The organism is Streptomyces chrestomyceticus JCM 4735 (genome assembly GCF_003865135.1).
GTDB lineage: Bacteria > Actinomycetota > Actinomycetes > Streptomycetales > Streptomycetaceae > Streptomyces > Streptomyces chrestomyceticus.
This window is the reverse complement of sequence record NZ_BHZC01000001.1, coordinates 3,837,822-3,895,492: the sequence shown is the minus strand read 5'-3', so window position 1 is coordinate 3,895,492 and position 57,671 is coordinate 3,837,822. Positions and strand designations below refer to the sequence as shown.

Below are 57,671 nucleotides of genomic sequence, written 5' to 3'. Positions count from 1 at the left end.
GGACGGCGGCCTGCATGGTGGCGAGGGTTTCGGCGGAGGTGGTGCGCGGGAGGGCGCCGGGGGCCGGGACGGGCGTGGTGGCCGGCTTGCGTTCGGCGGTGGCCGCCAGGTCGCCGGCGCGGATGGCGCGGACCGCCGCTTCGAGGAGGGTCGGGTCGGGAGCCGGCGGGCCCTCGGGGACCGGGGTGGGTGCGGTGCGGGGCGGGGTGCGGTAGGCGTCCGGGCGGGCGATGAGGACGTCGCCCTCGGCGGACTCGGCGGCGGGGGCGTAGCCCATCGCGCGCAGGCCCTCCAGGAGCTGTTCGGGCGGGGCGGCCGAGGCCAGCACGGTCGGGGCGAGCCGGCGCAGGCGCAGGGCGACGGCGCGGCGGTCGGCGAGGATCTCGGTGAGCAGCGCGTCGTCGTCGCAGCGTACGTAGGCGGAGGCGGCGCCGACGCGGAGCCGGCCGTGGCGCCGGGCCACGTCGTCGATGAGGTAGGCGAGCGGCTGCGGCACCGGGGTGCGGGAGTGCGCGGCGAGGAAGGACTGCAGGTCGGCGGCGGAGCGGCCGGCGTCCAGGGCGCGGCGTACGGAGGCCGGGGTGAAGCGGTAGACGGTGGCGCCGCCCTTGGACTCGACGTCGGCGAGCACGCCGAGCACGTCGGCGAGGGGGCGTTCGAGGGGGCCGGGGGCGACGGCGGTGAGGTCGGCCTGGAGGAGGACGTGGTCGAGGGGTTCGGGGAGGAGCGGGGCGAGGAAGGAGGCGGCGCGCGCGGCGGGGTCCTCCGTGCCGGCGGCGGCTTCGGTGCCGGCTTCCAGGAGGACGCGGGTGTGGGTGGCGAGGGCGCCGCGGCCGGTGATGCCGAGGAGTTCGGCTTCGGCGAGGGTCCATCGGGCGATGCGGGAGCGCAGGTCGTCGGTGGCGGACGCGGTGGAGGGCGCGCCTGCGTTGCGGGCCGCGTTGGTGTCGGAAGGGGAGGCGGAAGCGGAAGCGGTGGCCGGATTCGGGTGGCGGGGGGCCGTCCTGGTGCCGCTGTTCGTGGCGGGGGCCGGTGCCTGGGCCGCGCCGCGGAGCGGGCGTTCCCAGCGGAGCCGGTCCAGGACGGCTTCGGCCGGTACGGACGTGCCGGGGGCCAGGGACGCGAGCAGGGTGAGCGTCCGGCGGCGTACCTCGGGGGCCGCGGAACGGTCGAGGTTCGGGCCGAGCGCGGACAGGGCGCGGCCCTTCGGGTCGGGGGTGCCGACCAGCCCGGCCGTACGGGTCGCCGCGAGCCAGGCCGTGGCCAGCCGCGTCCAGCGTTGTTCGGCCGGGAGCCGGCGCCAGTCCTCGGCGGCGGGGGTGGGCGCGTACCGTTCGTCCGCTTCGCCGTCGGACGCCAGCAGCCCGGCGGCGTAGGCCAGTTCCAGCCAGAACGCGGCGGTCTGTTCGGTGACGTCCAGGGCGGCGGCGGTCCGCTTGAGGTCGCGGACGGACAGGCCGCCGGCGCGCAGGACGCCGGGGCCGCCGAGGTCCCACTCCTTGAGCAGTTCCTCGACGGTGGCGAGCGCCGTGAACGCCTGGCCGGCGGCGGCGCTGTCCACAAGCTGTGGATCGCGTTCGGTGGTGGGCGCGAGGGCGGGCGGCAGCGGCTCGGGAGAGCGGTGCGCGCGCCCCGCGCGCAGGTGGAGGGCGGCCTCGCGGGGGAGGACGACGTTGCGCGGCCCGGCGGGCAGCAGCAGGCCGCGGTCCAGCAGCCACTGGAGGTGCGCGGCGGGCCGGTCGGTGACGGCGCCGTACGGCGGGCCCCAGACCAGCCGGTCCAGTACGGCACGTGCCTCGTCGGGCGCCCCGCCGAGCAGCGCGGCCATCCGCGTACGGTCCTCGAACAGCCCGGTCAGGGCGGCGACGGCGGTCACCGGATCATGGGTCGCGGCCAGTCCCGCGGCGGCCAGGATCTCCTGGAGGCGGCCGGGCGACATGCCGGACGTGGCTTCGGCGACGGTCGGCCCCAGGCCGGTGGGGGAGGGGTGCGCGGGTCCGGGCGCGAGCAGTTCGCGGGCCGTACGGACGAGGCGCAGCCGGTCGTCGCCGCCCCAGACCAGGGCCTGGTCGCGCAGGGTGCGGAGGGCGCGGGGCAGCTCGGCGGTGACGGCGGTGACGGTTCCGGGAGCGAGGTCCGCCGCTCCGGCGTCCCCCGCCATCAGCCCGAGCAGCGTCTCGTACGGGCAGGGGTCCGGCGCCACCGCCAGCGCCTCGGCGGTCTGCAGCGCGAAGCGGTCCAGGCGCTCCACCGCCCGGACGACCGAGGCGCGGGTACCGGCCCGGGTGGCGAGCTGGGTCAGGTCGCCGGGGACCGGGTTGAGGAGGTCGGGGCGGGCCCGCAGCAGGTCGGCGAGCCCGCTGTCGGGGCGGGTGCGGAGCTCTTCGGCGAGCGTGCGGGGTGTTTCACTCATCCGCTACACGGTAGCGGGGGCGTGTGACGTCGGCGGGTGCGGCGCCGTGCGACCCGGCGGCCGCCGGGTCCGCGGACCGCGCGGACCGGTCGGCGCCGCCGCCCCCGTAGGAGGGTCGATCGGGGGTACGGTCTCGGGAGGAACCGGGCTGTGCCACAGGGGATTTCGTGGGGATCGAGAGCGACCAGCTTGTCTTTGACTATCTGAGCCGGGTCGGTGATCTGGCCCAGCGGCGCGGGCTGTCCTCCGGGGCGCGGATGCGCCTGGTGGCCGAGCTGCGGGCGCAGGTGGACGCGGCGAAGCCGGACACCGTGCCCGGGGTGAGACGCGTGCTGGCCCGGCTCGGTACGCCCGAGGCGGTGGTGACGGCGGCGGGTGGCGGCGCGTCCGTTCCGCCGACGCCGCAGGCCGCCGCGGAACCGCCGACGCGGCCGGGCCTGCGCGACAAGCTGGGCGGGGCCGCGCGCCGCTTCGGTACGGGCGGCGGTACGGGCGTGTCCGGTGAGGCGGGCGGTACGGAGGCTCCCGGGCACCGAAACGGCGGCCCCGCCAAGGACGACGGCCCCAAGGGCGGCGGCCCCAAGGGCGGCGGCCTGTCCGGCCTCGGCGAAGGGCTGCGCGGCCTGGCCGGAAAGGTCCCCGCGCCGCGCGACGGCAAGCGCCGTTCCCCCGCGCCCGGGAACCGGAGCCGCCGCCGACCGCCTCCCCGCCGCACCTCGCGGGCTTCGACGAGCTGGGCGACAGCACCGTCGCCTTCGGTGAGGGCGCCGACGAGCCCGACTGGTGGCGCGTGGACGACGGCCCGTTCAGCCCGTACGGGTCGTACGAACCCAGTGAGACGGTGCCCGGCTTCGTCGGCGGCATCGAGATCCCCGAGATCCGCGAGCGCCCGCCGGGCGAGCGGAAGGACGGCCCGCTGTCCCTGGAGAAGGGCGAGCGGGGCGAGGACGGGGAGGCGGACGACGCCGAGGAGGAAGACGCCGACGCGGGCGGCGAGCACGGCGAGGAGGCGGCCGAGGCGCCGCGCACCGGTGTGCTGCCCCGGGTGCTGCCGCGCGTCCTCGCGTGGCGCCGGCGGTCGGCCACGCCGGAGCCGTACGCCGAGGAGCCCGAGCCGGTGGAGTACGTCCAGGCCGCGCGGCCGCCGCTCAGCCCGGTCCTGCTGCTGGCCGTCCTGCTGCTGGTCGCGGGCGCGGTGCTGGGGTCCTGGCTGGCGCTCGCGGGTGGCTGGGTGCTCGCGTACACCTCCCGGCGGCTGCCGCGCGGGGAGGCGAAGTTCGCGGCGCTCGGGGTGCCCGGGGTGATCGTCGGCGGGCTGGTGGTGTGGCTGTGGGGACGTGTGGACGGGCGGTGGGGCGAGCCGATCGCCGACGGGCAACTGGGGCAGGAGCTGACCGGGGTGCTGCCGGTGGTGGTCCGGGTCGCGGCCGTCGCCTCGGCCCTGTTCCTGGTGTGGCGGATGCGGCGGCAGCCGCGCTGAGTGGCGGGCGGGGCCTCCGGGACGGCCGGGCCGTACGAGACGCGCCCGCCCGGCCACCGCCTACTTCTTCGCCAGCTTCCCCTGAAGCTGGGACAGGATCTTGTCGGCCGCCGTGTAGCCGATGCCCTGAATCCACAGTTCGTCGTCGACGCGGAAGGTCCGGCCGTTCTTGGCCGCCGTCATGTTCTTCCACAGCGGGCCGCCGGTGACCTGCGTCTCCTTGGACTTCTCCGGGCTGCCGTACGCCGAGTAGAAGACCGCGTCCGCGTCGGCCCGGTTGATCTGCTCGGCGCTGACCTCGACCATCATGCCGTCCGGCGCGTCCTGCGCCACGCTGGTCGGGCCGGTTCCCACGTCGTTCAGGATCGTGCCGATGTAGCTGCGGCAGCCGTAGATGCGGGTGTCGGCGCCTTCGACGAAGCGGACGACGTTGGTCGTGGTGCGCCGCGCGGCCGCGGCCCCGCCGAGCGCCGCGGTGACCCGCCGGGCGTGGGCCTCGTACGCGGCGACCGCCCGCTTCGCCTCGGGGATCTTGCCCAGCGCGTCGGCGTGGGTGGCGAAGTTCTGCTTCCACGGGTAGCCGGTGGTCTCCGTCATGACCGTGGGCGCGATGGCCTTGAGCTGCGCGTACCGCCCGCCGTCGCGCACCTTGCTGGTGAGGATCAGGTCGGGCTTCAGGGCGGCGACCGCCTCCAGGTTGGGCGCGCCGATCTTGCCGACGTCCTCGATGCCCGCGAGCTTGTCCTTCGGCAGGTAGTCCAGGAAGCCGCCGGCCACGTCGGAGCGGGTGGCGCCGACCGGCTGGACCCCGAGCGTGATCGCTGAGTCCAGCTCCGCGGTGTCCAGCACCACCACCCGCCGCGGCGTGTTGGGCACCTCCACCTCGCCCTGTGCCGTACGCACCGTGTGCCGTCCCGCGCCGGACGCGGGCCGCGCCCAGGTGGTGGCGGGCTGGGCCGGACAGTCGGCCGCCCTCGCCGAGGAGCCGGAGCCCCTGGAACCGCCGGAACCACCCGTACCGGACGACCCGCAGGCGGCCAGCGCCACCGAAGCGGCCAGGGCGGAGCTCACGGCGAGCGCGGCACGGCGTCGCCCGGCCCGCGGGACCGGCCGGGGAACTGCGGAGAGCGGCATGACAAGCCCTTTCGGCTGGGGAGCGGCGCGGTCACTCGGACCCGGGCGCGGCGGCGGCCGCACCCGGAGCCTGCCAAGGACGCCCCGGCACCACCAGGGGCGAGCCCGTCACCGGGTCCGGTACCACCACCGACTCCAGCCCGAACACGTCGCGCACCAGGTGCGCCGTGACGACGGCTGCCGGGCGCCCCTGTGCCACGATGCGCCCTTGCTTCATCGCGACGAGGTGGTCGGCGTAGCGCGCGGCCTGGTTGAGGTCGTGCAGGACGGCGACGACGGTGCGCCCCCGGTCGTGGTTGAGCTGCCGGATCAGGTCCAGCACCTCGACCTGGTGCGCGATGTCGAGGTAGGTCGTCGGTTCGTCCAGGAGCAGCAGGCCGGTCTCCTGCGCGAGCGCCATCGCGATCCACACCCGCTGCCGCTGCCCGCCGGACAGTTCGTCCACCGCCCGGTCGGCCAGCTTCGTCACGTCCGTACGGTCCATGGCCTCGGCGACGGCCCGTTCGTCGGCCTCGGACCACTGCTGCCACCAGTGCTGGTGCGGCTGGCGGCCCCGCGAGACCAGGTCGGCGACGGTGATCGCCTCGGGCGCCACCGGGGACTGCGGCAGCAGCCCCAGCGACCGGGCGACCTTCCTGGTGGGGAGGCGGGCCAGGTCCGTACCGTCCAGCAGGACCGCGCCGCGGCGTGGTTTGAGCAGTCGGCCCAGCGCCCGCAGCAGCGTGGACTTGCCGCAGGCGTTGGGGCCGACGACGACGGTGACCGCGCCGTGCGGGATGTCGAGGTCGAGGCCGTCGACGACGGTGCGGTCCTCGTAGGCGAGCGTCAGGTCCCGCGCCGCGAGACGGCTCACGGCGGCCGCCGCTTCCCCGCCGCTCCCGCTGCCCCCGTTCCCCTCACTGCCCTCGCTCACGCGCGTCCCCCCACGGCCCGGCCACGGATGATCAGACGGATCAGGTACGGAGCGCCGACGGCCGCGGTCAGCACCCCCACCGGCAGTTCGGTCGGCGCGAGCAGCTTCCGGGCCAGCAGGTCGCCCAGCACGACCACGACCGCCCCGAGCAGCGCCGAACACAGCAGCGGTATCTGGGCCGTACGGGTCAGGCGGCGGGCGGTCTGCGGGGCGAGCAGGGCCACGAAGTCGACCGGTCCGGCCGCGCCGGTCGCCATCGACGCCAGCACCACGCCGAGCGCGGCCAGGCCGAGGCGGGTGCGGTTCAGCCGTACGCCGAGGGCGGTCGCGGTGCCGTCGTCCATCGTGACGGTGCGCTGGGCGCGGGCCGCCCACAGGACGGCGGGGAGCAGGGCCGGCAACGCCCAGCCGAGCGGCGCGGCCTCGGCCCAGCCGCGCCCGTTGAGCGAGCCGGTCAGCCACACCTGCGCCTGCTGGGCCACGGTGTAGTCGCCCTTGGTGAGGAAAAGCTGGGTGACCGAGCGCAGCGCGACGGCGAAACCGATGCCGATCAGGACGAAGCGGGTGGCGTGCAGGCCGCCGCGCCAGGCGAAGACGTAGCCGAGGGCGGCGGCGAGGACCCCGCCGGCGACCGACAGGTAGGGCAGGACGGCGTACGAGGTGATGCCGTACGTCATGGCGCCCACCGTCAGCGCGCTCGCGCCCTGGGTGATGCCGATGACGTCGGGGCTGGCGAGCGGGTTGCGGGCCACGGTCTGGATCAGCGCGCCCGCCACCCGAAGGCCGCGCCGGTCAGCAGCCCGACCACCATCCGGGGCAGCCGCAGCGTCCCGACGACCAGCCCGGCGGACGACGGCTGCCCGAAAGCGGCCTTCAGGGCCTCGCCGGGGGCCACGAAGGACTCGCCGACGCACAGGTACGCCAGGCAGACGGCGGCGAGCAGCACGGCGAGCACCCCGGCGACGGCCGCTGCCCGCCGGTGCACGAGGAAGGAGCCGCGACCGGCCCGCACGAGGCCGTACCCGGCGGGCCGCGCACGGCCGTGCCGTACCGCCGCGCCGGGACCGGTGGCCGGTGCCGTCATGCGGGCACCGCCTTCCGCCGTACGAGGGCGATCAGGAACGGGACGCCGATCAGCGCCGTCATGACGCCCGCCGGCACCTCGGACGGCGGGAACAGCACCCGTCCGACGGTGTCCGAGACCAGCACGACGACCGGGCCGAGCAGCGCCGCCATCGGCAGCAGCCGGCGGTGCCCGCCGCCCACCAGGGCGCGGGCGAGATGCGGTACGGCCAGGCCGACGAAGGCGATCGGTCCGGCCGCCGCGACGCCCGCGCCGGTCAGTACGGTCGCGCCGAGCCCGGCCACGACGCGTACCGCGGCGACGTTCTGCCCGAGCCCCTCGGCCACGTCGTCACCGAGCGCCAGGGCGTCCAGGCCGCGCGCGGCGGACAGCACGAGCACCGCGCCCGCCAGCAGGAACGGCCAGATCCGCGCGACGACCTCGATGTCCCGGCCGGTCAGCGAGCCGACCTGCCAGAACCGGAACTCGTCCAGCGCGGCGGCCTTCGTCGTCAGTACCGCCATCGTCACCGCGACGAGCAGCGCGTTGACCGCCGCCCCGGACAGCGCCAGCTTCACCGGCGTCGCGCCGCCCCGCCCGGCGGCCGCGATCGCGTACACGGCGACCGCGGCGGCCCCGGCGCCCACGAAGGCGAACCAGACGTACCCGCCGAGGGTGTGCACCCCCAGGAAGGACAGCGCGAGGACCACAGCCACCGAGGCACCCTGGCTGATGCCGAGGACACCCGGGTCGGCGATGGGATTACGGGTGACGCCCTGCATGGCCGTACCCGCCAGGGCGAGCGCGGCGCCCACCAGCAGGCCGGTCAGCGTGCGGGGCAGCCGCAGGAAGCGCACCACCTGCGCGGCGTCGCCGTCCCCGCCGTACAGCAGCGCGTCGACCACTTCGGACGGGGCCAGTGGGCGGCTGCCGACCGCGAGAGAGAGGAACACCGCCAGCAGCAGGGCGAGCACCGCCGCCGCCCAGCCTGCGCGACGTCGCACCAGGAGGGCTCTGGGGCTGCGGGACCGGACGACCGGCATCGGTTCCCTTCGCGGGGGCGTCGCGGGGCACGTGCGGGCGGGGCGGAGCCAGGCGGGGCCAGTGTAGGTCCTGCCCTCCACGGTTATCGGCCACAATGGCCACCATGGCTTCGCACACCCCGGTACCCGATCCCACGGTCGCCACGGCCTCGCAGCAGCTCACGGTCGGCTTCGACCTGGACATGACGCTGATCGACTCCCGCCCCGGCATCAAGGCGGCCTACCAGGCGCTGTCCGCCGCGACGGGGACGTACGTCGACGCGGACGCGGCGATCACCCGGCTCGGGCCGCCGCTGGAGCAGGAGATCCGCCGGTGGTTCCCCGAGGAGCGGGTCGCGGAGGTCAGTGACCTGTACCGCGAGCTGTACCCGGCCCACGCGATCACCGGGACGCTCGCGATGCCGGGCGCCCGTGAGGCGGTGGCCGCCGTCCAGCGCCACGGCGGGCGGGCGGTCGTGGTCACCGCGAAGTACGAGCCCAACGCCAAGCTGCACCTGGCGCACCTGGACATCGGCGCGGACGCCGTCATCGGCTCGCTGTGGGCCGAGGCCAAGGCCGAGGCGCTGCGCGCGCACGGCGCGTCCGTCTACGTCGGCGACCACACCGGCGACGTACGCGGTGCGCAGACCGCCGACGCGCTGTCCGTCGCCGTGGCCACCGGGCCGTGCGACGCGGACGAACTGCGCGCGGCCGGCGCCAACGTCCTCCTCGACGACCTGACCGGCTTCCCGGCCTGGCTGGAGGGGTACGTGGCGGAGCGGGCGCGGCGCGCGGCTCCGTAAGACGCCGGCGGCTACGCCGTGGACGACTTCGCCTGCCGGCGCTGCGCCGCGACGGAACGCAGCACTCCGGCCCCGGCGATGAGGAACCCGGCCCCCATCAGCATGCAGACCCAGTAGAAGACGGACGGCAGCGGATCGGCCCCACGAACAACGGGGTCACGGTGGCGAGAGTGGCCACCGCGCCAATCAGGAAAACAATCGCGCCGATCCGGACCAGCAGATCCCCGGCCTGGGGAGTTTCGTCAGACACACGACCAGGGTAAGTCCGGGCCAGAAGCGCGGAGGAACCACCCGGCGACGTCTTGTCACCGGGCACCGGACCATTAGCCTTGGGGGGTGGCGGGTCCGGTGGCCCGCTGCACTGCTATCCAGAGCTGTTTTTTCCCGCAGAAGACGCAGAAAACACCGTAACCAGACCCCAGTGGTCTTCCGACGAGTACGAGGACGAGGACAGACGTGCCTACCGGCAAGGTCAAGTGGTTCAACAGCGAGAAGGGCTTCGGCTTTCTCTCCCGCGACGACGGCGGTGACGTCTTCGTGCACTCGTCGGTGCTGCCCGACGGCGTGGACGCACTCAAGCCGGGCCAGCGCGTCGAGTTCGGCGTAGTGGCCGGCCAGCGCGGTGACCAGGCGCTTTCGGTGACGATCCTCGACCCCGCGCCGTCGGTGGCGGCGGCCCAGCGCCGCAAGCCGGACGAGCTGGCGTCGATCGTGCAGGACCTCACCACGCTCCTGGAGAGCGTCACCCAGCAACTGGAGCGCGGCCGCTACCCCGACAAGGCGCACGGCTCGAAGATCGCCGGCATGCTCCGGGCGGTCGCCGACCAACTGGACGTCTGACGGCCGGCCGGGCGCGGCCCGGGTCAGCCGAAGCTGAGCGCATCGCGGCCGAGGGGCGGTACGAGCCCCTCGGCCGCGGCGCGCGTGAGCAGCCCGCGCACGGCCGCGTAGCCGTTCTCGCCGAGGTCGGCGGTGAACTCGTTCACGTACAGGCCGATGTGCTGGTCGGCGACGGCCGGATCCATCTCCTGCGCGTGCTCCAGCACGTACGCGCGGGACGCCTCGGTGTCGTCCCAGGCCATCCGTACCGACTCGCGGGCCGCCGCGGCCAGCTCACGCAGCCGCTCGGCGCCCAGCGAGCGCTTGGCGATGATCGCGCCCAGCGGGATCGGCAGGCCGGTCGTGCGCTCCCAGTGCTCGCCCATGTCGGCGAGGCAGGCGAGGCCGTAGTTCTGGTACGTGAAGCGGGCCTCGTGGATGACCAGCCCGGCGTCCACCCGGCCGTCCCGTACGGCCGGCATGATCTCGTCGAACGGCAGCACCTTCACCTCGCCGACGCCGCCCGGCACCTCTTCCGCCGCCCACAGCCGGAACAGCAGGTACGCGGTCGAGCGCTCGCTGGGCACCGCCACCGTCTTGCCCGCCAGGTCCTTGGCCTCGCCCGGCTCCTTGGTGAGCACCAGCGGGCCGCAGCCGCGCCCCAGCGCTCCGCCGCAGGGCAGCAGCGCGTACTCCTCCAGCACCCACGGCAGCACCGCGTACGACACCTTCAAGATGTCGAACTCACCGCGCTCGGCCATGCCGTTCGTGATGTCGATGTCGGCGAAGGTGACGTCCAGCGCGGGGGCGCCAGGGACCTTGCCGTGCGCCCACGCGTGGAAGACGAAGGTGTCGTTCGGGCACGGCGAATAGGCGATCTTGAGCGCGTCGCTCATGGCGTCCTCCAGGAGGTCGGGGCCCCGGCCGCCGCCAGGACGCGGGGGAGCGCGGCGCAGGCGGCGGAGAGCGCGCCGAGCGCCTCCCCGATGCGCCACGCGGCACGGTCACGCGGGCCGACGGGGTTGGAGACCGTACGGATTTCGAGCACCGGCAGGCCCTGCGCGGCGGCGGCCTCGGCGACACCGAAGCCCTCCATCGCCTCGACGAGGGCGCGCGGGTGGCGCGCGGCGAGGCGCGCGGCGTGCTCCGCGCTGCCGGTCACGGTGGATGCGGTGAGCACCGGGCCGCACGCGGCGCCGGTGGCCGCGGCGAGGGCCCGTACGAGGGCCGGCGGCGGAGTGTGGACGACGGTGCCGAAGCCGAGTTCGGTCACCGGAAGGAAGCCGTCCGGGGTCTCGGCGCCCAGGTCGGCGGCGACGATCGCGTCCGCGACGACGGTGGAACCGACCGCGGCGCCGGGGCCGCCCGTGTCGGGGCCGGGGGCGAAACCGCCGCCGATCCCGGCGGAGATGACGAGGTCGTAACCGGCTCCGGCACAGATTCCGGCGGTCAGCGCGGTGGCCGTACCGGCGGCAGCGGCGGCCGGGCCGACCCCGGCCGCGAGCACGTCGAGGACCGCGCCGGCCCGCTCGGGCGCGGTGGGCGCGGCCGTCCGTACCCGGTGCAGCGCGTAGCCGCCCGCGGGCAGCGCGACGATCTCCGCGCCGCTGTCACCGGCAGCGGCGCCGTCACCGGCCACACCCGCGACCACCGCGTCGCGCTCGGCCGCGACGGCGGTGACGACCAGGACCCGCGTCACGGTCACCTCACCACCACCAGCCTCACGCGTACCTCAGCGGACTCAGGATTCCGCGCGCTTGAGCTTGACGTTCCACACGCCCGTGTACTTGCCGCCCTTGGTGGCCACGACGGACACCACGGTGGAATCGGCCAGGCTGCGGGTCTGCTGGTTGACGAAGAGCTGGTCCGCGCTGGCGACGACCTGGTACGTCTGCTTGCTGACGTTGGTGATCGGGCTGTTGTTGGACAGCGCGATCCAGCCGTCCTCCGCCACGTCCGGCTCGACACCGAGGCGCAGCTTCTCGCCCGGGTGCACGGTGAGCGTCTTCTTCGGCTCGGTGGTCAGACACTTGGTGAACTCGGCCTGCGCCTTCTTGTCGCTGGCGGCCAGATCGCCGAGCACCTTGCCGTCGTCGTAGCAGGCGGCCTCGGCGGTCACGGTGTCCTTGCCGGCGGTCACCGTGGCGAGCGGAGTCGGCTTCTCACAGGCGGAGAGGGTGACGAGCCCCAGGGACACGGCACCGAGGGCGGCAGCGGCGCGGCGGCCAGTACCCCAAGAAGAGAACGCGGTCATGCGGGCAGGCTATCGGTCGGTTCCTCTCACGCCACACGAGGGTGGGGCGCGCCGTGCCGCGCCGCGCCCAGCAGGCCGCGCACGGCCAGCACCACGCCGGCCGCGACGAGCGCCGCGGCCACCGCCAGGCCGACCGTCCCGTTCAGCGGCAGCCCGATCCCGACGGCGCCGCCGACCACCCAGGACAACTGGAGCGCGGTCTCGGAACGGGCGAACGCCGAGGTTCGGACCGACTCCGGCACGTCCCGCTGGATCACCGCGTCCAGCGACAGCTTCCCCAGCGCCTGGCACAGGCCCGCCGTCGCCGCGGCGGCCGTCACCACCACGATCGCCAGCACCGCGTAGAAGACCGCCGCGGTGACCGTGACGGCCAGCGCCAGCCCCAGCACCACCGCGATGATCAGTTCCGGCGCTCTGGACCGCAGCCAGGCGCCGACCGCCGTCCCCAGCGCGTTGCCCGTCCCCGCCGCCACCGCCACCAGCCCCAGCGAGACCTGCGGCCCCAGCCCGCCCAGCGGGTGCTCGCGCAGCAGGAACGCCAGGAAGAACGTCAGCAGGCCGGACAGCGACCGCAGCGCACAGTTCGCGTGCAGGCCGTGCAGTACGGACGGCCCGACCGTACGGAGCCCCGGCCGCCGCCCGCCCGCCGGCGCCTTCCCCGGCCGCTCGCCCGCCGCCTTCCCGAGCCCCGCACCGTCCTCGCCGGACGCCAGCCGGGCCCGCCCCTCGCCCTTCGCCGAGTCCACCTTGTGCGGCAGCGAGAACGACAGGAACGTGCCCGCCACGAACACCGTGAACGCCCCGTACAGCGGCCAGCTCGGACCGATCAGGTGCAGCGCGCCGCCCAGCGGTGCCGCGGCCCCCGTGGCCAGCAGTCCCGCGAGCGTCACCCGCGAATTGGCCTTCACCAAGGAGATGCGGGGCGGTAGCAGGCGCGGGACGACGGCGCTCCGCACCACCCCGTACGCCTTCGAAGACACCAATACGCCCAGTGCCGCCGGATACAGCTCCAGGCCGCCGCCCGCCACGGCGCCCGACATGGTCAGCGCCAGCAGCGCGCGGGCCAGCATCGCCCCGGCCATCGCCGCCCGGCGGCCGTGCGGCACCCGGTCCAGCAGCGGCCCGATCACGGGCGCGAGCAGCGCGAACGGCGCCATCGTCACCGCCAGGTACAGCGCCACCCGGCCGCGTGCCTGGTCCGTCGGCACCGAGAAGAACACCGTCGAGGCCAGCGCCACCGTGATCAACATGTCACCGGCCGAATTCACCGCGTGCAGCTCGATCAGCTTGCCGAGACCCGACTCGCCCGCGCCGTGCGCGTGGGTGGCACGCCGTATGCCCCGCCCGGTCGCCGTGAACGGACGGCGCAGCGCCCGCCCGGCGGCACGGCACACCCGGCCCGCCCCGCCCTCCCGGCCCGGCCGCGTGGACGCCGTCGAGGCCCGCGCGCCCCTGGAGACACGCGGGCCGGTGGAGATCCGCGAAGCCTTGGCGATCCGCGGGGCCCGGGCCGTCCTCGCCGTCCCCGACCTGGGGATCCGCGACGCCCGCGACATCCGCGGCAGCCTCGGCTTTCTCGACGCCCGTCCGGCAGCCACGCAGCAATACTGCCCCAACTCGCCCGGGACATGGCTCTTTCCGGGCCCCGTCGCGCCGGAGCGCCGGGCCGCCGGACGCTGCCGGTGACATTTGCCGCTCCCGGCGAGGGGTCGTGCACCGTTGAAGGGGTAGCGTGTGTAGCGCGCCACCGGCGGTCGTTCTTGGCCGCGCGCCTTGCCGCGATCCCGCAGAATGGTTCGTAAGAGGTGCGCTCGACCGAGATGACCGGGCGCGGACGTCGACGCGGTCCCCAGGTCCGCTCCGCCCGCCCCGGCACGCCGGTCGTCCGGACAAGGACAGGACAGCTCCGGCTGGCGCACTCGTGAGACGGCGTGGAAGAGAGAATCGATTCTTGTGAGTGCTGCGATGCGAAGCCGTACCCCTGACCGCCTGTGCGCCGAGGCGGTCGACCTTGCCCGCGTAGCGGCCGAGGAGGCCGCGGCGCCCGGCACGGTCGGCGAGCACGTCGACGCCGTTGCCGACGGAGACCGCGTCGTCACGCACCTGTTCGAATGCAAGGAGCCCGGCTACCGGGGCTGGCGCTGGGCCGTCACCGTCGCCCGCGCGTCCCGGGCCAAGCACGTCACCCTCGACGAGACCGTTCTGCTGCCCGGTCCCGACGCGCTGCTGGCCCCCGAATGGGTGCCCTGGAGCGAGCGGCTGCGGCCCGGTGACATGGGTCCCGGTGACCTCCTCCCCACCGAGGCCGAGGATCTCCGGCTGGAGCCCGGCGCTGCTCCCCTGGGGGGAGCGGAGGACGTGGGGGCGGGGGGCGCCCAGGTCTCGCCCGGCGTCACCGAGCTGGCGGACGCCGAGGACGCCGACGTCGAGCCCGGGTCGCCCGCGGCCCAGCCCGCGACGACCCGCGGCAGCATTGCGGCGGTCGCCGACGAGCTGGGTATGGGGCGTTCCCGGGTCCTCTCCCGCTACGGCCTGCACGCCGCGGCGGACCGCTGGGAGGAGGAGTACGGCCCCAAGACCGCCATGGCCCAGGCGGCCCCCGCCAACTGCGTCTCCTGCGGCTTCCTGGTGCCGCTGGCCGGGTCGCTCCGTCAGGCGTTCGGGATCTGCGCCAACGAGTTCGGTCCTGCGGATGGGCATGTCGTGTCGCTCGGGTACGGGTGCGGGGGGCATTCGGAGGCCGCCGTCATGCCGAGGCCTCCGCGGCCGGCGCCTCCCGTTATTGACGAGACCGTTGTTGATCCGTTCGCGTTGCGTCCTGACCGGACGGGTGGGTCTGTGGAGGAATCGGGGCCGTCCGAAGAGTTTGGTCATAGCTGAAGCGCTCCCGGCGGGGCCAGTCGATCACGTACCTTGCGGCGATGACGTTCGCGCTTCGCGCGGGTGGTTTTGGGGTGACGTTCGGCTCGCATTGGTTTCGTTGTGGGGGCGGGGGCGCGCAGGGGGCCAACTCCTCGGCACCGTGCACCGCGACGTGACTTTTTTTCGGTGACGCAGACACCCGGCTGCCTGCGGGGATGGCCCCCTACACGCCCCCTCGGGCCGGTTCGGCGAGCCGAGGTCGGTGGGGGAGTTCTCGATGACGCAGGGGTGCGCCTTACCTGGGGGTGAGGCTCACGGGGGTGGGGCGGTACGGCGGGCCACTCCCCGGCGATGGAAGGCGTGCGTCAGGCCGGCTCACGCCGACGCGGCTCCGCCGCGCCACCGGGGCGCTGCGCGCCGGGGGCGGGGCGCTGAGAGGCCCGCGCTGGCGCGCCCGGCTTGTGAAAGACCCCAGCCCGATCGCGCCGATAGCCGCCCGACGGCCAGGGCTCGGGGTCCCGCAGGGGTCTCCCCGCAGGCAGCCGGGCCTCTGCGTCGCCGAATCAAGGTACGTTGCGGTCCACGGTGCCGAGGAGTGACCCCGGAGGGACCCCGAGCCCCCACCACCGAACCCTCCGCGCACAACGCGCACCCACACCGAGCCGGCTTCCGCTTGGGCTTGTGAAACCCCAGCCCGATCGCACCGATAGCCGCTCGACGGCCGGGGCTCGGGGTTCCGCAGGGGTCTCCCCGCAGGCAGCCGGGCCTCTGCGTTGCCTAATGAAGGTACGTTGCGGTCCACGGTGCCGTGGGGGCACCCCCGGCCGGAGGCTGGGGGAGAGTGACCCCGGAGGGACCCCGAGCCCCCCACCACCGAACCCATCGCGCGAGACGCGCACCCCCACCAGGCCCCATCCCGGACAACGCGCCCTACCAGGGCGCACCCCCATGCCCCACCCCCACCCCCACCGGGTAGAAAATGGAGTTCGGCATCGCGAGGAACGGGAGTGAACGTGAGCGAAGCGGCAGAGGCAGATCCGTTCGGGACGGCTCGGCTGCGGCGGGGGGTGCTCGATGCCTGGGCGGCCTCGCCGGCCCGGTTCCGGGAGGATGCGAATGCCGAGGAGGATCTCGCGCTCGGTGGCTACCGTGACCGGCTGGCCGTGGAGCTGGCGCAGAATGCCTCGGACGCGGCGGGCCGCGCCGGGGTGCCCGGGCGGCTGCGCCTGACCCTCCACCCGGGCCAGGGGGGTGAGCCCGCTGTGCTGGTCGCCTCGAACACCGGCGCCCCCATCGACGCCACCGGCGTCGAATCGCTGGCCACGCTGCGGGCGTCCGCGAAGCGGGAGACCGAGGCGGCGGTGTCCGTGGGGCGGTTCGGGGTCGGGTTCTCGGCGGTGCTGGCGGTCAGTGACGAGCCCGCGCTGGTCGGCCGTACGGGCGGTGTCCGGTGGTCGCTGGCGGAGGCGCGGGAGCTGGCGAGTCAGGTGGCGGCGCACAGTCCCGGGCTCGGTGGGGAGCTGCGGCGCCGTGACGGTCATGTACCGCTGTTGCGTCTGCCGCTGCCCGCGGAGGGCTCCGCGCCGCAGGGGTACGACACGTCCGTCGTGCTGCCGCTGCGGGACGGTGCCGCGCACGAGCTGACGGTGCGCCTGCTGGCCGGGATCGACGCGGCGTTGCTGCTGACGCTGCCGGGGCTGGCCGAGGTCGTGGTGGAGACGCCGGACGGTGTGCGGGAGATGCGGCGGCGCCAGGAGGGCGCGTACGTCGTCATCGAGGACAGTGAGCGGGGCGTCTCGCGCTGGCGGGTCGTGAGTGAGAGCGGGGCGCTGGAGCCGGAGCTGCTGGCGGACCGCCCGGTGGAGGAGCGGCTGCGTCCGCACTGGGCGGTGACGTGGGCGGTGCCGGTGGACGAGGAGGGCGCGCCGGTGCGTCCGGCGACCGCGCCGGTCCTGCACGCGCCGACGCCGACCGAGGAGCCGCAGGGCCTGCCGGGGCTGCTGATCGCGTCGTTCCCGCTGGAGCCGACGCGGCGGCATGTGGCGCCGGGGGCGCTCACCGATTATCTCGTGCGGCGCGCCGCGGAGGCGTACGCGTCGCTGCTGGCCGGCTGGCAGCCCGTGTCGGCGGGGACGATCGATCTCGTACCGGGGCCGTTGGGCAAGGGGGAGCTGGACAACGAGCTGCGGCGGCAGGTGCTGGAGCTGTTGCCTCGGGTGCGGTTCCTGCCGAGTGCGGCGGCGCCGGTCACGGGCGCGGAGCTGTCGCTGGAGGCGGTGCCGAAGTCGGCGGGGCCTGACGAGCTGGCTCCGGGCGAGGGCGGCGGCTGGGGCGGTGCGCGGGGCGAGGAGGACGCGTACGTTCTGCGGCCGGTGGATGCCGAGCTGGTGGAGGGTGCCGGGGCGGACACCGTACGGGTGCTGGCGGAGCTGTTCCCGAGTCTGCTGCCCGCCGGGCTGGAGCGGCGGTCGGAGCTGCGTGCGCTGGGAGTGGCCCGGGTGCCGCTCGGTGAGGTCGTGGACCGGCTGGCGGGGGTGGAACGGTCACCGGCGTGGTGGCGGCGGCTGTACGACTCGCTGGCCGGTACGGACCCGGAGCGGCTGAGCGGGCTGCCGGTGCCGCTGGCCGGGCCTGCCGGTGAGGACGGGCGGGCGGCGCGGACCACCATCGGGCCGCGGCAGGTGCTGCTGCCGTTGCCGGACGACGGCGGGGACGCCGGGGAGCGGCATGCGACGCTGGCCCGGCTGGGGCTGAAGGTCGCGCATCCGGAGGCCGTGCATCCGCTGCTGGAGAAGCTGGGCGCCACCCCGGCGGCTCCGCGGGCCGTGCTGACGACTCCGCAGGTGCGGGCGGCCGTCGCGGGGTCCCTGGACGCGGCGGAGGACGATTACGCGTTCGGTTTCGACGGGGAGCCGGCCGGGCTGGGCGGCGAGGAACTGGCGGAGGCCGTGCTCGGTCTGGTGCGGGACGCGCACTTGGCGCCCGGTGACGAGCCGTGGCTGGCCGCGCTGGCGCTGCCGGACGAGGACGGCGAGCCGGCGCCGGCGGGTGAACTGGTACTGCCGGGGAGCGATTTCGAGCGGGTCATCCGGGAGGGTGAACTCGCGGCGGTCGACGCCGTGTTCGCGGAGCGCTGGGGGGAGCAGCCGCTGACCGCCGTGGGCGTGCTGGCGGGCTTCGCCCTCGTACGGGCGCAGGACGTGGTGCTGGACCCGGACGAGCTGGAGCCGCGCGACGGCGACTTCACCGAGCCGGACGACGCCGGTGTGCTGGACGCGGTGGACGTCTGGTGCGAGGACGTCCTGGACGGGCTGCCGGAGACGCCGGTGCCGCCGGTCGCGACGGAGCTGGTGGCCGTACGGGACCTGGATCTGGTGGACGACGACGCGTGGCCGCAGGCGCTGGCGATGCTGTCGCGGCCGCCGCTGCGGGACGCGCTGACCGCGCCCGTGCGGGTGCTGCTGCCGGACGGTACGACCGAGTCGGTCCGCCCGTACACGGCGTGGTGGCTGCGCGGGCACCCGGTGCTGGACGGCCGCCGGCCGGCCGGTCTGCGGGCCGCGGGCGGCGATCCGCTGCTGGCGGGGCTGTACGAGGCGGCGGACGCGGGCGAGGTGGACGCGCAGGTGCTGCGCGCCCTCGGGGTGCGGACCTCCGTGGCGGCGCTCCTGGAGGAGCCGGGCGGCGCCGCCGAGCTGCTGGGCCGCCTCGCGGACCCGGAGCGGGAGGTGGACGCCGCGCAGTTGCACGCGCTGTACGGGGTGCTGGCGGACCTGGACCCCGATCAGGTGACGATCCCGGACGAGCTGCGGGTCGTCGTGGACGGCGAGGTGCGGATCGTGGACGCGGCGGAGGCGGTGGTCGCGGACGCGCCGGACCTGATGCCGCTGGCCGAAGGGCTGCCGCTGCTGCCGGTCCGTCCCGCGCGCGCCGCCGAGCTGGCGGAGCTGTTCCAGGTGCGGCGGCTGAGTGAGGTCTTCGCGGCGCCGGTGGCCTCGGAGGGCAGCCGGCACGAGGTCCCGGAGCCGGTCCGTACGCTGCTGGGCCCGGGCACGCCGCGGTCGTACGTCGAGCACGAGGAGCTGACCGTCGAGGACGGCACCGAACTCGACTGGCGCTGGACACCGGACGGCACGCTGCACGCGGCGACGCTGGAGGGTGTCGCCGCCGGGCTCGCCTGGGCCGCCGGCCAGTGGCCCCGCCGGTTCGAGGCGGCGGCGCTCCTGGAGGACCTGGAGCGGGCGGAGGAGCTGGCGGAGGCCCGCTGGTTCGACTGAGAGCGTTCGGGGACGGGCGGGGCGGGCGGGCCGCGGTTTCGCGGTCCGCCCGCCCCGTTCCGCTTGGCCGGAAAAGCCGTCGGGGAAGCCGACAGCGCCGACTACGCCGGGAAGCGGCGGCCGATGATCCGCCAGGCGACTTCGAGCAGGATCGCGGCCGCGGCGGCGATGCCCACGGCGGCCCACGGCATCGTCGTGCCGACGAGCTTGAGGTCGAAGAAGTTCTGGAGCCAGGGGACGACGAGCACGATCAGGAAGCCGAGGCCCATCGCCAGGACGAGGCCGACGCGCCACCAGGTGTACGGGCGGGCGATGATCGCCAGGACCCACATGGCGCTGAGGAAGAGGGTCAGGGTGGCGGCGCTGGTCTCGGCGGGGAGGGCGTCCGGGCCGCTGTAGTGGCTGCGGGCCAGGAGGTACGTGGCGAAGGCGGCGAGGCCGATGATCAGGCCGGAGGGGACCGCGTACCGCATCACCCGCCGTACGAAGTGCGGTTTCGCGCGCTCCTTGTTGGGGGCGAGGGCGAGGAAGAAGGCGGGGACGCCGATGGTGAGGGTGGACAGCAGGGTGAGGTGCCGCGGCAGGTAGGGATACGGGATCTGGCAGCAGGCGACGAGGATCGCCAGCAGCACCGAGTAGACGGTCTTGGTGAGGAAGAGGGTGGCCACGCGGGTGATGTTGCCGATCACCCGGCGGCCCTCGGCGACGACGGACGGCAGCGTCGCGAAGCTGTTGTCGAGCAGCACGATCTGGGCGACGGCCTTGGTGGCCTCGCTGCCCGCGCCCATGGAGACGCCGATGTCCGCGTCCTTCAGGGCGAGGACGTCGTTGACGCCGTCACCGGTCATGGCGACGATGCGGCCGCGCTTCTGGAGCGCTCCGACCATGTCCCGCTTCTGCTGCGGCGTGACGCGGCCGAACACCGCGCCTTCTTCCAGGACCTTGCCCATGTCGTCCGGGTCGGCAGGGAGCTTGCGCGCGTCGACGGGCGCGTCGGCGCCGGGCATGCCGAGTTTTCCGGCGACCGCGCCGACGGATACGGCGTTGTCGCCGGAGATGACCTTGGCCTGGACGCCCTGGTCCGCGAAGTACCGCAGGGTGTCCATCGCGTCGGGGCGCAGCCGCTGTTCGAGGACGACGAGGGCGGTGGGGCTCACGTGGTCGGCGACATCGGAGTCGTGCAGGCCGCGTTCGGCGCGGGCCAGCAGGAGGACGCGCAGGCCCTGGGCGTTCAGGTCGTCGACCTCGGAGAGGGCGTCGTCGCCGGAGGGCAGGAGGACGTCGGGGGCGCCGAGCAGCCAGGTGGTCTGCTCGCCGTCGGGGCCTTCGAGGGCCGCGCCGCTGTACTTGCGGGCGGAGGAGAAGGGCAGCGCGTCGGTGGACCGCCAGCCGTCGCGGGCCGGGTACGCGTCGATGATCGCCTGGAGGGAGGCGTTGGGGCGGGGGTCGGACGCGCCGAGGGCGCCGAGGACCTGCTCGATGCGGTCCTCGTCCGTACCGCCGAGCGGGCGCAGATCGCTGACGTCCATGCCGCCCTCGGTGAGGGTGCCGGTCTTGTCCAGGCAGACCACGTCGACGCGGGCCAGCCCCTCGATCGCGGGCAGCTCCTGGACCAGGCACTTCTTGCGGCCGAGCCGGACGACGCCGATGGCGAAGGCGACGGAGGTGAGGAGGACCAGGCCCTCGGGGATCATCGGGACGATGCCGGCGACCATGCGGCGTACGGCTTCGTCGCCCGCCATGTTGAGCGTGAAGAGGTGGCTGAGGATCAGGCCGATGGCGGTCGGCACCATCATCCACGTCACGTACTTGAGGATCTGGCTGATGCCGGTGCGCAGCTCGGAGTGGACGAGGGTGAAGCGGGACGCCTCTTCGGCGAGCTGGGCGGCGTACGCCTCGCGCCCGACCTTCGTGGCGGTGAACGCGCCGCCGCCGGCGACCACGAAGCTGCCGGACATCACCTTCTCGCCGGGCTGCTTGACCACCGGGTCGGCCTCGCCGGTCAGCAGCGACTCGTCGATCTCCAGGCCGTCGCTCTCCAGGACCTCGCCGTCGACGATGACCTTGTCACCGGGGCCGAGTTCGATGACGTCGCCGAGGACGACCTCGGAGGTGGGGATCTCGGCGGCCTCGCCGTCGCGCCGTACGGTCGGCTTGGACTCGCCTATGACGGCGAGGCTGTCCAGGGTCTTCTTGGCGCGCAGCTCCTGGATGATGCCGATGCCGGTGTTGGCGACGATGACGAAGCCGAACAGGCCGTCCTGGATCGGGCCGACGATCAGGATGATCACGAACAGCACGCCGATGATGGCGTTGAAGCGGGTGAAGACGTTCGAGCGGACGATGTCGGCGGTGGAGCGCGAGGACCGTACGGGGACGTCGTTGACCTCGCCTCTGGCCACCCGCTCGGCGACCTCGGCGGCGCTCAGGCCGCGGTGGTCCGGTTCGGTGGCCCGCTCGCGGCCTCCGGCTTCGGTCTTCGCCCGCTGCGTCATGCCTTCGACGTTACGGGCGGAACGGGCGATTCACCCGCTGGATACGCACAGGAAGGTGGCGGAAGTTGTTGGAGGGGCGCGCGTCAACCGCAGGGGGTCGGGATGCGTCCACTATGGGGTGGAATTGCCCGCGGCGGCCGCCGCCGCGCGCTTGATGGCGGCGTCGCGCTTGCGGACGTACCAGATGCCGAGGATGCCGAGGCCGCCGCCGGCCAGGCAGGTCCAGACCCACCAGGTGCGGTCGTGGTCGGCGAACCAGCCGTAGAAGGGGAGCTGGGCCAGGAAGAGCACGAACCAGATGATGGTGCCGCCGGTGATCGTGCCGACGACGGGGCCCTCAAGAGGCTCCGGGGCCTCGCGCAGTTCGGACTTCTTCCACATGGGGCCAGCTTACGGGCAGCCACCGACAGAGCCGGTGCACGGCCGGTACAAGGTCGGTCACGGCAGGGCCGACAGCCGTTTCCCCGCAGGGGTCTACGCGCGGAGATAGCGATCATCGACTTGTTTATTCATACTGAACCTATCCGGTTCTGACTGGTTTGATTCGTTGAATCCTCCAATCTTATCCGGCTTGTTTGTGTTCTGGGCCCGATCCGGGGCCCCCACGCCCTCCCAGGCCCGTACGACTGAGGTCCGCGCATGTCCCCCTCGGCCACCACGCCGGTCGACGCCGTCCAGAGCCCAGGCCCGCAGCAGCCCAAGAACGGTCTCGACCGGTTCTTCAAGATCTCCCAGCGGGGATCCACGGTCTCCCGTGAGCTGCGCGGCGGTCTCGCCACCTTCTTCGCCATGGCGTACATCGTCGTGCTGAACCCGATCATCCTCGGCGCCGGCCAGGACAAGTTCGGGCACCAGTTGGACAACGGCCAGTTGGTCACCGCCACCGCGCTGATGGCCGGCCTGTCCACCCTCCTGATGGGCGTCATCGGCAATGTGCCGATCGCCGTCGCCGCCGGCCTCGGCATCAACGCCGTCGTCTCGCTCCAGCTCGCCCCCAAGATGAGCTGGCCGGACGCGATGGGCATGGTCGTCCTCGCCGGTCTGGTGCTGATGATCCTGGTCGCCTCCGGCCTGCGGCAGCGCGTCATGGACGCGATCCCGAACGGGCTGCGGCGCGCCATCGCGATCGGCATCGGCCTGTTCATCTCGCTGGTCGGCCTGGTCGACGCGGGCTTCGTCAGCCGCAACCCGGACGCCGCGCACACCACCGTGCCGCTGGCGCTGGGCCAGGGCGGCCAGCTCCAGGGCTGGCCGGTGCTGGTCTTCGTGGTCGGCCTGGCGCTGATGTTCCTGCTGACCGTACGGAAGACCAAGGGCGCGATCCTGATCGGCATGGTCGTGATGGCGGTCGTCGCGATCGTCATCAACGCGGTGGCGGAGATCCCGGACGCGAGCTGGGGCCTGGCGGTCCCGAACGTGCCGGACAGCATCGTCGGCGCGCCGGACTTCGGCCTGGTCGGGCAGATCAGCCTGTTCGGCGGCTTCAAGGAGGTCGGCCTGCTGACCGGCTGCCTCTTCGTCTTCACCGTGCTGCTGTCCGGCTTCTTCGACGCGATGGGCACGATCATCGGCGTCGGCGAGGAGGCCGGGCTGACCGACGAGGACGGCAACCTGCCCGGCATGGGCCGCATCCTGATGGTGGACGGCATCGCGGTCGCCGCGGGCGGCGTCGGCTCGGCGTCCGCCAACACCTGCTTCGTGGAGTCCACGGCGGGCGTCGGCGAGGGGGCCCGTACGGGTCTGGCGAACGTGGTGACCGGCGGGCTCTTCCTGCTGGCGCTGGTCTTCACGCCGCTGGCGACGGTCGTCCCGTCGCAGGCCGCGACGCCCGCGCTGCTGGTCGTCGGCTTCCTGATCATGTCGGCCAACGTGCGGGACATCGACTGGAGCGACTTCACGATCGCCGTCCCGGCGTTCCTGACGATCATCTCGATGCCGTTCACGTACAGCATCACCAACGGCATCGGCATGGGCGTGCTGGCCTTCATCCTGCTGCGGACGGCGACCGGCCGCTTCAAGGAGATCCCGTGGCTGCTGAACGTCGTGGGGCTGTGTTTCCTCGTCTACTTCCTGCTCAACCCGATCGAGCAGGTGCTGGGCGCCAAGTAGCGCGCGGGCGCCGGGGCCGGCCCGTGGTGGCGGCCCGGCACACGGCGGCGGCCCGGCGCACGGCGGCCGGGCGGCCTACAGCGGCGGAGCCGCGTAGAACCGCTCCGTCCGGTCCACCGACATCTTGAAACGTTCGTCGAAGTCTTCACGGATGAGCGTCCGGGTCACATAGTCCTGGACGCTCATTCCGCGTTTCGCGGCGTGCTGCCGAAGGCGCTCCAGCAGTTCCCCGTCCATCCGCAGGCTGAGCACTCCCGATCCCATACCGCCACGGTCCTCTCACGCCCTGGTCAGGCGGGTCACTTTCCGCTGCGTCCTCACTCGTAAGGGTGAGGCGCGTGGTCGCAGGTGTACGGGCTTTCATTAGAGAGGGTAATGAGTTATGCTAACGAACATGCCGGAACTGTCCCTGGGCGACGACGCTGCCGTCGACGCCGACGCCGTGAACGCGCTGCGGTCCGCCGTGATGCGGCTGTCCCGCCGACTCAAGCACCAGCGGGTCGACGAGTCGCTCAGCCCCACCGAGATGTCGGTGCTCGGCACCCTCGCCCGGTGCGGTCACGCCACCCCCGGCGAGCTGGCGCGCAAGGAGCACGTCCAGCCGCCGTCGATGACCCGCATCGTCGCGATGCTGGAGGCCAAGGGCCTGGTCCGGCTCGAACCGCACCCGGACGACCGCCGTCAGAAGGTCGTCACCCAGACCGAACAGGCCGAGGCGATGCTCGAGGAGAGCCGCCGTAAACGCAACGCGTGGCTGGCCGAGCTGGCCTCCGGGCTGGACGAGGACGAGTGGGCCGCACTGCGGACCGCCGCACCCGTGCTGGAGAAGCTCGCCCAGTTGTAGAGACCGAGCGCCGAGGAGGCGAACCCACTTTGAGTACGGGATCCGGAGCAGACTCCGCCCCCGCACCGATATCCGACGACACCACCGTCTCCGACGCCGCGACCGCGCCCCCGACAGGCACCAAGGGCACCGCCGCCGAACCGCGCGGGGGCATGTTCCGTTCGCTGCGCGTCCGTAACTACCGTCTTTTCGCCACCGGCCAGGTGGTGTCCAACACCGGCACCTGGATGCAGCGCATCGCCCAGGACTGGCTGGTGGTCAGCATCACCGGCTCGTCCGCCGCCGTCGGCATCACCACCGCGCTCCAGTTCCTGCCCATGCTGCTCTTCGGGCTGTACGGCGGTGTCATCGCCGATCGGGTCTCCAAGCGCAAGCTGCTGCTGGTCACCCAGGCGTCGATGGGCCTGACCGGTCTGGTGCTGGCAGTCCTGACCCTCAGCGGGCAGGTCGCGGTCTGGCACGTCTACCTGATGGCCTTCGTGCTCGGCCTGATCACCGTCGTCGACAACCCGGCGCGGCAGGCGTTCGTGGTCGAGATGGTCGGCCAGGACGACCTGCGCAACGCCGTCAGCCTGAACTCCGCCAACTTCCAGTCCGCCCGGCTCATCGGCCCCGCCGTGGCCGGTGCGCTGATCACCTCCCTCGGCAGCGGCTGGGCGTTCCTCCTGAACGGCCTGTCCTTCCTCGCGCCGCTCGCCGGGCTGCTGCTGATGCGCACCGGTGAGCTGCACAAGGTCGACCGTGCCCCGCGCGGCAAGGGCCAGCTCCGGGAGGGCGTGCGCTATGTCGCGGGCCATCCCGAGCTGATCTGGCCGATCGTCCTGATCGGCTTCATCGGCACCTTCGGCTTCAACTTCCCGATCTGGCTGACCGCCTTCGCCGACAAGGTCTTCCACGGCGGCGCCGGCATGTACGCCTGGTTCAACGGCCTGATGGCGGCCGGTTCGCTGGCGGGCGCCCTGCTCGCGGCCCGGCGCAGCACCTCGCGGCTGCGGCTGCTGGTGGGCGCGGCGCTGTTGTTCGGCGTCCTGGAGATGGCCGCGGCCCTCTCTCCGACCGCGTGGGTCTTCGGGGCGCTGCTGATCGTCATCGGCGTGGTCGGCCTGACGATCAACGTCACGGCCAACTCCAGCGTGCAGATGGCGACCGATCCGCTGATGCGCGGGCGGGTGATGAGCCTGTTCATGATGGTCTTCATGGGCGGTACGCCGCTGGGGGCGCCGCTGGTCGGCTGGGTCACCGACGCGTACGGCGCCCGGGCCGGCTTCCTCGCGGGCGGCCTGGTCTCCGCCCTGGCGGCGGCCGGTGTGGGCCTGGCGCTGACCCGTGCGGGCGGTCTGCGGGTACGGATCGATCTGCGGCGGGGCCACCAGCACGTACGGTTCGTGCCGCGGGAGCGCGACAGCGAACCGGAGCGGCTGGCCGCGGCGGCCTGAGACAGGTGCGCCGGGCCGGGACGTGCACGCGCCCCGGCCCGCCGCCCGCCCCGTGCGCGACACTGACCGCATGAGACTCTTCGCCGCCGTACTGCCGCCCGAGGCCGCCGTCGACGAACTCGACGCCCGGGTACGCCGGTTGCGGACCCTCCCGGACGCGGACCGGCTGCGCTGGACCGGGCGCTCCGGCTGGCACTTCACCCTCGCCTTCTACGGCGAGGTGCCCGACGCCACCCTGCCCGACCTGCGGGAACGGCTGGCGCGGGCCGCGCGGCGGTACGAGCCGTTCCCGCTCGGCCTCAAGGGCGGCGGCCGCTTCGCGGACCGGGTGGTGTGGGCCGGGGCCGACGGCGGCCTGCCCGCCCTGCGCAAGCTGGCGGATTCGGCCGCGGCGGCGGCCCGCCGGGCAGGGCTGGAGATGTCCGGCCACCGCGCGTACACCCCGCACCTGACCGTCGCGCGCAACCGCGCGGAGGCCCTGGACCTCGCACCGTTCGTCGACGGCCTGGCGGACTTCGAGGGCAGCGCGTGGACGGTACGGGAGCTGGCGCTCGTCCGCAGCCGGCTGCCGGTCTCCGGGGTGGCGGGCGAGCAGCCCCGGTACGAGACGGTGGCGGCCTGGCCGCTGGGTAAGTGAGCGGGCCGGTTACGCTCGAAGGGTGGACCCCAAAACCCGTAACCGGATCATGTCCGGCCTGTTCGCCGTGCTGCTCGTCGTCGTGATCGTGGCGGCCGCCCTGCGCTGAGCTGCCGGACGGCCTCCGACGACACCTTCTGTCCCCGACGGACTCAGCTCACCAGGCGAACGCCTCCGGCGACGGCCCGGGACCGGGGAAGATCTCCTCCAGCGCGTCCAGCAGCTCGGACGACAGCTCCAGCTCCACGGCGCGCAGCGCGCTGTCGAGCTGCTCGGCCGTCCGTGGCCCGACGATGGGACCCGTCACACCGGGCCGGGTGAGCAGCCAGGCCAGCGCGACCTCGCCGGGCTGCAGCCCGTGCTTGTCGAGCAGGGCCTCGTAGGACTCGATCTGCGCGCGGATCGCGGAGTTCGCCAGCGCGCCGGCCGAGCGGCCCCCGTTCGTACGGGCTCCGCCGCCCTCGCGTTCCTTGCGTACGGCACCGCCGAGCAGCCCGCCGTGCAGCGGCGACCACGGGATGACCCCCAGCCCGTAGGACTGCGCGGCCGGGATCACCTCCATCTCGGCGCGGCGCTCCGCGAGGTTGTACAGGCACTGCTCGCTGACCAGGCCGAGCGAGCCACGGCGCGCGGCGGCCTCGTTGGCCTGCGCGATGTGCCAGCCCGCGTGGTTGGAGGACCCGGCGTACAGGATCTTGCCCTGCTGCACCAGGACGTCGATGGCCTGCCAGATCTCGTCCCACGGCGTGCGCCGGTCCACATGATGGAACTGGTAGACGTCGATGTAGTCGGTGTTCAGCCGCTTGAGGCTGGCGTCCACCGCCCGCCGGATGTTCAGCGCGGAGAGGCGGTCGTGGTTGGGCCAGACCTGCCCGCCGTCGCCGCCCATGTTGCCGTAGACCTTGGTGGCGAGCACGGTCTTGTCGCGACGGCCGCCGCCCTGGGCGAACCAGGAGCCGACGATCTCCTCGGTGCGGCCCTTGTTGTCGCCCCATCCGTAGACGTTGGCGGTGTCGAAGAAGTTGACGCCCGCAGCGAGCGCGGCGTCCATGATGGCGTGGCTGTCGGCTTCGTCCGTCTGGGGGCCGAAGTTCATGGTGCCGAGGACGAGTCGGCTGACCTTGAGTCCGGTGCGTCCGAGCTGCGTGTACTCCATGGGGCCATAGCCAACGCCTTGGAGTGCGCTCGAATCAAGAAGCGTGCGGCACCCCGCGGCCCTCAGTTCCCTGCCGCCACGTACGGGGCGCCCACGTCCCACGCCTGGTGCAGGGCGTCCGCGAAGGCGGCCGCGAGCAGGTGCTCGCCCGACGAGGAGGGGTGGGTGCCGTCGTAGGTGTCCCGGTCCAGGTCGTAGCCGTCCGGGTGGGAGGCCAGCAGCAGGGGTGAGGCGGGCGTCGACAGGTCCGCGACGGCCTTGGCCAGCAGCTCGTTGAAGCGCTCGCACTCGGCGGCGAAGGGGGCGTCGGACAGGGCGCGGGTGTTCGGGATGACGGGCATCAGCACGGCCCGTACGCCCGCGTGGGCGGCCCGTGCCTCGGCGACGAAGCGGTGCACGTTCGCGGCGGTCTGCTCCGCGTTCGTGTAGAAGCCGAGGTCTATCAGCCCGAGGGAGACCAGCAGGGTGTCGGCCTTGGCCCGGCGCACCGCGTCGCCGATCAGCGGCACCATGTGGCACCAGCCCTCGCCCCAGCCGGCGAGGTGGCGCCGGGCGCGCTCGGGGAAGTCCGGGTCGCGGTAGGCGTGCGAGACCGCCGCGTCGGCGGACACGTCGTACAGCTCGGTACGCGGCCCGACGATGCGGTAGGGGCCGCCGAAGGTCCGGTTGAGGTGCTGCCACATCCGGTAGCGCCAGGTGAAGTCGCCGGCGCTGCCGATCGTCATCGAGTCACCGACGAACATCACACGCATACGACCTCCCGGCCGCCCGGCCCGGGCGCGCCGGAGTGCGCTGTCGGGGTGGTCATGCCGAGATCATATGGAGCCGGGCGCTCCGGGCGGCGGGCGGGGCGAGCCGCCTCCGGTGCCCCGGCGGGCGGATGCCGGACGGGTGTGGCCCCCGGGGCAGGCCGGGCCGCACCGCCGCGCCGCCGAAGTGGGAGGCTGTGCCCATGCGTTCGCTACTGTGCGCGGCCGGGGCCGCGGGAATTCTGCTGTTCGCGGCGGCCGGGCCGGCGGTGGCCGACGGCGGGGGAGGGGCCGAGGGGTTCACGATCGAGGACCCGCGGATCACCGAGTCCAGCGGACTGGCGGCCAGCCGGGCCCACCCCGGCGTGTACTGGACCCACAACGACAGCGACGACGGACCGTATGTCTACGCCGTGGACGGCCGCACCGGCCGTACGGTGGCGACCGTCACCCTGCGCGGCATCGGCGACCCGCGCGACGTGGAGGCCGTCTCGGTCGGCCCGGACGGCAACGTCTACGTCGGCGACATCGGCGACAACCTCGGCGGCACCTGGAACCACGTATGGATCTACCGCTTCCCCGAGCCGAAGCGACTGCGCGACCAGACCGTCACCGCGGCGCAGCTCACGGTCAAGTACGACGAGGGTCCGCGGGACGCCGAGGCGATGATGGTGCACCCCAAGACGGGGCGGGTCTACATCGCCAGCAAGAAGAAGAGCGGCGGTGCGGCCCTGTACGAGGGCCCCGAGCGCCTGTCGGCGCGCGGCACGAACACCTTCCGCCGGATCGCGGGCATCGACCAGTGGGTGACGGACGGCGCGTTCTCGCCGGACGGCACGCGGCTGCTGCTGCGCGGGTACTTCGGCGCGGAGATGTACCGGTGGGAGGGCGGACGCCCCAAGGACATCGGGAGCGTGGGCGTGCCGTTGCAGATGCAGGGCGAGTCGGTGACCTTCACTCCCGACGGGCGGACGCTGCTGTTCGGGTCGGAGGGCAAGGGCAGCCAGGTGCAGCCGGTGGGGCTCAGCGGCGACCAGCTCCAGGAGTCGGCGAAGAAGGCCGACGGTAAGGGCGACGGCACCGGTAAGGGGGACCCGGCGGACGGCGGCCAGGGCGAGGCGGGCAAGAACCGCAACGTGCTGCTGGCGGCGGCGACGTTCGGGGTGGCGACGGTGGTGGTGCTGGCGCTGCGGCGGATGTTCCGGCGCAGGTGAGGCGTGGGGAGGCCGGGCGCGCCCGTTCTAAGGGCCCCCGGTCTCGGGCGTGCCCGCTCTTGGGGGCGCCCGGTCTCCCGCCCGTCAGCCGCCCCGCTTCTCGATGTACGCCGCGAAGCCGTCGAGCAGGCGCCCCAGGCCCAGCTCGAACAGGGCGTCGCCTTCGTCGCCGTCGTCCTCGAAGCTGAAGGTGTCCTCGGAGAGCCCGGCGAGGTACGGGTAGCGGCCGCTCTCCATCGCCTTGACGAGGAAGGGGCCCTGGATCTTCCACCACTCCTCGTCGGTGATGCCGGTGCGCTTCTCGGCCAGCGCCGAGTTCAGCCGGGTACGCGCCGCGCCCGCGACGTAACCCTCCACGACCGTCAGCAGCCGCATCTTCTCCGGGTCGGGCAGGGCGAGGCCGGACATCCCGCGGACCGTGTGCTCCAGCACGTCCACCGAGTTGGGGCCCAGCAGCGGCCGCGTCTGGTCGACCTGGAGCAGCCAGGGGTGCCGGTGGTGGAGCTGCCAGGCGCGGCGCGCGACGTTCTCCAGGACGGCCCGCCAGCCGGCCTCGGGCCCGGGGAACGCGTCGGCGCCGAACGCCGCGATCTTGTCGAGCATCAGGTCCAGCAGCTCGCCCTTGCCCGGGACGTAGCGGTACAGCGACATCGTGCCGACGCCCAGCTCGGCGGCGACCCGGCGCATCGAGACCGCGCCGATCCCCTCGGCGTCGGCGACCGCCACCGCGGCGCTGACGATCCGGTCGAGGGTCAGGCCGGGCTTGGGCCCGCGGGTGGGCCGCTCGCCGGTGCCCCAGAGCAGCTCCATGCTGCGTGCCGCGTCACCGCTGCCGCTGTGTTCTGTCGTCATGGTGCGCCCAGTCTAAGAGCCGGTGTCCCGGCCGCCGCGCAAAAACCGGGTACGCCGTACGCGATTGTTGGGTACGGTGGACCCGATAACTGAGTACGGCGTACCCGGTTTCGGGAAGCCGGGAAGGGCGGGGAGGCGCATGACCACATCGGTATCCGAGGCGGCGGTCTTGGCGGAGGGCCTGACGAAGCGGTACGGGGACAAACGGGCGCTCGACGGCTTCGACCTCGCCGTGCGGCGCGGCACCGTACAGGGCCTGCTCGGCCCGAACGGCGCGGGCAAGACCACCGCCGTACGCATCCTGGCGACGCTGCTGCGCCTGGACGGCGGGCGGGCGGCGGTCGCCGGGCACGACGTGGCGCGCGAGCCGCACGCCGTACGCGAGCGGATCGGCCTCGCCGGACAGTACGCCGCCGTGGACGAGATCCTGACCGGACGGCAGAACCTGGAGATGTTCGGGCGGCTCTTCCACCTCGACGGGCGGCGGGCCCGCGCCCGCGCGGACGAACTGCTGGCGCGCTTCGGCCTGTCCGACGCGGCCGGCCAGCAGGTCAAGCACTACAGCGGCGGCATGCGACGGCGCCTGGACCTGGCGTCCAGCGTGCTGCTCGCGCCCGAGGTGCTGTTCCTGGACGAGCCGACCACCGGACTCGACCCGCGCAGCCGCAACGAGGTCTGGGAGACCGTACGGGACCTGGTCGCGGGCGGTACGACCGTCCTGCTCACCACGCAGTACCTCGACGAGGCCGACCAGCTCGCCGACCGGATCGCCGTCATCGACCACGGCCGGACCATCGCGGAGGACACCCCGGACGGCCTCAAGCACGGCATCGGCGGCGACCGCGTCCAGGTGGTGGTGCGCGACGCCGCCGAACTGCCCCGGGCGGCCCGGATCGTGGCCCGGGTCGCCGCGGACGGCGCCGCGCCGGACACGGACCTGGCGGAACGGCGGGTCGGCGCGCCGGTGACGGACGGCGTGGCGGCGCTCACCGAGGTGGCGCGGGCACTCCAGGACGCGGGGCTGGACGTGGCGGACATCGGGCTGCGGCGGCCGACGCTGGACGAGGTGTTTCTCCGGCTGACCGGCCACCGTACGGACGCCACGGCCCCCGCGCCCCGGACGGAGGCCGCCGCGTGAGCACCCCCACCGGAGCCCCCGCGCCCGCGCTTACTCCCGCTCCCGCTCCCGAGCGGCACCTGTACTGGGCCATCGCCGACTGCTGGACCATCGTCCGCCGCGACCTCACCCACCTCCTCAAACAGCCCGCCAACATCGCCTGGCAGCTCGGCTTCCCGATCGTCTCCGTCCTGCTCTTCGTCTACGTCTTCGGCAGCGCGATGGACGTCGGCGGCGAGGGCTCCTACCGGGACTACGCCATGCCCGGCATGTTCGCCATGACCATGGCCTTCGGCTTCATGAACACCGCGATGCTGGTCGCGGTCGACAAGGACCGGGGGGTGACCGACCGCTTCCGTTCGATGCCGATGGCGCGGTCGGCGGTGGTCAGCGGCCGGGGCGTGGCGGACGTGTGCGGTGCCGCGCTGGACCTCGCGGTGCTGGCGGCGATCGCCGTCGTCGTCGGCTGGCGCTCGGACGGCAGCGTGCTCGCCACGCTGGCCGCGTTCGCCCTGCTGCTGCACCTGCGCTTCGCGCTCATCTGGGTCGGGGTGCTGCTGGGCCTGCTGGTGCCCAACCAGGAGGCGGCGGGCGGACTGTTCGCGCTGGCTTTCCCGTTCGGCATGATCTCCAGCGTCTTCACACCGCCGTCGATGATGCCGGACTGGCTGGGGATGATCGCGATGTGGAACCCGGTCTCCTCGACGGCGAACGCCGTACGTGAACTCTTCGGCCGCCCCGGCACGTTGGGGGATAGCTGGATCGAACAGCACGCCCTGCTGATGGCGGTGGTCTGGCCGCTGGCGCTCACGGCGGTCTTCCTGCCGCTGGCGGTACGCCGCTTCCAGCGCCTCAGCCGCTGAAGCCCCGGAACGCGTCCGGGCCCCGGCGGGTCACATCCGCCGGGGCCCGGACACGTACGCCGTGCTTCCTACAGCTTGCCGATGACGTGGTCGATGCAGGCGGTCAGCGCCTCGACGTCCGCCGGGTCGACCGCCGGGAACATCGCCACCCGCAACTGGTTGCGGCCCAGCTTGCGGTACGGCTCGGTGTCCACGATGCCGTTGGCGCGCAGCGCCTTGGCGACGGCGGCCGCGTCGATCTCGTCGTCGAAGTCGATGGTGCCGATGACCTGCGAGCGCTTGGCCGGGTCGGTGACGAACGGCGTCGCGTACTTGGAGTCCTCGGCCCAGCCGTACAGCGTGCGCGAGGAGGTCGCGGTGCGCCGTACCGACCAGTCCAGACCGCCCTGGCCGTTGATCCACTCCAGTTGCTCGTTGAGCAGGAACAGGGTGGCCAGCGACGGGGTGTTGTACGTCTGGTTCTTCAGCGAGTTGTCGATCGCGGTCGGCAGCGAGAAGAACTCCGGGATGTGCCGGCCGGAGGCGTGGACGCCGCGGGCGCGCTCCAGGGCGGCGGGCGAGAAGACGCCGATCCACAGGCCGCCGTCGGAGGCGAAGGACTTCTGCGGCGCGAAGTAGTACACGTCGGTCTGCGTGATGTCCACGGGCAGGCCGCCCGCGCCGGAGGTGGCGTCCACCAGCACCAGCGCGCCGTCGTCCGCGCCCGCCACGCGCTGGACCGGGGCGGCGACGCCGGTGGAGGTCTCGTTGTGGGTGAGGGCGTAGACGTCCACGCCCTCCTCGGCCTTCGGCTCCGGGTGGCTGCCCGGGTCGGCGGAGACCGTCGTGGGCTCGGCCAGCCACGGCGCCAGCTTCGCGGCCTTGGCGAACTTCGAGGAGAACTCGCCGAAGGTCAGGTGCTGGGACTTGTTCTCGATCAGGCCGTGGGTCGCGATGTCCCAGAACGCGGTGGAACCGCCGTTGCCGAGGACGACCTCGTATCCCTCGGGAAGCTGGAACAGTTCGCGTACGCCGTCGCGCACCTTGCCGACCAGGTTCTTGACCGGTGCCTGGCGGTGGGACGTACCGAGAAGGGAACTTCCGGTGGCGGCGAGGGCGTCGAGCGCCTCCGTACGCACCTTGGAGGGGCCCGCGCCGAAGCGACCGTCGGCGGGCTTGATGTCAGCGGGAATCTGGATATCAGCCACGGGCGAAGCGTAATCCGTCACGGGACCTGATCAGGACCAGGGTCCACCGGGTGAGACGGAACGGGTGCCGCCGTTCGACGGGTGTCCGGCTGCCGGACGTCCGCGTACAGGGCGGTGACCGAGGCGGCGGCCCGCGCCAGCTCCGCGCGGGCCTCCGGCGGCTCCAGCACCTCCAGGGACGTACTGAACTGGAGCAACTGGCGCACCGCGCGCAGCTCCTGCAACGCCAGTTCGACCGTCACCCACGTCCCGCCGGTGTCCTCCGGCGGCGCCACCAGCGCCGTACCGATGATGCGGACGAACAGGTCCAGCCGCGACCGGAGCACCCGGGCCGTCACCCGCAGCCCGACCGGCCGGGTCTCCACCTGCTGTCGCAGCGCCTCCCACGCGTCGGCCGGCTCCACGCCGTCGCGGCGCCGCACGGGCGTGTCGAGCACGGTGGCCGCGACCACCCGGTCGGCCCGGAACAACTGCCCGCGCCGCCGCCGGTCCGCGACGAGGTACCAGGTCCCGGCCTTGCAGACGAGCCCGTACGGATCGACGGTGTACGTACGCGGCTCGGTCTCGCCGCCGTGCCGGTACCGCAGGCGCAGCCGCCGGTCGGCGAAGACCGCGGTGTGCAGGGTGTCCAGGTCCACGGCCGGCCGCGGCCCGGACAGCCAGCGTCCGGGATCGACCAGGATGCGGCGGCTGGTCAGCTCGGCGGCGGGCCGGTGCGGCGCGGGCAGCGCGGCCATCACCTTGCGCAGTGCGGAGCCCAGCGCGCCGTCCAGCCCGAGCGCGTGGTGCGCCCCCTCGGCGGCCAGCACGAACAGGGCCCGCGCCTCGTCGGTGGTCAGCCCGGTCACGTCCGTACGGAACCCCGGCAGCAACGCGATCCCGCCGTGCCGGCCCCGCTCCGCGTACACCGGCACCCCGGCCGCCGACAGCGACTCGACGTCGCGGTAGATCGTCCGTACGGACACCTCCAGCCGGGTCGCCAGCTCGGCGGCCGGCACCCGGCCGCGGGTCTGGAGGAGCAGGAGGATCGAGAGGAGGCGGTCGGATTTCACGCGGTCAGTCTTCCGGAGGGGACGAGGGGGACCGCACGGAAAACCTGACGGCCGATGTCAGGTTATGGCGGGACGGTGTCCGCATGAAGACCACGTACAGCGATGTTTCCGCCGCCCCGTCCGGTTCGCCGGGTTCGTCCGCCGCTTCCGCTGCCGCCCCGTCGGCCATCACCGAAGCCCCTGCTGCGTACGACGCCTTCGGCTCCCTCGCCGGGCTGGCCTCGCGCGTCACCGGCATCGTCCTCGTGCCAGGTGACGACGGGTACGAAGCGGAGCGGACCGGGTTCCAGAGCGGGCACGTCCACCGCCCTTCGGTGATCGTCGGGGCGGACACGGCGGCGGACGTCGTGGCGGCGGTGCGGTACGCGCGGGCCAACGGGCTGCCGGTGTCCGTGCAGTCGACCGGGCACGGGCTGGCCGCGCCGTCCGACGGGGGAGTGCTGGTCAGCACGCGCCGGATGGACGAGGTGCGGGTCGACGCGGAGGCGGGCACCGTGTGGGCCGGGGCGGGTGCGCTCTGGGCCGATGTGATCGAGGAGGCCGCGCCGCACGGGCTGGCGCCGGTGAACGGGTCGTCACCCGGCGTGGGGGTGGTGGGTTACACGCTCGGAGGCGGGCTGGGCATCCTGGGCCGGGAGTTCGGCTATGCGTCGGACCGGGTGCGGCTGGTGGAAGTGGTCACCGCGGACGGCGCGCTGCGCTGGGTCACGCCGGAGCGCGAGCCCAGCCTGTTCGGGGCGCTGCTCGGCGGCGGGCACGGGCTGGGGGTGGTGACCGGCCTGGAGTTCGGGCTGGTGCCGGTGGCGCGGGTGTACGGCGGTCAACTGGTCTTCGGGGCCGACCTGATGGACGAGGCGCTGACCGCGTACCTGGCCTGGACCGAGGACCTGCCCGACGCGCTGACCTCGTCGGTCGGCCTGATCGTGTACCCGGACATCCCGGCGGTGCCCGGCCATCTGCGCGGCCGCTACCTCGCGCACATCCGGATCGCGTACACGGGGCCGGCGGCCGAGGGGGAGCGGCTGGTCGCGCCGCTGCGCGCGGTCGGGCCGCGGGTCGCCGACACGCTGCGCGACATGCCGTACACCGAGTCGCACACCATCCACCAGGACCCGGAGACGCCGCACGCCTACGACGGCGACAGCGTCCTGCTCAGCGGGCTGGACGCGGCGGAACTGCGCGAGGTGACCGCGCTGACCGGGCCGGACGCCCCGATGATGACCGTGGTGCAGCTCAACCACCTCGGCGGCGCGCTCGCGACTGGCGGCGGCTCCGTCGGCCACCGGGGCGCGCGGTACCTGCTGCGCCTGCTGTCGCCGCTGGACGGCACGGACGTCGCGTCCGTACGGGCCCTGCACGCGCGGGTCCGGGCGGCGCTGGCGCCCAGGGCGCTCGGCCGCAGCGTCAACTTCCTGTTCGGCGATCACGGTGACGCGGTGGCCGACGCGTACGAGGAGGACATGTACCGGAGGCTGACCGCCGCCAAGGCGGCGTACGACCCGGAGAACCTGTTCCGGGCGTAACCGGGCGGCGGCCGGGCAGAGAGCAGGAAAACGGAAGGGCGCGCCCCCGGCCGAGTGGGCAGGCTGGGGGCATGGCTGATCTTACGAAGACACGCGGGACACCGGACGGGACGCGGGAACTGGCCCGGGAGTTGGCCGACGCCGTACGCGGCGAGGTCTCGGTCGCCGCCGGGGACCGGGCGCTGATGACGATGGACGCCTCCAACTACCGCCGGGTACCGCGCGCGGTGGTCGCCCCGCGGGACGCGGAGGACGTCGCCGCCGCCCTGCGGGTGTGCCGCGAGCACGGCGTGCCGGTGGTGCCGCGCGGCGGCGGGACGAGCATCGCCGGGCAGGCCACCGGCGTCGGCGTGGTGCTGGACTTCACCCGGCACCTGCGGCGCATCGTGTCGCTGGACGCCGAGGCCGGTACGGCGGTCGTCCAGCCGGGCGTGGTCCTGGACGACCTGCGGGCGGCGGCCGGCGCGCACGGCCTGACCTTCGGGCCCGACCCGTCCACCCACAGCCGCTGCACCCTCGGCGGCATGATCGGCAACAACTCCTGCGGCTCGCACTCGGTGGCGTGGGGCACCACCGCCGACAGCGTGCGCGCGCTGGAGGTGCTGACGTACGGGGGCGAGCGGCTGCGCGCCGGACGGGGCGCGGCGGCACTGGACGCGCTCCCGCAGCGGCTGCGGGACGGCGTACGGGACCTGGTGAACGGTGATCTGGCACTGCTGCGCACCGGCTACCCCGAACTCCCGCGCCGCATCTCCGGTTACGCGCTGGACGCCCTGCTGCCCGAGAAGGGCATCGATCTCGCGCGGGCGCTCACCGGCAGCGAGGGCACGCTCGGCGTGCTGACCGAGGCCACCGTCGCGCTGGTCAGGCCGCCCGCCGCGAAGGCCCTGGCGGTACTCGGGTACACGGACGAGAGCGCGGCGGCAGAGGCGGCGCACACGCTGCTGCCGTGGGGGTCCCCCGGTCGAGCGAAGCCGAGAGTGGGGGAAGGCCGCTGACCGTCGAAGGCATGGCGGCCGATCTGGTGGGGGACGCGAGGGGCCTGCCCAAGGGCGGCGCCTGGCTGTTCGTCGAGATGGGCGGCGGGACGCCCGCGGAGGCACTCGCCCGCGCCGAGGAACTGTGCCGGGGCGCGGGCGCGGCCACCACCGATCACATGGTGGTGACGGACCCGGCGCGGCAGCGCGCCCTGTGGCGGGTGCGCGAGGACGCGGCCGGGACCGCGACCCGTATGCCGGACGGCTCCGAGGCGTGGCCCGGCTGGGAGGACTGCGCGGTGCCGCCCGAGCGGCTCGGCGCCTACCTGCGGGACTTCCGGGCCCTGCTGGCCCAGCACGGCCTGCGCGGCACGCCGTACGGGCACTTCGGCGACGGCTGCATCCACGTCCGTATCGACTTCGACCTGCTGAGCGAGCCCGGGATCCGCCGGTTCCGCGAGTTCTCCTGCGACCTGGGCGACCTGGTCGTGGCGCACGGCGGCTCGCTCTCCGGCGAGCACGGCGACGGGCAGGCACGCGCCGAACTGCTGCCCAAGATGTACGGCGGCGAACTGGTCGGCCTCTTCGAACGTTTCAAGGACCTGTGGGACCCGGCGGGAGGCCTGAACCCCGGCATGCTGGTCCGGCCGGACCGGATGGACGAGAACCTGCGCTTCGCGCCGCTGCCGCGGAAGCCGGTGGACGTGGAGTTCGGCTACCCGCACGACAGCGGGGACTTCTCGGCGGCCGTACGGCGCTGCGTCGGCGTCGCCAAGTGCCGCAACAGCGCCCCGAGCGCGTCGGCCGTCATGTGCCCGTCGTACCGCGCCACCGGCGAGGAGCGGCACTCCACCCGGGGCCGCGCCCGGCTGCTGCACGAGATGCTCGCGGGCGAGGTGATCACCGACGGCTGGCGTTCCGAGGAGGTACGGGACGCGCTGGACCTCTGCCTGTCCTGCAAGGGCTGCCGCAGCGACTGCCCCGTGGGCGTCGACATGGCCACGTACAAGGCCGAGTTCCTGCACCACCACTACGCGGGGCGGCTGCGGCCCGCCTCGCACTATTCGATGGGCCGCCTGCCGCGCTGGCTGCGCGCGGCCGCTCCCGTCGCGCCGCTGCTCAACGCCCTGGCCAGGACGCCGCTGGCCGGGGCGGGGAAACGCCTGGGCGGCATCGCGCCGCAGCGGGCGATTCCTGAGCTGGCGACGGAGCCGTTCGTGCGGTGGTGGTCGAAGCGGATGGCCCCGGAGGGGCCGGGGAGGTCGGAGGGGTTGGCGGGGTCGACGGGTCCAGTGGTGGCTACGGGGTCAGCGGGGTCGGCAGGGGCTCCGGAGCGGTCGGCGCTCCTGCTGTGGCCGGACACCTTCACCAACTACCTCGCTCCCGAGGTGGGCCGTGCCGCCGTCCGCGTCCTGGAGGCCGCGGGCCTCGACGTACGCCTGCCCGAGGCGGGCCGCCGCCGGGCGTCGCTGTGCTGCGGCCTGACCTACGTCTCGACCGGCCAGCTCGACCAGGCACGCGCAGTCATGCGCCGGACGGTGGACGCCCTCGACCCGCTACTGGCGGACGGCACCCCGCTCACCGTCCTCGAACCGAGCTGCGCGGCCGCCCTCCGCACCGACCTCCCCGAACTCCTCTCCGACGACCCGAGGGCCGCGCGGGTCGCCGCGTCCGTACGGACCTTCGCCCAGACCCTGGAGGAACAGGCACCCGCCTGGCAGCCCCCGCGCGTGGACCGCCCGGCCGTCGGCCAGACCCACTGCCACCAGCACGCCGTACTCGGCGAGGCGGCCGAACAGCGCCTGCGCGCCCGTGCCGGGCTGGACGGCGGTCTGAGCGGCGGCTGCTGCGGACTGGCCGGGAACTTCGGCTTCGAGCGTGGCCACTACGACGTGTCCGTGGCCTGTGCGGAAGAACAGCTCCTGCCGTCCGTACGGGACGCGGCCCCCGGCACGGAGGTCCTCGCGGACGGCTTCTCCTGCCGCACCCAGATCGATCAGCTCACGGGGCGGCGGGCGCGGCACCTGGCGGAGGTGCTGGCGGAGGCGGTGGCCGCGGAGGCGGCCGGGGGGACGGGCGGTTCCTTGCCCGGAGGCCGGTCGGCCGAGGAGACCCCGCCGCAGCCCTGACCGTACGGGACGCCCCGTTCCGTCGTGTCCACCAGGTGGGAATCACATTTCATGGCGTGGGAGGCGGGCCTTAGCGTGGGCTCGTGAACGAGTCGCGCCACGAGTCCAGCAGCCTCCCGCCCATACCTCCGGTCCCGGAGCCGACACCGGTCACGGCCCCGGCGTCCGAGGCGGTCCCGGCCTCCCCCGAGGTCCGGGCCGCCGAACAGGGAGCGGCGACGGGCGGGCGCCTGACGTCCGTGGCGCTGGTCATCGGCGGCATCATCTCGCTGCAGTTCGGCGCCTCGGTCGCGGTACTGCTCTTCCCGCGGGCCGGCGCGCTCGGCGTGGTCACCCTCCGGCTGGTCGTCGCCGCACTCGTCCTGCTGATCGCCTGCCGCCCGAGGCTGCGCGGTTACTCGCGGGGCGACTGGGCCACGGTCCTCGCTTTCGGCGTCGCGCTGGCCGGCATGAACTCCCTCTTCTACGGGGCGATCGACCGCATCCCGCTGGGCGCCGCCGTCACCCTGGAATTCATGGGCCCGCTGATCCTGTCGGTGGTCACCTCACGCCGGGCACTGAGCCTGCTGTGGGCCGCGCTCGCGCTGGGCGGAGTGGCCCTGCTCGGCCGGGAGGGCTTCGACGGACTCGACCCCCTCGGCGCCGGCCTGGCCCTCACGGCCGGCGCCCTGTGGGCCGCGTACATCCTGCTGTCCTCCCGCGCCGGTCAGCGCTTCCCGCAGGCGGACGGCCTGGCCCTGGCGATGACCGTGGCCGCGCTGCTGAGCCTGCCGCTCGGCATCTCCACCGCCGGTACGGCTCTGCTCGACCCGGTCACCCTCGGCCTCGGCGCCGCCGTCGCCCTGCTCTCCTCGGTCACCCCGTACACCCTCGAACTCCTCGCCCTCCGCAAACTCCCCGCCTCGGGTTTCGCCGTCATGATGAGCCTGGAACCGGCCGCCGCCGCCCTGGCCGGCTTCCTGGTCCTGCACCAGGCGCTGGGGTGGGCCGAGGTGGTGGCGATCGGGTTGGTGGTGTTGGCGAGTGTGGGGGCGGTGCGGGGTGGGGGTGGGATGGGGAAGGAGTGACGGTCGCGCGCCCGACACGTGAACAGGTTGACACGATTATCCAGTCATGGTGACATCGTGGCATGTTGTACGAGACTCCGTCGCTGGACGGCGATGATCACCGCGTTCTCGCGGAGATCGAGGAGATGCGGCAAAAGCTGCGGCATGTACTGCGCGCCCAGCCCCGCTGGTCGGGGCAACTGCGACGGAACCTGACCGCGCGGGCGATCGCCGGGTCGAACACCATCGAGGGCTACGCCGCGACGGTGGACGATGTCGAGGCCCTGATGGCGGGCGAGGAGCCGCTGGAGACGGCCGACCGTACCCGGGTCGAGCTGGAGGGTTACCAGCGGACGATGACCTATATCCAGGCACTGGCCGACGCCGGTGACGATTTCCGCTACGACGCCGGCCTGATCAATGGCCTGCACTTCATGCTGCAGGGCCACCACCTGGACAAGCGGCCGGGGCGCTGGCGGGACGGGCCCGTGTACGTGACCAGTCCCGACGACCCGTTGGTGTCCGCCTACACGGCCCCCGGCCACTCTGACGTGCCGGCTCTGATGGCAGAACTGGTCGACTGGCTCAACCATGGGGACGTGGACGCTCCGGTGCACGTGCGTGCCTCGATGGCCCACCTGAACCTGGTGAACATCCATCCGTGGAAGGACGGTAACGGACGCATGTCCCGCGCTGTGTCCACGCTGGTGTTCGCCCGCGAGGCCGACAGCCTGCTGCCGCCGGAGTTCTCCTCCATCGAGGAGTGGCTCGGCCGCGGGCAGAACACGTATGGCTACTACCGCGTCCTGCAACAGGTTGGCGGTCCCACGTGGACCCCGCAGCGGGACACGCACGCGTGGGTCCGTTTCTGCCTCGAAGCTCACCACCGCCAGGCTCAGCAGGCCCAGCGCCGTACCGATCTGCTCTCCCGCGCCTGGGCCTACCTCGGCGATGCCGCGGAGCGGTCCGGGCTGGATGAGCGGATGGTCTTTGCGCTGTTGCCGGCGTTCTGGGGCTCGAAGGTGCGGCGCACTGTCTACCAGCAGGATGCGGAGCTCTCCGATCAGCAGGCGATCCGCGATATCCGCGAGCTGGTTCGGCTGGGCTGGCTGGTGCCGCACGGCAAGGCCCGGGCCGGTACTACGTTCCCGGGCCCCGCATGGACGCCGCCCAGCGGGAGGTTCGTCAGTCTGTGGCCCCCTACGTCGATCCCTACGGGGTTCGGTAGGGACGTCCTGTGTCTGGCGCGTGCCGATGGTGTCCGCGTTTGCGCTTCGCGCGGGTAGTTTTGGGGTGACGTTCGGCTCGCATTGGTTGCGTGGTGGGGGCGGGGGCGCGCAGGGGGCCAACTCTCCCCCGGCCGAAGGCTGGGGGAGAGTGACCCCGGAGGGACCCCGAGCCCCCACCCACCGAACCCTCCGCGCACAACGCGCACCCCCACCCTGCAGCCCGCCCAGAAAATCATGCAGGCGTGCTTGATTGTTTCTCGGCGGGCTGTCACGCTCGGACCGCAACCCGTGCCGCATGAATCAACGTGCCCTGCCCGTACGGCAGATGGCCGATGAGGGGAGTGCCGCGTGTCCGACGCCAATGCCGTGCTGGCCGATCTGAGGGACGAAGGGGACGCGCTCGACGCGCTGGTCGGTGGGCTCGCGCCGGAGCGGTGGGCGGTGGCGACGCCGGCCGAGGGCTGGACCGTCGCTCACCAGATCGGGCATCTGGCCTGGACCGATCGGCAGGCCCTGTTGTCTGCGACGGACCCCGCCGCCTTTCAGGAGGCCGTTCAGCGGGCGCTGGCCTCGCCTGCGACCTTTGTCGATGAGGGGGCGGCGGCGGAGGCGCAGGCGCCGCCTGATCGTTTGTTGGGCCGTTGGCGGACGGGGCGGGCCGAGTTGCAAGAGGTGCTGGCCGCGCGGTCGCCAGGAGAGAAACTGCCCTGGTACGGGCCGCCGATGAGCGTCGCTTCGGTGGCTACCGGGCGGCTGATGGAGACCTGGGCGCACGGTCAGGACGTCGCCGACGCGCTCGGCGTGACGCGCGAACCCACCGCGCGGCTGCGGCATGTGGCCCGTATCGGGGTGCGGGCGCGGAACTTTGCGTACGCGGCGCACGGGCTGGCCGCTCCGGAGGAGGAGTTTCGGGTTGAGTTGCGGGCTCCTGACGGCGGAATGTGGGCGTACGGGCCCGAGGGCGCGGCGCAGCGGGTGACCGGGGACGCGCTCGGTTTCTGTTTGCTGGTTACTCAGCGCGCTCATCGTGATGATGTGGATGTGCGGGCCGAGGGGGCGGAGGCTGACCGGTGGTTGGGTATCGCGCAGGCGTTTGCCGGGCCGCCGGGTAAGGGGCGGGAGCCGGGTGGCCGTGGTGGCCGAGGGAGCGGGCGGTGACCGGCGGTGGGGGCGTGCTGCGGGTCGGCAATGCCTCCGGGTTTTACGGCGATCGTTTTGATGCTGTGCGGGAGATGCTCACCGGTGGGCCGTTGGATGTGCTGACCGGCGACTACCTTGCCGAGCTGACCATGCTGATTCTGGGGCGGGACCGGCTCAAGGACCCCGCCCGCGGCTACGCCAAGACGTTTCTGCGGCAGTTGGAAGAGGGGCTGGGGCTGGCCGTTGAGCGTGGGGTGCGGATCGTCACCAATGCCGGGGGCTCAATCCTGCGGGGTTGGCCGATCGCGTACGGGAGTTGGCGGACCGGGTCGGCGTGACGGTGCGGGTCGCGCATGTGGAGGGGGATGACCTGATGGCCCGGTACGTCGGGCGTGAGGGTGTGCTGACGGCCAATGCTTATCTGGGTGGTGAGGGGATCGCCGCGTGCTTGCGTGCCGGTGCGGATGTGGTCGTGACCGGTCGGGTCACGGACGCCGCGCTGGTCAGCGGGGCGGCAGCGGCGCACTTCGGGTGGGCGTCCACCGATCACGACCGACTGGCCGGGGCGGTCGTCGCGGGGCATGTCCTGGAGTGCGGGACGCAGGCCACGGGCGGTAACTATGCGTTCTTCGGCGCGCATGACGTGCGTCGTCCCGGGTTTCCGGTCGCTGAGATCGCCGCCGACGGGTCTTCGGTGATCACCAAGCACGCTGGTACGGGCGGGGCGGTGACCGTCGGCACCGTCACGGCGCAATTGCTGTACGAGACGGCCGGGGCGCGGTACGCGGGGCCGGATGTGACTGCCCGGCTGGACACGGTGTGCCTGACGCAGGTCGGGACGGATCGGGTGCGGATCGACGGGGTGCGGGGGGAGGCGCCACCGTCGACGGTGAAGGTGGGGCTGACCCGGCTCGGGGGTGGCGCAATGCGGTCACGTTCGTGCTGACGGGCTTGGACATCGAGGCCAAGGCCGCCTTGGTCAAGCAGCAGATGGACGCGGCTTTTGAGGCTGCCGGGCGGCGGCCGGCGTCCGTGGAGTGGGCGCTGGCCCGGACCGATCACGTGGACGCCGCCGTCCAGGAGGAGGCGAGCGCCCTGCTGCGGCTGGTGGTGCGGGACGCCGACCAGGACGCGGTGGGGCGGGTGGTCAGCGGGGCGGCGATCGAGCTGGCGCTCGGCAGCGTTCCCGGGTTCCATGTGACGGCGCCGCCGGGCAAGGGGGAGCCGTACGGGGTGTTCGAGGTGGAGTACGTGGACGCGGCGGGTGTGCCGCATGTCGCCGTACTGCCTGGTGGTGGTCGTGTCGAGGTGCCGCCACCTGCGGAGACACGTGAGCTGGTGCCGCTGGCCGACCCCGCTCTGCCCGAGCCCCTCGTCCACGACGGCCGGACGCGCCGGGCGCCGCTCGGCCTGGTGGCCGGTGCTCGCAGTGGGGACAAGGGCGGGTCGGCGAACGTCGGGGTGTGGGTCCGTACGGACGCGGCGTGGCGTTGGCTGGTGCATGAGCTGACGGTCGAGCGGCTACGGGAACTGCTTCCGGAGACGGCCAGGTTGGCTGTCACGCGTCACGTTCTGCCCAACTTGCTGTCGCTCAATTTCGTGATCGACGGGCTGCTCGGTGCGGGCGTCGCCGCGCAGGCCCGCTTCGACCCGCAGGCCAAGGCCGTGGGGGAGTGGCTGCGCGCCCGTCACCTGGACATACCGGAGGTGTTGCTGTGACCGTGCTCGGCAGTCGGCTGGACCCGTCAGGGGCTGAGTATGTGGCCAATCGGGAGGCGATGCTCGACAAGTTGCGGGGGATCGAGGCCGAGCACGCCAAGGCCATGGGCGGGGGCGGCGCGAAGTACGTCGAGCGGCATCGCAAGCGGGGCAAGTTGCTGGCACGTGAGCGCATCGAGCTGTTGGTGGACCCGGACACGCCGTTCCTGGAGCTGTCGCCGCTGGCCGCTTGGGGCAGCGACTACCCGGTGGGCGCGTCGCTGGTCACCGGTATCGGGGTGATCGAGGGCGTGGAGTGCCTGGTCACGGCCAATGATCCGACCGTACGGGGCGGGGCCAGCAATCCCTGGACCTTGAAGAAGGCGCTGCGCGCCAACGAGATCGCCTTCGCCAACCGGCTGCCCGTCGTGTCGCTGGTGGAGTCCGGGGGCGCGGATCTGCCCAGTCAGAAGGAGATCTTCATTCCGGGCGGTGCGCTGTTCAAGGACATCACCCGGTTGTCTGCGGCAGGGATACCGACTGTGGCCGTGGTGTTCGGCAACTCGACGGCTGGTGGCGCCTACATCCCGGGAATGTCCGATCACGTGATCATGGTGAAGGAGCGGGCGAAGGTCTTTCTCGGCGGGCCGCCGCTGGTCAAGATGGCCACCGGTGAGGAGAGCGACGACGAGTCGCTGGGCGGCGCCGAGATGCATGCCCGTACCTCGGGGCTGGCCGACTACTTCGCCGTGGACGAGCCGGACGCGCTGCGCCAGGCCCGGCGGGTCGTCGCCCGGTTGAACTGGCGGAAGGCGCACAGCGATCCGCGTCCCGCCGAGCCGCCGAAGTACGACGAGGAGGAGCTGCTGGGCATCGTGCCCGGTGACCTCAAGGCGCCCTTCGATCCCCGCGAGGTCATCGCGCGTGTCGTGGACGGTTCGGACTTCGACGAGTTCAAGCCGCTGTACGGGCCGAGCCTGGTCACCGGCTGGGCCGAGCTGCACGGCTACCCGGTCGGCGTGCTCGCCAACGCCCAGGGCGTGCTGTTCAGCGCGGAGTCCCAGAAGGCCGCGCAGTTCATCCAGCTCGCCAACCAGCGCGACATCCCGCTGGTCTTCCTGCACAACACCACCGGCTACATGGTCGGCAAGGAGTACGAGCAGGGCGGCATCATCAAGCACGGTTCGATGATGATCAACGCAGTCAGCAACTCGCGGGTGCCGCATCTGTCGGTCCTCATGGGGGCCTCGTACGGCGCCGGACACTACGGCATGTGCGGTCGCGCCTACGACCCGCGCTTCCTGTTCGCCTGGCCCAGCGCCAAGTCCGCCGTGATGGGACCGCAGCAACTGGCGGGGGTGCTGTCGATCGTCGCGCGCGCTTCCGCCGCCGCCAAGGGTCAGCCGTACGACGACGAGGCGGACGCCGGGCTGCGCGCCATGGTGGAGCAGCAGATCGAGTCGGAGTCGCTGCCGATGTTCCTGTCCGGGCGGCTGTACGACGACGGCGTCATCGACCCGCGCGACACCCGTACCGTCCTCGGCCTGTGCCTGTCCGCCCTGCACACCGCCCCCGTCGAGGGAGCGCGCGGTGGCTTCGGCGTCTTCCGGATGTGAGGAACCAGTGATCTCTTCCCTCCTCGTCGCCAACCGTGGCGAGATCGCCCGCCGTATCTTCCGCACCTGCCGGGAGCTGGGCATCGCCACCGTGGCCGTGTACTCCGACGCGGACGCCGACGCGCCGCACGTCCGCGAGGCCGACGCCGCCGTACGGCTCCCGGGCAGCGCCCCCGCCGACACCTACCTGCGCGGCGACCTGATCGTGAAGGCCGCGCACGCCGCCGGTGCCGACGCGGTCCACCCCGGTTACGGCTTCCTCTCCGAGAACGCCGGGTTCGTCGCGGCCGTCACCGACTCGGGCCTGACCTGGGTCGGTCCGCCGGCTGCCGCCATCGAGGCGATGGCGTCCAAGACGCGTGCCAAGGAGTTGATGGCGGCGGCCGGGGTGCCGTTGCTCGCCCCTGTCGATCCCGAGCGGGCCACTGACGCCGACTTGCCGTTGTTGGTGAAGGCGGCGGCTGGTGGTGGTGGACGCGGGATGCGTGTCGTACGGGAGTTGGCCCATCTACCGGGGGAGTTGGCTGCTGCGAGGGCCGAGGCTGCGGCGGCGTTCGGGGACGGGGAGGTTTTCGCCGAGCCGTACGTTGTCGGCGGACGGCATGTCGAGGTGCAGGTCCTCGCCGACGCGCACGGCGCGGTGTGGGTCCTCGGCACCCGTGACTGTTCGCTTCAGCGCCGCCATCAGAAGGTCGTCGAGGAGGCTCCCGCGCCCGGACTCTCCGACGAGCTGCGCGCCACCCTGCACACGGCGGCCGCCGATGCCGCCCGCTCCATCGGCTATCGGGGCGCGGGGACTGTTGAATTCCTCGTTTCCGCTGCCGGTCACGCGCACTTTCTGGAGATGAATACCCGGCTTCAGGTCGAGCATCCGGTCACCGAGGCCGTGTACGGCGTCGATCTTGTCGCGCTCCAGCTTCGGGTCGCCGAGGGGGACGCGTTGCCGGACGAGCCGCCCGCGCCGCGCGGTCACGCCGTCGAGGCCCGGCTGTACGCCGAGGACCCGGCGGCGGGCTGGCAGCCGCAGACCGGCACGCTGCACTGCCTCTCCGTGCCCGACGGCGTGCGGCTCGACTCGGGGGTGGACGACGGTGCCGTCATCGGGGTGCACTACGACCCGATGCTCGCCAAGGTCATCGCCTGGGCGCCGAGCCGCGCCGAGGCCGTACGGAAGCTGGCGGGCGCGCTGGAGCGGGCCCGTGTGCACGGCCCGGTCACCAACCGTGACCTGCTCGTACGGTCCCTGCGGCATTCCGAGTTCGCCACCGCCACCGGCCTGGACACCGGGTTCTACGACCGCAACCTGAGCGAGCTGACGGAAGCCCCGGACGCCACGGTCACCGGGCTGTGCGCCTTGGCCGCCGCCCTCGCCGACGCGCACGGCCGGTCCCGCTTCGGCGGTTTCCGCAACGTACCGTCGCAGCCGCAGACCAGGACGTACGCCTGCGGCGGCGTCGAGCACGAGATCCGCTACCGGCTGGGCCGCGAAGGGCTGCATGCCGAGGACTTTCCCGGTGTACGGCTCCTGTCGGCCACGTCGGGGCAGGTGGTACTGGAAGTGGACGGCGTGCGGCGGGAGTTCACCGTCGGTCGTTACGGAGACCAGGTCTTCGTGGACTCCGCCGCCGGCTCCCGCGCCCTCGTCGCCCGGCCCCGCTTTCCCGACCCCACCACCCGTACGGAACCGGGGTCGCTGCTCGCCCCGATGCCCGGCACGGTCGTCCGGGTGGCCGACGGCCTGGCCGAGGGCGACCGCGTCGAGGCCGGAGCCCCGCTGCTCTGGCTGGAGGCGATGAAGATGGAACACAAGATCACCGCGCCCGCCTCCGGCACGCTGAGCGCCCTGCACGTCAAGGCCGGTCAGCAGGTCGAGGTCGGCACGCTGCTGGCCGTCGTCACCGAGTGAGCCACCGGCCCCGAGCCGGCCCCCGCGTGACGTCCTCCTCCCCCTCCGAAGGAGCCCCCGTGAGCAACCCCGTGATCGAGACCGAGGAACACCGCGCCCTCCGCGCGTCCGTCGCCGCGCTCGGCAAGCGCTACGGGCGGGAGTACTTCGCCCGGGTCGTCGCCGAGGGCAAGCACACCGACGAGCTGTGGACCGAAGCCGCCAAGCTCGGCTACCTGGGCGTGAACCTGCCCGAGGAGTACGGCGGCGGAGGCGGCGGCATCACCGAACTATCCATCGTGCTGGAGGAACTGGGCGCGGCCGGCTGCCCGCTGCTCATGCTCGTCGTCTCGCCCGCCATCTGCGGCACCGTCATCGCCCGCTTCGGCACCGAGGAGCAGAAGCGCGCCTGGCTGCCCGGCCTCGCCGACGGTTCGCGCAAGATGGCCTTCGGCATCACCGAGCCGGACGCCGGTTCCAACTCGCACCGCATCACCACCACGGCCCGCCGCGACCCGGACACGGGGGAGTGGGTCCTCAACGGGCGCAAGGTGTTCATCTCGGGCGTGGACATCGCCGACGCCACCCTCATAGTCGGCCGCACCGAGGACGCCCGTACCGGCAAGCTCAAGGCGTGTCTGTTCATCGTCCCGCGCGACGCCCCCGGGTTCGGGCGCAGCCAGATCGCCATGGAGCTGGCGGCTCCGGAGAAGCAGTTCGAGCTGACGCTGGACGACGTACGGCTGCCTGCGGATGCCCTGGTGGGGGACGAGGACGCGGGGCTGCTCCAGCTCTTCGCCGGGCTCAACCCGGAGCGCATCATGACCGCCGCGTTCGCGCTCGGCATGGGCCGGTACGCGGTCGAGCGGGCCGTCGACTACGCCCGTACCCGGCAGGTCTGGAAGGAACCCATCGGCGCCCACCAGGCCGTCGCCCACCCCCTCGCCCAGGTCCACATCGAACTGGAACTGGCCCGCCTGATGATGCAGAAGGCCACCCACCTGTACGACGCGGGCGACGACATGGGCGCCGGCGAGGCCGCCAACATGGCCAAGTACGCGGCGGCGGAGGCGGCCGTGCGGGCCGTGGACCAGGCCGTGCACACCCTCGGCGGCAACGGTCTGACCCACGAGTACGGCCTGGCCACACTGATCACCGCGGCCCGGGTGGCGCGGATCGCGCCGGTCAGCCGGGAGATGATCCTCAACTACGTCTCCCACCAGAGCCTCGGCCTGCCGAAGTCCTACTGACCGGCCGTACGCGGCATCGCGGTCGCCGTACTGACAACCGCACCGGTAACCGCGATGCTGCACGCACACGGACAGGCGCCCGCCCGCGGCCCGCAGCGGCCCGGACGTGCGCCGCTGCTGAGGGGATGGCCATGGTCTTTCACAGTCAGTACGCCGATGTCGCACCCGTGGACCTGCCGATCCATGAAGCGGTACTGGGCCGGTCGGCCGTCGAGCACGCCGCGCTGCCCGCCCTGATCGACGGCCAGGACGGCACCACGGTCAGCTACGCCGAACTCGACGGCGCCACCCGGCGGATCGCCGCCGCGCTGGCCGACGCCGGTGTCCGGGCCGGTGACGTGCTCGCCCTGCACAGCCCCAACACCATCGCCTACCCGGCCGTCTTCTACGCCGCCTCGCGCTGCGGCGCGGCCGTCACCACCGTCCACCCCCTGGCCACCTCCGGCGAGTTCGCCCAGCAGTTGCGCGACTCCGGCGCGAGCTGGATCGTCACCGTCTCGCCGCTGCTGGAGACGGCCCGCAGCGCCGCCGAGCAGGCGGGCGGCATCACCGAGGTGTTCGTCTGCGACGGCGCCGTGGGCCACCGCTCCGTACGCGACATGCTCGCCTCCACCGCGCCCGAACCCGCCGTCCCCGTCGACCCGGCGCGGGACGTGGCCGTCCTGCCGTACTCCTCCGGCACCACCGGGACACCCAAAGGGGTCATGCTCACCCACCGGTCCATCGCCACCAACCTCGTCCAGCTCGACCGGCTGATCACCAGCGGTCCCGGCGACCGTGTGCTGGCGGTGCTGCCGTTCTTTCACATCTACGGGCTGACGTCCCTGATGAACGCCCCGCTGCGCAACGGTTCCACCGTCGTCGTGCTGCCCCGCTTCGACCTCGAACACTTCCTGCGCGCGATCGAGAAGTACCGGGTCAACGCGGTGTACGTGGCTCCGCCCATCGTCCTGGCCCTGGCCAAGCACCCGTCCGTCGCCCAGTACGACCTGTCCTCGCTCGACTACGTCGTCAGCGCGGCCGCCCCGCTGGACGCCCGCCTCGCCGACACCTGCGCCCGCCGTCTGGGCATTCCGCCCGTCATGCAGGCGTACGGGATGACCGAGCTGTCGCCCGGTACCCATGTCGTACCGCTCGGTGCCGCCGACGTGCCGCCCGGCACGGTCGGCAGGCTGCTGCCGAGCACCGAGATGCGCATCCGCTGTCTGGACGCCGACAAGGATCTCGGCACCGGTGAGAGCGGTGAGATCCTCATCCGCGGCCCGCAGGTCATGAAGGGCTACCTCGGGCGCCCGGCGGAGACCGACGCGCTGATCGATGCCGACGGCTGGCTGCACACCGGCGACATCGGGCAGGTGGACGCGGACGGCTGGCTGTACGTCGTGGACCGCGTCAAGGAGCTGATCAAGTACAAGGGCTACCAGGTCGCCCCGGCCGACCTCGAAGCGGTGCTGCTCGCCCACGAGGGCATCGCGGACGCCGCGGTGATCGGCGTCAGCGACGCGGACGGCAACGAGATCCCCAAGGCGTACGTCGTACGGCGGCCCGGCGAACAGGGGGCCCGGCTCACCGAGGACGACGTCATCACGTACGTTGCCGGACAGGTCGCCCCGTACAAGAAAGTACGGCGGGTGGAGTTCACGGACACCGTGCCACGCGCCGCCACCGGCAAGATCCTGCGGCGCGAACTGCGCGCCAGGGAAAGGAGTTCCACGGCCTCATGACCGATGCCACGCCGGACGCCACCCCGGACGCCTCGCCCGCTGCCGCACCCTTGGTACGGCATGCCCACGAGCGGGGCGTCACCACCCTCACCCTCGACTCCCCGCACAACCGCAACGCGCTCTCCCGGCGCCTGGTGGCCGAACTCCACGCGGCGCTGGCGGCCGCGGCCGCCAGTGACGACACCCGGGCGGTGCTGCTCACGCACACGGGGACGACGTTCTGCGCGGGGCCGATCTGTCGGAGGCGACGGAGGAGGCGGGGAGGGCGGAGGAGGCTGTTGCCGGAACCGGCGCGTCCGATTCCGGGCCGCTCGGGCTCGTCCGGCTCCTGCGCGCCGTCATCGAACTGCCCAAGCCCGTCGTCGCCAAGGTCACCGGCCATGTACGGGCCGGCGGTCTCGGCCTCCTCGGCGCCTGCGACCTGTCCGTGGCGGGCCCCGGCGCCAGCTTCGCCTTCACGGAGGCCCGCCTCGGCCTCGCGCCCGCCGTCATCTCCATGCCGCTGCTGCCCCGTATGGACCCGCGGGCCGCCGCCCGCTACTACCTCACCGGCGAGCGTTTCGACGCCGCCGAGGCGGCCCGTACCGGGCTGGTGACGCTGGCCGCCGAGGACCCGGACGCCGCCCTGGAACCGGTCCTCGCCGGCCTCCGCAAGGGCTCGCCGCAGGGCCTGGCGGCCTCCAAGGCCCTGGTCACGGCGGAGGTGCTGCGCGTCTTCGACCGCGACACGGCGGCCCTCGCCGACACCTCGGCGCGCCTCTTCGCCTCCGACGAGGCGTGGGAGGGCATGACCGCCTTCCTCCAGCGCAGGGAACCGTCATGGGCACGGTGACCCCCGCGCGCAGCCCCAAGGAACCGCAGCAGGAACGCAGCCGCGCCACCCGCCGCGCGCTCCTGGAGGCGGCCGTCTCCTGCCTCGCCGAGCGCGGCTGGAGCGGCAGTACGGTCTCCGTCGTCGCGGAGCGGGCCGGCGTCTCGCGGGGGGCCGCCCAGCACCACTTCCGCACGCGGGAGGACCTGTTCACGGCGGCTGTCGAACACGTCGCGGAGAAGCGTCAGAGCGCGCTCAAGGCCGTCGCGCACGATCTTCCGCCCGCCGGGTCCGCGGCCCGTACCCGCATCGTCGTCGAGGAGATCGTCAGCCTCTACACGGGCCCGCTCTTCCGTGCCGCCCTCCACCTGTGGGTGGCCGCCTCCGACGAGGAGCCGCTCCGGGACCGGGTCACCGCCCTGGAGGCCCGGGTCGGTCGCGAGGCGCACCGTACGGCGGTCGGCCTCCTGGGTGCGGACGAGTCGGTTTCCGGCGTCCGCGAGACCGTACAGGGGCTGCTCGACATGTCCCGGGGGCTCGGCCTCGCCACGCTCCTCACGGACGACAAGCCGCGCCGTGATCGCGTGGTGACGCAGTGGGCGCGCATTCTGGACACGGTGTTGAACGGAGGCGGTCAGCCGCCGTCGTAGGGCTGTCCGTCGGCGTCGGCATCCGCGTACGTGGTGAGGCGGCGGGCCAGGGCGCGTACGAGGTCCCGCAGCTCGGCGGGGCGTTCGATGACGAACGGGCGGTCCAGCGCGGCCAGTACGGGCGGGAGCCAGTCCAGCCGTTCGGCCCGGATGCGGACGTGGACCCAGCCGGGCCCGTCGGCGGTTCCGTCACCGGGCTCGCCGTCGGGCCCGTCGCCCGATCCGCCCCCGGGACCGTCGCCGGACCCGTCCTCGGACAGCGCGGCGACCCCGGCCGGGAGCCGGTCACGCAGGTACTCGATGCTGCTCCGGACGCGCAACGACACGTCATGGGTCCACGGCGTACGGGACAGATGGTCGAGGACGGTCGCCGCCGGGTCGAAACCGTCCGGAACCTCGAACGAACCGGACAGCGGGCGGACCGAGGTGATCCGGTCCAGCCGGAAGATGCGCATCTCCCCGCCGTCCCGGCCGGGCCCGGTCAGGTACCACCGCCCGGAGTGCGCCACGAGCCCGTACGGCAGGACGGTACGGGCACTGTCGTTGCCCTTGCGGTCGGTGTACGCGAACGCCACCGGCCGCCGCCCGCGTACCGCCTCGGCGAGTTCGAGCAGCACCGCCGCCTGCGGAGGCGTGGCGGGACGCGGCCGGTCGGTGAAGTCGGCCGTCTCCAGCAGCGCTTCCAGCCGCCGCCGCAGGGCCACGGGGAGCACCCGCCGCACCTTCGCCGCGGCGCTCTCACCGGCCGCCGCGGAGGCCCCTGAGACGGCCCCCGGACCGCCGCGCTGCCCCGAGAGCAGGCCGAGCAGTACGGCCAGGGCCTCCTCGTCGGTGAGCATCAGCGGGGGCATGCGGTAGCCGGGGGCGAGCCGGTAGCCGCCGTAGCGGCCGCGTACCGCGTCGACGGGGATGTCGAGATCCAGCAGGTGGGCGACGTAGCGGCGGACGGTGCGCTCGTCGACGCCGAGGCGGGCGGCGAGCTCGGGGACGGTACGGGTGCCGCCGCCCTGAAGGATCTCCAGCAGGGCGAGCACCCGGGCGGTGGTCGAAGTGGTCACACCCCGAAGTCTGCCGCCCATACCGGGCGGAACCTGTCCGGTATTGCTCCTAGCGTGGGCGATGCCCGGCGCCACCCGTCGCTCCGGGCCTCTCTCCCCCCCCGAGCCAGGAAGCCGCACCATGAACCTCGTCTCCCTCCGCGTGATCACCGACGACGTCGCCCGCCTCGTCGCGTTCTACGAAAGCGTCACCGGCGTCCCGGCGGCCTGGGCGACCCCCGAATTCGCCGAACTCGTGACGCCGGTGGGCACGCTGGCGATCGCCGGCAGCCGCACGGTGGCCCTCTTCGGCGAAGACACCGCGCGGGCCGCCGCCAACCACTCGGTGATCACCGAGTTCCGCGTCGCCGACGTCGACGCGGAACACCGGCGGCTGGCGTCCCTCGGCCGCACCTTCGTCCAGGAGCCGACCACCATGCCGTGGGGCAACCGGTCGCTGCTCCTCCGGGACCCCGACGGCAACCTGGTCAACCTCTTCACGCCGGTCACCGAGGACGCCGTACGGCGCCAGGAGCGCCCGGCCCGTCACGCGGGCAGCGTGTAACCCTCCACCGACTCCGGCCCGCGCGGGCCGGGGCCGACGTACTTGGCCGACGGCCGGACCAGACGGCCCGTGCGCTTCTGCTCCAGGATGTGCGCGCTCCAGCCCGCCGTGCGGGCACAGGTGAACATCGATGTGAACATGTGCGCCGGGACCTCCGCGAAGTCCAGCACGATCGCCGCCCAGAACTCCACGTTCGTCGCCAGGACCCGGTCCGGACGCCGGTTGTGCAGCTCCTCCAGAGCCGCCTTCTCCAGCGCCTCCGCCACCTCGAAGCGCGGCGCGCCCAGCTCACGGGCGGTGCGCCGCAGCACCCGGGCCCGCGGGTCCTCGGCGCGGTACACCCGGTGGCCGAAGCCCATCAGCCGCTCGCCGCGGTCCAGCGCCTGCTTCACGTACGCCGTCGCGTCCCCGGTCCGCTCGATCTCCTCGATCATGCCGAGGACCCGGGACGGGGCCCCGCCGTGCAGCGGCCCGGACATCGCGCCGACCGCGCCCGACAGGGCGGCCGCCACGTCGGCGCCGGTCGAGGCGATGACGCGGGCCGTGAAGGTGGAGGCGTTCATGCCGTGCTCGGCCGCCGACGTCCAGTACGCGTCGACCGCCGCGACATGCTTGGGGTCCGGCTCACCGCGCCAGCGCTTCATGAAGCGCTCCACGATCGTGCCGGCCTTGTCGATCTCCTTCTGCGGCACCATCGGCAGGCCCTGCCCGCGCGCCGACTGCGCGACGTACGACAGCGCCATGACCGCCGCCCGCGCCAGCTCGTCGCGGGCGGTCTCCACGTCGGTGTCCAGCAGCGGCTTCAGGCCCCACACCGGCGCGAGCATGGCCAGCGCGGACTGCACGTCCACCCGGATGTCACCCGAGTGGACGGGGATCGGGAACGGCTCGGCCGGCGGCAGCCCCGGGTTGAACGACCCGTCGACCAGCAGCCCCCACACGTTCCCGAAGGAGACCTTGCCGACCAGGTCCTCGATGTCGACGCCCCGGTAGCGCAGCGCGCCGCCTTCCTTGTCCGGTTCGGCGATCTCCGTCTCGAACGCGACGACTCCTTCGAGTCCGGGTACGAAGTCGGACATCAGGCGGCTCCTCAAGATGTGGACGACATGCGGCTCATGACCAAGATGCCGTGCGTGCGAGAACTGTCAGGTCAGGCTGGTCGGGTCGGGCGGGTCGGGCTCTTCCGGCCGGCGGTGCGGTGGACGCCGTCCGGAAGTCCGCCGCGGTGGCCGGCCGGCGGACGGCGCCGCCGGGAGCACCGGTTCCGCGGGCCGCTCCGGATGTCGGACGACGAGTCCGGGCGCCGGTCCGGTTACGCGGCCGCCGCTGCGGCTCGCGGTCCGTACCGGTCACTCCCGTCATGCCCCGCGCGGGCGTTGGTCACCCGACCGGCACCCGTGGCCGTCCGCCCGGAGCACGTCACTTCGATCACTTCAGGGCGGACACGATATCCCGCGCCGCCCGTGCGCCACAGTGGCGCGCGGCACGATTTTGGCCGGTCCGGTACGTGCCGGGAAGGGTGAGATCCGGCACACCGGACGATTCGCTTAAGGAAGGGTTACGCGACGGCGGCCAAGGGCAGACTTCCCTGCCACCCGGCTGCCCCAACAGGCCCGCATGCTGCAAGATGTGGCCGTGCACCCCGCCGACACGCCCACCCCGGACCCGCTCGATCCCTCCGCCATGCGGGCGCAGTACCGCGCCGAGGGACTGACCGAGGCAGAACTCGCCCCCAGCCCCTACGACCAGTTCGCCCGCTGGTTCAAGGAGGCGGCCACCAGCGGACTGCACGAGCCGAACGCGATGGTCGTCTCGACCGCCGACGCCGCGGGCCGTCCCAGCTCAAGGACCGTACTGCTCAAGCGGTTCGACGAGCACGGCTTTGTCTTCTTCACCAACTACAGCAGCCGCAAGGGCCGCGACCTGGCGGAGAACCCGTACGTCTCGCTGCTCTTCCCCTGGCACCCACTGGCCCGGCAGGTCATCGTGACCGGCACGGCCGCCCGCATCGGCCGCGACGAGACCGCCGCGTACTTCCGCACCCGCCCGCACGGCTCCCAGCTCGGCGCCTGGGCCAGCGACCAGTCCACGCCGGTCGCCTCCCGCGCCGAACTGGAACGCGCCTACGACGACCTGGCCGCCCGCTACCCCGAGGGCGAGCAGGTGCCGGCGCCGCCGCACTGGGGCGGCGTACGGGTCGTCGCGGAGGCCGTCGAGTTCTGGCAGGGCCGGGAGAACCGCCTGCACGACCGGCTGCGGTACGAGCGCGAGGGCTCGGGGGAGGGCTGGTCCGTCGTACGGCTGGCGCCCTGAGGAGCTGACGGCCGGCGCCCTGAGGGGCGACGGCTCGCGTCCGGGGTGTGGCGGGTACGGCTGTGCGTCCGTGCCCGCGCCCCGAGGGGCGCCGTACGGTCTACGCGTCCGGGCCCGGTGTCCCGGGACGCAGACGACCCGCGGGCTGCTTCCCCCGCGCCTGGGGCGCGAAGGGGCCGGTCGGACGAACCGGCAGCCCGCGGGTCGGGTGACTGCTGGGGATTGGCCGGCTGCACAGTTGTTTCCTGTGCTGGTCCGGCGCTGCACACTGAGTGCGACGACGGGCCGCTAGCCCGCAGTCACCTCACGCGTCCGGTGCGAAATCATCTGCCGAACCACCTCCCTTCTCGTGTGCCTCACACCCTAGGAACCGGTCCGGCGGCCGCACAACCGAATTTCGGCGGCAGGGATTTGAGGGATTTCCCCGAATGGGGTGTGGTCCGCGTCACGGTCCAGTTGAATGATCCGGCGTGCAGCACGTGTGGCCGCGTTCGTAGGGGGTGCCAATGGCTGCTTCGTCTTCGTCGTCCTCCTCCTCGTCCTCCTCGTCATCGTCTTCGTCGTCCTCGTCGCGCCGCTTCGAGCCCGTACCGCCCGGCGGGCCGGGCCGGGAAGCCGGCCGGGGCGGCCCGCCGCCGGACGACGCGTGCGCGGACGGGTGCCCCGGCGTGGACCAGGACCCGCAGCCGGACAGCGACGACTCCGGCCTGCTCGCCGCCCTGCTGGACGGGATGGACGCCGCGCTGTGCGCCTTCGGCGCGGACGGCTCGGTCACGCACTGGAACCGCGAGGCGGAACGCATCCTCGGCTGGACGGCGGACGAGGCGGTCGGCCGCCAGGGGCTGGCGGGCTGGGCGGTCCGCAAGGAGGACGCCGACGAGGTGGAGGCCCGCCTGCTGGCGGCGACCCGCGCGCCCGGCCGCCAGGTCCACGAGTTCGCGCTGCTGACCAAGGACGGGCGCCGCGTCCTGGTCCGCACCCAGTCCTCCGCGGTGCTCGGGCCCGACGGCCGGGCGGCCGGCGTGTACTGCGCGTTCAGCGAGGTGCACACCCAGATCGACCTGGAACGGTCCATCGCGCTGAGCGAGGCGCTCTTCGTGGACGCCTCCTGGGCCGTGGTGCTGGTCGACGCCGACCTGCGCCCCGCGGTCGTCAACGCGCACGCCGCCCGCGCCCTGGGCATGGGCCGTACGGCCGTGCTCGGGCGCCCGCTGGGCGATCTGCTGATCCAGGGCGTGGAGGAGCTGGAGAGCGCCCTGACGCACGTCCTCGCCGAAGGCACCCCGCCGGCCGCCGCCGAACTGTGGGTGACGCTCCGGTCCGACGA

45 protein-coding genes and 4 pseudogenes (2 of these 49 cut by a window edge) are annotated in these 57,671 nt (G+C 73.2%); 29 read left to right on the top strand and 20 right to left on the bottom strand.

The window, feature by feature from the left end:
* Positions 1-2,413 carry the 5' portion of a helicase-associated domain-containing protein gene (locus EJG53_RS16275; protein ID WP_125045444.1) on the bottom strand. Its footprint begins 188 nt before the window's first position, so the window shows 2,413 of its 2,601 coding nt (coding positions 1-2,413); it begins with the start codon at positions 2,411-2,413; the stop codon falls past the left edge of the window.
* 790 nt (positions 2,414-3,203) lie between these two features.
* On the opposite strand from EJG53_RS16275, the gene EJG53_RS42490 reads away from it, so the two are divergent.
* On the top strand, positions 3,204-3,893 hold the full coding sequence (locus EJG53_RS42490; protein WP_244955172.1) for a hypothetical protein: 690 nt from the start codon (positions 3,204-3,206) through the stop codon (positions 3,891-3,893).
* Positions 3,894-3,953: 60 nt separating this feature from the next.
* Here the strand turns inward: EJG53_RS42490 and EJG53_RS16265 are convergent, their stop codons facing one another.
* The 4 genes and pseudogenes from EJG53_RS16265 to EJG53_RS16250 form a co-directional block, all read right to left on the bottom strand.
* On the bottom strand, positions 3,954-5,027 hold the full coding sequence (locus EJG53_RS16265) for an ABC transporter substrate-binding protein (protein WP_125045443.1): 1,074 nt from the start codon (positions 5,025-5,027) through the stop codon (positions 3,954-3,956).
* A gap of 31 nt (positions 5,028-5,058) precedes the next feature.
* Positions 5,059-5,880 carry an ABC transporter ATP-binding protein gene (locus tag EJG53_RS16260; RefSeq protein WP_125049404.1) on the bottom strand — a complete coding sequence of 274 codons (822 nt, stop codon included), beginning with the start codon at positions 5,878-5,880 and terminating at the stop codon, positions 5,059-5,061.
* Positions 5,881-5,936: 56 nt separating this feature from the next.
* A pseudogene (locus EJG53_RS16255) lies at positions 5,937-7,024 on the bottom strand (FecCD family ABC transporter permease).
* Positions 7,021-8,046 (bottom strand): FecCD family ABC transporter permease, encoded by a 1,026-nt coding sequence (locus EJG53_RS16250; protein ID WP_125045442.1) that lies wholly within the window; start codon positions 8,044-8,046, stop codon positions 7,021-7,023. The pseudogene EJG53_RS16255 and the gene EJG53_RS16250 overlap by 4 nt, the downstream one beginning before the upstream one ends.
* Positions 8,047-8,141: 95 nt before the next feature.
* On the opposite strand from EJG53_RS16250, the gene EJG53_RS16245 reads away from it, so the two are divergent.
* Positions 8,142-8,828 carry an HAD family hydrolase gene (locus EJG53_RS16245; RefSeq protein ID WP_371858694.1) on the top strand — a complete coding sequence of 229 codons (687 nt, stop codon included), beginning with the start codon at positions 8,142-8,144 and terminating at the stop codon, positions 8,826-8,828.
* A gap of 11 nt (positions 8,829-8,839) precedes the next feature.
* On the opposite strand, the pseudogene EJG53_RS16240 reads toward EJG53_RS16245, so the two are convergent.
* Positions 8,840-9,078, bottom strand: a pseudogene (locus EJG53_RS16240) (hypothetical protein).
* Between the two features lie 206 nt (positions 9,079-9,284).
* Between EJG53_RS16240 and EJG53_RS43350 the strand changes: the two are divergent.
* Positions 9,285-9,668: a cold-shock protein gene (locus tag EJG53_RS43350; RefSeq protein WP_031001692.1), complete on the top strand. Its 384-nt coding sequence runs from the start codon at positions 9,285-9,287 to the stop codon at positions 9,666-9,668.
* 23 nt (positions 9,669-9,691) lie between these two features.
* On the opposite strand, the gene EJG53_RS16230 is transcribed toward EJG53_RS43350, so the two are convergent.
* Genes EJG53_RS16230 through EJG53_RS16215 form a run of 4 tightly spaced genes read right to left on the bottom strand, consistent with a single transcriptional unit; the run spans position 9,692 to position 13,295 of the window.
* On the bottom strand, positions 9,692-10,543 hold the full coding sequence (locus EJG53_RS16230; protein WP_125045440.1) for a 1,4-dihydroxy-6-naphthoate synthase: 852 nt from the start codon (positions 10,541-10,543) through the stop codon (positions 9,692-9,694).
* Positions 10,540-11,352, bottom strand: a complete 813-nt coding sequence (locus EJG53_RS16225; protein ID WP_125045439.1) for a futalosine hydrolase — start codon at positions 11,350-11,352, stop codon at positions 10,540-10,542. The genes EJG53_RS16230 and EJG53_RS16225 overlap by 4 nt, the downstream gene beginning before the upstream one ends.
* Before the next feature lie 36 nt (positions 11,353-11,388).
* Positions 11,389-11,901 (bottom strand): hypothetical protein, encoded by a 513-nt coding sequence (locus tag EJG53_RS16220; protein ID WP_031001696.1) that lies wholly within the window; start codon positions 11,899-11,901, stop codon positions 11,389-11,391.
* Between the two features lie 26 nt (positions 11,902-11,927).
* Positions 11,928-13,295, bottom strand: coding sequence for an MFS transporter (locus tag EJG53_RS16215; protein WP_244955171.1), 1,368 nt, complete (start codon positions 13,293-13,295; stop codon positions 11,928-11,930).
* Between EJG53_RS16215 and EJG53_RS42480 the strand changes: the two genes are divergently transcribed.
* From EJG53_RS42480 to EJG53_RS16205, 3 genes are all read left to right on the top strand, one after another.
* Complete coding sequence (locus tag EJG53_RS42480; protein WP_244955739.1) at positions 13,237-13,587, top strand: hypothetical protein; 351 nt, start codon at positions 13,237-13,239, stop codon at positions 13,585-13,587. The two genes, EJG53_RS16215 and EJG53_RS42480, sit on opposite strands and share 59 nt — an antisense overlap.
* Positions 13,588-13,866: 279 nt before the next feature.
* Complete coding sequence (locus tag EJG53_RS16210; RefSeq protein WP_125045437.1) at positions 13,867-14,781, top strand: DUF3027 domain-containing protein; 915 nt, start codon at positions 13,867-13,869, stop codon at positions 14,779-14,781.
* Between the two features lie 989 nt (positions 14,782-15,770).
* The gene (locus EJG53_RS16205) at positions 15,771-19,040 is read left to right on the top strand and encodes a sacsin N-terminal ATP-binding-like domain-containing protein (protein WP_125045436.1); all 3,270 of its coding nucleotides are present in this window, start codon (positions 15,771-15,773) and stop codon (positions 19,038-19,040) included.
* 101 nt (positions 19,041-19,141) lie between these two features.
* On the opposite strand, the gene EJG53_RS16200 is transcribed toward EJG53_RS16205, so the two are convergent.
* Complete coding sequence (locus tag EJG53_RS16200) at positions 19,142-21,535, bottom strand: HAD-IC family P-type ATPase (protein ID WP_125045435.1); 2,394 nt, start codon at positions 21,533-21,535, stop codon at positions 19,142-19,144.
* Positions 21,536-21,646: 111 nt separating this feature from the next.
* Positions 21,647-21,916 (bottom strand): DUF2530 domain-containing protein, encoded by a 270-nt coding sequence (locus EJG53_RS16195; protein ID WP_125045434.1) that lies wholly within the window; start codon positions 21,914-21,916, stop codon positions 21,647-21,649.
* A gap of 258 nt (positions 21,917-22,174) precedes the next feature.
* Between EJG53_RS16195 and EJG53_RS16190 the strand changes: the two genes are divergently transcribed.
* Complete coding sequence (locus EJG53_RS16190) at positions 22,175-23,644, top strand: NCS2 family permease (protein WP_125045433.1); 1,470 nt, start codon at positions 22,175-22,177, stop codon at positions 23,642-23,644.
* 75 nt (positions 23,645-23,719) lie between these two features.
* On the opposite strand, the gene EJG53_RS16185 is transcribed toward EJG53_RS16190, so the two are convergent.
* Positions 23,720-23,908: a ribbon-helix-helix protein, CopG family gene (locus EJG53_RS16185; protein WP_073759267.1), complete on the bottom strand. Its 189-nt coding sequence runs from the start codon at positions 23,906-23,908 to the stop codon at positions 23,720-23,722.
* A gap of 130 nt (positions 23,909-24,038) precedes the next feature.
* On the opposite strand from EJG53_RS16185, the gene EJG53_RS16180 reads away from it, so the two are divergent.
* The 3 genes from EJG53_RS16180 to thpR all read left to right on the top strand — a co-directional run bounded on the left by EJG53_RS16180 (position 24,039) and on the right by thpR (position 26,561).
* Entirely contained in the window at positions 24,039-24,488 is a 450-nt protein-coding gene (locus tag EJG53_RS16180; protein WP_125045432.1) for a MarR family winged helix-turn-helix transcriptional regulator, read from the top strand.
* 29 nt (positions 24,489-24,517) lie between these two features.
* The gene (locus EJG53_RS16175) at positions 24,518-25,924 is read left to right on the top strand and encodes an MFS transporter (RefSeq protein ID WP_125045431.1); all 1,407 of its coding nucleotides are present in this window, start codon (positions 24,518-24,520) and stop codon (positions 25,922-25,924) included.
* Between the two features lie 70 nt (positions 25,925-25,994).
* On the top strand, positions 25,995-26,561 hold the full coding sequence (gene thpR / locus EJG53_RS16170; RefSeq protein ID WP_125045430.1) for an RNA 2',3'-cyclic phosphodiesterase: 567 nt from the start codon (positions 25,995-25,997) through the stop codon (positions 26,559-26,561).
* Between the two features lie 157 nt (positions 26,562-26,718).
* Here the strand turns inward: thpR and EJG53_RS16165 are convergent, their stop codons facing one another.
* Both EJG53_RS16165 and EJG53_RS16160 read right to left on the bottom strand, forming a co-directional pair.
* Positions 26,719-27,717 (bottom strand): aldo/keto reductase, encoded by a 999-nt coding sequence (locus EJG53_RS16165; RefSeq protein ID WP_125045429.1) that lies wholly within the window; start codon positions 27,715-27,717, stop codon positions 26,719-26,721.
* A 62-nt stretch (positions 27,718-27,779) separates the two neighbouring features.
* Complete coding sequence (locus EJG53_RS16160) at positions 27,780-28,469, bottom strand: GDSL-type esterase/lipase family protein (RefSeq protein ID WP_125045428.1); 690 nt, start codon at positions 28,467-28,469, stop codon at positions 27,780-27,782.
* A 200-nt stretch (positions 28,470-28,669) separates the two neighbouring features.
* Here EJG53_RS16160 and EJG53_RS16155 point away from each other — a divergent pair, with 200 nt between their 5' ends.
* Positions 28,670-29,680 (top strand): TolB-like translocation protein, encoded by a 1,011-nt coding sequence (locus EJG53_RS16155; RefSeq protein ID WP_125045427.1) that lies wholly within the window; start codon positions 28,670-28,672, stop codon positions 29,678-29,680.
* An 84-nt stretch (positions 29,681-29,764) separates the two neighbouring features.
* On the opposite strand, the gene EJG53_RS16150 is transcribed toward EJG53_RS16155, so the two are convergent.
* Positions 29,765-30,532 carry a TetR/AcrR family transcriptional regulator gene (locus EJG53_RS16150; protein WP_244955169.1) on the bottom strand — a complete coding sequence of 256 codons (768 nt, stop codon included), beginning with the start codon at positions 30,530-30,532 and terminating at the stop codon, positions 29,765-29,767.
* A gap of 139 nt (positions 30,533-30,671) precedes the next feature.
* On the opposite strand from EJG53_RS16150, the gene EJG53_RS16145 reads away from it, so the two are divergent.
* Together EJG53_RS16145 and EJG53_RS16140 are read left to right on the top strand one after the other, a co-directional pair.
* The gene (locus tag EJG53_RS16145) at positions 30,672-31,670 is read left to right on the top strand and encodes an ATP-binding cassette domain-containing protein (RefSeq protein ID WP_125045426.1); all 999 of its coding nucleotides are present in this window, start codon (positions 30,672-30,674) and stop codon (positions 31,668-31,670) included.
* Complete coding sequence (locus EJG53_RS16140) at positions 31,667-32,512, top strand: ABC transporter permease (protein WP_371858693.1); 846 nt, start codon at positions 31,667-31,669, stop codon at positions 32,510-32,512. Before EJG53_RS16145 ends, EJG53_RS16140 begins: the two co-directional genes overlap by 4 nt.
* Positions 32,513-32,580: 68 nt before the next feature.
* On the opposite strand, the gene serC is transcribed toward EJG53_RS16140, so the two are convergent.
* Positions 32,581-33,699, bottom strand: coding sequence for a phosphoserine transaminase (serC, locus tag EJG53_RS16135; protein ID WP_125045425.1), 1,119 nt, complete (start codon positions 33,697-33,699; stop codon positions 32,581-32,583).
* 17 nt (positions 33,700-33,716) lie between these two features.
* Positions 33,717-34,751: a helix-turn-helix transcriptional regulator gene (locus EJG53_RS16130; protein ID WP_244955168.1), complete on the bottom strand. Its 1,035-nt coding sequence runs from the start codon at positions 34,749-34,751 to the stop codon at positions 33,717-33,719.
* A gap of 83 nt (positions 34,752-34,834) precedes the next feature.
* Between EJG53_RS16130 and EJG53_RS16125 the strand changes: the two genes are divergently transcribed.
* From EJG53_RS16125 to EJG53_RS16070, 13 genes and pseudogenes are all read left to right on the top strand, one after another.
* Positions 34,835-36,274 carry an FAD-binding oxidoreductase gene (locus EJG53_RS16125; protein ID WP_125045424.1) on the top strand — a complete coding sequence of 480 codons (1,440 nt, stop codon included), beginning with the start codon at positions 34,835-34,837 and terminating at the stop codon, positions 36,272-36,274.
* 71 nt (positions 36,275-36,345) lie between these two features.
* Positions 36,346-37,272 carry an FAD-binding oxidoreductase gene (locus EJG53_RS43885; RefSeq protein WP_371858692.1) on the top strand — a complete coding sequence of 309 codons (927 nt, stop codon included), beginning with the start codon at positions 36,346-36,348 and terminating at the stop codon, positions 37,270-37,272.
* 11 nt (positions 37,273-37,283) lie between these two features.
* Positions 37,284-39,380 (top strand): FAD-linked oxidase C-terminal domain-containing protein, encoded by a 2,097-nt coding sequence (locus tag EJG53_RS16120; RefSeq protein WP_371858691.1) that lies wholly within the window; start codon positions 37,284-37,286, stop codon positions 39,378-39,380.
* A gap of 83 nt (positions 39,381-39,463) precedes the next feature.
* Entirely contained in the window at positions 39,464-40,447 is a 984-nt protein-coding gene (locus EJG53_RS16115; protein WP_371858690.1) for an EamA family transporter, read from the top strand.
* Positions 40,448-40,509: 62 nt separating this feature from the next.
* Positions 40,510-41,712: a Fic family protein gene (locus EJG53_RS16110; protein WP_244955167.1), complete on the top strand. Its 1,203-nt coding sequence runs from the start codon at positions 40,510-40,512 to the stop codon at positions 41,710-41,712.
* A gap of 291 nt (positions 41,713-42,003) precedes the next feature.
* The gene (locus tag EJG53_RS16105) at positions 42,004-42,813 is read left to right on the top strand and encodes a TIGR03084 family metal-binding protein (protein ID WP_125045423.1); all 810 of its coding nucleotides are present in this window, start codon (positions 42,004-42,006) and stop codon (positions 42,811-42,813) included.
* 74 nt (positions 42,814-42,887) lie between these two features.
* A pseudogene (locus EJG53_RS16100) lies at positions 42,888-44,514 on the top strand (acyclic terpene utilization AtuA family protein).
* Positions 44,511-46,109 carry an acyl-CoA carboxylase subunit beta gene (locus EJG53_RS16095; RefSeq protein ID WP_125045422.1) on the top strand — a complete coding sequence of 533 codons (1,599 nt, stop codon included), beginning with the start codon at positions 44,511-44,513 and terminating at the stop codon, positions 46,107-46,109. Before EJG53_RS16100 ends, EJG53_RS16095 begins: the two are co-directional and overlap by 4 nt.
* 7 nt (positions 46,110-46,116) lie before the next feature.
* Positions 46,117-48,015 carry an acetyl/propionyl/methylcrotonyl-CoA carboxylase subunit alpha gene (locus EJG53_RS16090; RefSeq protein ID WP_125045421.1) on the top strand — a complete coding sequence of 633 codons (1,899 nt, stop codon included), beginning with the start codon at positions 46,117-46,119 and terminating at the stop codon, positions 48,013-48,015.
* A 59-nt stretch (positions 48,016-48,074) separates the two neighbouring features.
* Positions 48,075-49,244, top strand: coding sequence for an acyl-CoA dehydrogenase family protein (locus EJG53_RS16085; protein ID WP_125045420.1), 1,170 nt, complete (start codon positions 48,075-48,077; stop codon positions 49,242-49,244).
* A 131-nt stretch (positions 49,245-49,375) separates the two neighbouring features.
* Positions 49,376-50,968: a 4-coumarate--CoA ligase family protein gene (locus EJG53_RS16080; RefSeq protein ID WP_125045419.1), complete on the top strand. Its 1,593-nt coding sequence runs from the start codon at positions 49,376-49,378 to the stop codon at positions 50,966-50,968.
* Positions 50,965-51,800 (top strand): annotated as a pseudogene (locus tag EJG53_RS16075) (enoyl-CoA hydratase family protein). The gene EJG53_RS16080 and the pseudogene EJG53_RS16075 overlap by 4 nt, the downstream one beginning before the upstream one ends.
* Positions 51,788-52,429: a TetR/AcrR family transcriptional regulator gene (locus EJG53_RS16070; protein WP_125045418.1), complete on the top strand. Its 642-nt coding sequence runs from the start codon at positions 51,788-51,790 to the stop codon at positions 52,427-52,429. The pseudogene EJG53_RS16075 and the gene EJG53_RS16070 overlap by 13 nt, the downstream one beginning before the upstream one ends.
* On the opposite strand, the gene EJG53_RS16065 is transcribed toward EJG53_RS16070, so the two are convergent.
* Positions 52,414-53,487: a helix-turn-helix transcriptional regulator gene (locus tag EJG53_RS16065; protein WP_244955166.1), complete on the bottom strand. Its 1,074-nt coding sequence runs from the start codon at positions 53,485-53,487 to the stop codon at positions 52,414-52,416. The genes EJG53_RS16070 and EJG53_RS16065 overlap by 16 nt on opposite strands.
* Positions 53,488-53,608: 121 nt before the next feature.
* Here EJG53_RS16065 and EJG53_RS16060 point away from each other — a divergent pair, with 121 nt between their 5' ends.
* Positions 53,609-54,031, top strand: coding sequence for a VOC family protein (locus tag EJG53_RS16060; protein WP_125045416.1), 423 nt, complete (start codon positions 53,609-53,611; stop codon positions 54,029-54,031).
* Here EJG53_RS16060 and EJG53_RS16055 read toward each other — a convergent pair.
* Entirely contained in the window at positions 54,013-55,110 is a 1,098-nt protein-coding gene (locus EJG53_RS16055; RefSeq protein ID WP_031001732.1) for a citrate synthase 2, read from the bottom strand. The genes EJG53_RS16060 and EJG53_RS16055 overlap by 19 nt on opposite strands.
* A 538-nt stretch (positions 55,111-55,648) precedes the next feature.
* Between EJG53_RS16055 and pdxH the strand changes: the two genes are divergently transcribed.
* Positions 55,649-56,344 (top strand): pyridoxamine 5'-phosphate oxidase, encoded by a 696-nt coding sequence (pdxH, locus tag EJG53_RS16050; protein WP_241269369.1) that lies wholly within the window; start codon positions 55,649-55,651, stop codon positions 56,342-56,344.
* A 506-nt stretch (positions 56,345-56,850) separates the two neighbouring features.
* Positions 56,851-57,671 carry the 5' portion of a PAS domain-containing protein gene (locus EJG53_RS16045; RefSeq protein WP_244955165.1) on the top strand. 763 nt of this gene lie beyond the right edge of the window, so the window shows 821 of its 1,584 coding nt (coding positions 1-821); it begins with the start codon at positions 56,851-56,853; the stop codon falls past the right edge of the window.

Excerpts from the sequence above, each read along its gene's own strand:
- EJG53_RS16265 (WP_125045443.1), bottom strand. The coding sequence starts at position 5,027 with ATGCCGCTCTCCGCAGTTCCCCGGCCGGTCCCGCGGGCCGGGCGACGC.
- EJG53_RS16250 (WP_125045442.1), bottom strand. The coding sequence starts at position 8,046 with ATGCCGGTCGTCCGGTCCCGCAGCCCCAGAGCCCTCCTGGTGCGACGT.
- EJG53_RS16245 (WP_371858694.1), top strand. The coding sequence starts at position 8,142 with ATGGCCACCATGGCTTCGCACACCCCGGTACCCGATCCCACGGTCGCC.
- EJG53_RS16230 (WP_125045440.1), bottom strand. The coding sequence starts at position 10,543 with ATGAGCGACGCGCTCAAGATCGCCTATTCGCCGTGCCCGAACGACACC.
- EJG53_RS16220 (WP_031001696.1), bottom strand. The coding sequence starts at position 11,901 with ATGACCGCGTTCTCTTCTTGGGGTACTGGCCGCCGCGCCGCTGCCGCC.
- EJG53_RS42480 (WP_244955739.1), top strand. The coding sequence starts at position 13,237 with ATGCCCCGCCCGGTCGCCGTGAACGGACGGCGCAGCGCCCGCCCGGCG.
- EJG53_RS16210 (WP_125045437.1), top strand. The coding sequence starts at position 13,867 with ATGCGAAGCCGTACCCCTGACCGCCTGTGCGCCGAGGCGGTCGACCTT.
- EJG53_RS16200 (WP_125045435.1), bottom strand. The coding sequence starts at position 21,535 with ATGACGCAGCGGGCGAAGACCGAAGCCGGAGGCCGCGAGCGGGCCACC.
- EJG53_RS16195 (WP_125045434.1), bottom strand. The coding sequence starts at position 21,916 with ATGTGGAAGAAGTCCGAACTGCGCGAGGCCCCGGAGCCTCTTGAGGGC.
- EJG53_RS16190 (WP_125045433.1), top strand. The coding sequence starts at position 22,175 with ATGTCCCCCTCGGCCACCACGCCGGTCGACGCCGTCCAGAGCCCAGGC.
- EJG53_RS16185 (WP_073759267.1), bottom strand. The coding sequence starts at position 23,908 with ATGGGATCGGGAGTGCTCAGCCTGCGGATGGACGGGGAACTGCTGGAG.
- EJG53_RS16180 (WP_125045432.1), top strand. The coding sequence starts at position 24,039 with ATGCCGGAACTGTCCCTGGGCGACGACGCTGCCGTCGACGCCGACGCC.
- thpR (WP_125045430.1), top strand. The coding sequence starts at position 25,995 with ATGAGACTCTTCGCCGCCGTACTGCCGCCCGAGGCCGCCGTCGACGAA.
- EJG53_RS16165 (WP_125045429.1), bottom strand. The coding sequence starts at position 27,717 with ATGGAGTACACGCAGCTCGGACGCACCGGACTCAAGGTCAGCCGACTC.
- EJG53_RS16160 (WP_125045428.1), bottom strand. The coding sequence starts at position 28,469 with ATGCGTGTGATGTTCGTCGGTGACTCGATGACGATCGGCAGCGCCGGC.
- EJG53_RS16155 (WP_125045427.1), top strand. The coding sequence starts at position 28,670 with ATGCGTTCGCTACTGTGCGCGGCCGGGGCCGCGGGAATTCTGCTGTTC.
- EJG53_RS16150 (WP_244955169.1), bottom strand. The coding sequence starts at position 30,532 with ATGACGACAGAACACAGCGGCAGCGGTGACGCGGCACGCAGCATGGAG.
- EJG53_RS16145 (WP_125045426.1), top strand. The coding sequence starts at position 30,672 with ATGACCACATCGGTATCCGAGGCGGCGGTCTTGGCGGAGGGCCTGACG.
- EJG53_RS16125 (WP_125045424.1), top strand. The coding sequence starts at position 34,835 with ATGAAGACCACGTACAGCGATGTTTCCGCCGCCCCGTCCGGTTCGCCG.
- EJG53_RS43885 (WP_371858692.1), top strand. The coding sequence starts at position 36,346 with ATGGCTGATCTTACGAAGACACGCGGGACACCGGACGGGACGCGGGAA.
- EJG53_RS16120 (WP_371858691.1), top strand. The coding sequence starts at position 37,284 with ATGGCGGCCGATCTGGTGGGGGACGCGAGGGGCCTGCCCAAGGGCGGC.
- EJG53_RS16110 (WP_244955167.1), top strand. The coding sequence starts at position 40,510 with ATGTTGTACGAGACTCCGTCGCTGGACGGCGATGATCACCGCGTTCTC.
- EJG53_RS16080 (WP_125045419.1), top strand. The coding sequence starts at position 49,376 with ATGGTCTTTCACAGTCAGTACGCCGATGTCGCACCCGTGGACCTGCCG.
- EJG53_RS16070 (WP_125045418.1), top strand. The coding sequence starts at position 51,788 with ATGGGCACGGTGACCCCCGCGCGCAGCCCCAAGGAACCGCAGCAGGAA.
- EJG53_RS16060 (WP_125045416.1), top strand. The coding sequence starts at position 53,609 with ATGAACCTCGTCTCCCTCCGCGTGATCACCGACGACGTCGCCCGCCTC.
- EJG53_RS16055 (WP_031001732.1), bottom strand. The coding sequence starts at position 55,110 with ATGTCCGACTTCGTACCCGGACTCGAAGGAGTCGTCGCGTTCGAGACG.
- pdxH (WP_241269369.1), top strand. The coding sequence starts at position 55,649 with ATGCTGCAAGATGTGGCCGTGCACCCCGCCGACACGCCCACCCCGGAC.